General features: G+C 42.3%; 64 protein-coding genes and 1 riboswitch (2 of these 65 running past the window's edge). Of the genes, 11 read left to right on the top strand and 53 right to left on the bottom strand.

What is annotated here, in order from left to right; translation table 11 throughout:
- Positions 1–721 carry the 5' portion of a YpbB family protein gene (locus ACGTN9_RS04810; RefSeq protein ID WP_499591058.1) on the bottom strand. 344 nt of this gene lie to the left of the window's left edge, so the window shows 721 of its 1,065 coding nt (coding positions 1–721); the start codon lies at positions 719–721; its stop codon lies off the left edge, out of view.
- A gap of 235 nt (positions 722–956) precedes the next feature.
- Between ACGTN9_RS04810 and ACGTN9_RS04805 the strand changes: the two genes are divergently transcribed.
- Complete coding sequence (locus tag ACGTN9_RS04805; RefSeq protein ID WP_028783072.1) at positions 957–1,205, top strand: ferredoxin; 249 nt, start codon at positions 957–959, stop codon at positions 1,203–1,205.
- A 328-nt stretch (positions 1,206–1,533) separates the two neighbouring features.
- Here the strand turns inward: ACGTN9_RS04805 and ACGTN9_RS04800 are convergent, their stop codons facing one another.
- The 10 genes from ACGTN9_RS04800 to ACGTN9_RS04755 all read right to left on the bottom strand — a co-directional run bounded on the left by ACGTN9_RS04800 (position 1,534) and on the right by ACGTN9_RS04755 (position 11,589).
- Complete coding sequence (locus ACGTN9_RS04800) at positions 1,534–2,721, bottom strand: RsiX family anti-sigma factor (RefSeq protein WP_499591056.1); 1,188 nt, start codon at positions 2,719–2,721, stop codon at positions 1,534–1,536.
- Positions 2,708–3,250, bottom strand: a complete 543-nt coding sequence (gene sigX, locus ACGTN9_RS04795) for an RNA polymerase sigma factor SigX (protein ID WP_499591054.1) — start codon at positions 3,248–3,250, stop codon at positions 2,708–2,710. Before sigX ends, ACGTN9_RS04800 begins: the two co-directional genes overlap by 14 nt.
- Positions 3,251–3,358: 108 nt before the next feature.
- Positions 3,359–3,862: an ECF transporter S component gene (locus ACGTN9_RS04790; RefSeq protein WP_499591052.1), complete on the bottom strand. Its 504-nt coding sequence runs from the start codon at positions 3,860–3,862 to the stop codon at positions 3,359–3,361.
- Between the two features lie 5 nt (positions 3,863–3,867).
- Positions 3,868–4,275: a DUF4430 domain-containing protein gene (locus tag ACGTN9_RS04785; protein WP_499591050.1), complete on the bottom strand. Its 408-nt coding sequence runs from the start codon at positions 4,273–4,275 to the stop codon at positions 3,868–3,870.
- 195 nt (positions 4,276–4,470) lie between these two features.
- A riboswitch (cobalamin riboswitch) is annotated at positions 4,471–4,653 on the bottom strand.
- Positions 4,654–4,721: 68 nt separating this feature from the next.
- Positions 4,722–6,509 (bottom strand): ATP-binding protein, encoded by a 1,788-nt coding sequence (locus tag ACGTN9_RS04780; protein WP_499591048.1) that lies wholly within the window; start codon positions 6,507–6,509, stop codon positions 4,722–4,724.
- Positions 6,509–7,225, bottom strand: coding sequence for a response regulator transcription factor (locus ACGTN9_RS04775; RefSeq protein WP_499591046.1), 717 nt, complete (start codon positions 7,223–7,225; stop codon positions 6,509–6,511). Before ACGTN9_RS04775 ends, ACGTN9_RS04780 begins: the two co-directional genes overlap by 1 nt.
- A gap of 144 nt (positions 7,226–7,369) precedes the next feature.
- On the bottom strand, positions 7,370–8,557 hold the full coding sequence (ccsB, locus tag ACGTN9_RS04770; RefSeq protein ID WP_499591044.1) for a c-type cytochrome biogenesis protein CcsB: 1,188 nt from the start codon (positions 8,555–8,557) through the stop codon (positions 7,370–7,372).
- A 33-nt stretch (positions 8,558–8,590) separates the two neighbouring features.
- Entirely contained in the window at positions 8,591–10,216 is a 1,626-nt protein-coding gene (gene resB, locus ACGTN9_RS04765; RefSeq protein WP_499591042.1) for a cytochrome c biogenesis protein ResB, read from the bottom strand.
- A gap of 25 nt (positions 10,217–10,241) precedes the next feature.
- Complete coding sequence (gene resA / locus ACGTN9_RS04760) at positions 10,242–10,790, bottom strand: thiol-disulfide oxidoreductase ResA (RefSeq protein WP_499591040.1); 549 nt, start codon at positions 10,788–10,790, stop codon at positions 10,242–10,244.
- 55 nt (positions 10,791–10,845) lie between these two features.
- Positions 10,846–11,589, bottom strand: a complete 744-nt coding sequence (locus ACGTN9_RS04755; protein ID WP_499591038.1) for a pseudouridine synthase — start codon at positions 11,587–11,589, stop codon at positions 10,846–10,848.
- Between the two features lie 138 nt (positions 11,590–11,727).
- Between ACGTN9_RS04755 and ACGTN9_RS04750 the strand changes: the two genes are divergently transcribed.
- Complete coding sequence (locus ACGTN9_RS04750) at positions 11,728–11,862, top strand: hypothetical protein (RefSeq protein WP_499591036.1); 135 nt, start codon at positions 11,728–11,730, stop codon at positions 11,860–11,862.
- On the opposite strand, the gene ACGTN9_RS04745 is transcribed toward ACGTN9_RS04750, so the two are convergent.
- From ACGTN9_RS04745 to ACGTN9_RS04715, 7 genes are all read right to left on the bottom strand, one after another.
- On the bottom strand, positions 11,855–12,373 hold the full coding sequence (locus tag ACGTN9_RS04745; RefSeq protein ID WP_499591034.1) for a spore maturation protein: 519 nt from the start codon (positions 12,371–12,373) through the stop codon (positions 11,855–11,857). The genes ACGTN9_RS04750 and ACGTN9_RS04745 overlap by 8 nt on opposite strands.
- On the bottom strand, positions 12,370–12,960 hold the full coding sequence (locus ACGTN9_RS04740; RefSeq protein ID WP_499591032.1) for a nucleoside recognition domain-containing protein: 591 nt from the start codon (positions 12,958–12,960) through the stop codon (positions 12,370–12,372). Before ACGTN9_RS04740 ends, ACGTN9_RS04745 begins: the two co-directional genes overlap by 4 nt.
- The gene (locus ACGTN9_RS04735; protein ID WP_499591030.1) at positions 12,954–14,042 is read right to left on the bottom strand and encodes a D-alanyl-D-alanine carboxypeptidase family protein; all 1,089 of its coding nucleotides are present in this window, start codon (positions 14,040–14,042) and stop codon (positions 12,954–12,956) included. The genes ACGTN9_RS04740 and ACGTN9_RS04735 overlap by 7 nt, the downstream gene beginning before the upstream one ends.
- Positions 14,043–14,264: 222 nt before the next feature.
- Positions 14,265–14,753, bottom strand: a complete 489-nt coding sequence (locus ACGTN9_RS04730; RefSeq protein ID WP_499591028.1) for a DUF3907 family protein — start codon at positions 14,751–14,753, stop codon at positions 14,265–14,267.
- Between the two features lie 39 nt (positions 14,754–14,792).
- Positions 14,793–15,206 (bottom strand): hypothetical protein, encoded by a 414-nt coding sequence (locus ACGTN9_RS04725; RefSeq protein ID WP_499591027.1) that lies wholly within the window; start codon positions 15,204–15,206, stop codon positions 14,793–14,795.
- A 64-nt stretch (positions 15,207–15,270) separates the two neighbouring features.
- Positions 15,271–15,870, bottom strand: coding sequence for an SMC-Scp complex subunit ScpB (gene scpB, locus ACGTN9_RS04720; protein ID WP_499591025.1), 600 nt, complete (start codon positions 15,868–15,870; stop codon positions 15,271–15,273).
- A 6-nt stretch (positions 15,871–15,876) separates the two neighbouring features.
- On the bottom strand, positions 15,877–16,623 hold the full coding sequence (locus ACGTN9_RS04715) for a segregation/condensation protein A (RefSeq protein WP_499591023.1): 747 nt from the start codon (positions 16,621–16,623) through the stop codon (positions 15,877–15,879).
- Between the two features lie 140 nt (positions 16,624–16,763).
- Here ACGTN9_RS04715 and ACGTN9_RS04710 point away from each other — a divergent pair, with 140 nt between their 5' ends.
- Together ACGTN9_RS04710 and ACGTN9_RS04705 are read left to right on the top strand one after the other, a co-directional pair.
- Complete coding sequence (locus ACGTN9_RS04710; RefSeq protein WP_093044581.1) at positions 16,764–16,847, top strand: YjcZ family sporulation protein; 84 nt, start codon at positions 16,764–16,766, stop codon at positions 16,845–16,847.
- A gap of 116 nt (positions 16,848–16,963) precedes the next feature.
- Entirely contained in the window at positions 16,964–17,479 is a 516-nt protein-coding gene (locus ACGTN9_RS04705; protein ID WP_499591021.1) for a DUF309 domain-containing protein, read from the top strand.
- Between the two features lie 47 nt (positions 17,480–17,526).
- On the opposite strand, the gene ACGTN9_RS04700 is transcribed toward ACGTN9_RS04705, so the two are convergent.
- From ACGTN9_RS04700 to ACGTN9_RS04590, 23 genes are all read right to left on the bottom strand, one after another.
- Positions 17,527–17,904 (bottom strand): GNAT family N-acetyltransferase, encoded by a 378-nt coding sequence (locus ACGTN9_RS04700; protein ID WP_499591019.1) that lies wholly within the window; start codon positions 17,902–17,904, stop codon positions 17,527–17,529.
- Between the two features lie 342 nt (positions 17,905–18,246).
- Entirely contained in the window at positions 18,247–18,699 is a 453-nt protein-coding gene (locus ACGTN9_RS04695; RefSeq protein ID WP_499591017.1) for a hypothetical protein, read from the bottom strand.
- An 83-nt stretch (positions 18,700–18,782) separates the two neighbouring features.
- Positions 18,783–19,220 carry a peptidylprolyl isomerase gene (locus ACGTN9_RS04690; RefSeq protein WP_499591015.1) on the bottom strand — a complete coding sequence of 146 codons (438 nt, stop codon included), beginning with the start codon at positions 19,218–19,220 and terminating at the stop codon, positions 18,783–18,785.
- On the bottom strand, positions 19,217–20,530 hold the full coding sequence (gene lysA / locus ACGTN9_RS04685; protein ID WP_499591013.1) for a diaminopimelate decarboxylase: 1,314 nt from the start codon (positions 20,528–20,530) through the stop codon (positions 19,217–19,219). Before lysA ends, ACGTN9_RS04690 begins: the two co-directional genes overlap by 4 nt.
- A gap of 239 nt (positions 20,531–20,769) precedes the next feature.
- On the bottom strand, positions 20,770–22,236 hold the full coding sequence (locus ACGTN9_RS04680) for a spore germination protein (protein WP_499591011.1): 1,467 nt from the start codon (positions 22,234–22,236) through the stop codon (positions 20,770–20,772).
- Between the two features lie 49 nt (positions 22,237–22,285).
- Positions 22,286–22,636, bottom strand: coding sequence for a stage V sporulation protein AE (gene spoVAE, locus ACGTN9_RS04675; RefSeq protein ID WP_499591009.1), 351 nt, complete (start codon positions 22,634–22,636; stop codon positions 22,286–22,288).
- Positions 22,636–23,649 (bottom strand): stage V sporulation protein AD, encoded by a 1,014-nt coding sequence (spoVAD, locus tag ACGTN9_RS04670; protein ID WP_499591007.1) that lies wholly within the window; start codon positions 23,647–23,649, stop codon positions 22,636–22,638. The genes spoVAE and spoVAD overlap by 1 nt, the downstream gene beginning before the upstream one ends.
- An 11-nt stretch (positions 23,650–23,660) precedes the next feature.
- The gene (spoVAC, locus tag ACGTN9_RS04665) at positions 23,661–24,116 is read right to left on the bottom strand and encodes a stage V sporulation protein AC (protein WP_499591005.1); all 456 of its coding nucleotides are present in this window, start codon (positions 24,114–24,116) and stop codon (positions 23,661–23,663) included.
- 17 nt (positions 24,117–24,133) lie between these two features.
- Positions 24,134–24,550 (bottom strand): stage V sporulation protein AB, encoded by a 417-nt coding sequence (locus ACGTN9_RS04660; protein WP_499591003.1) that lies wholly within the window; start codon positions 24,548–24,550, stop codon positions 24,134–24,136.
- A complete protein-coding gene (locus ACGTN9_RS04655; RefSeq protein WP_499591001.1) occupies positions 24,531–25,154 on the bottom strand; it encodes a stage V sporulation protein AA in 624 nt (207 codons plus the stop codon). The genes ACGTN9_RS04660 and ACGTN9_RS04655 overlap by 20 nt, the downstream gene beginning before the upstream one ends.
- Positions 25,155–25,281: 127 nt before the next feature.
- On the bottom strand, positions 25,282–26,034 hold the full coding sequence (sigF, locus tag ACGTN9_RS04650) for an RNA polymerase sporulation sigma factor SigF (RefSeq protein ID WP_499590999.1): 753 nt from the start codon (positions 26,032–26,034) through the stop codon (positions 25,282–25,284).
- A 9-nt stretch (positions 26,035–26,043) separates the two neighbouring features.
- The gene (gene spoIIAB, locus ACGTN9_RS04645; RefSeq protein ID WP_499590997.1) at positions 26,044–26,484 is read right to left on the bottom strand and encodes an anti-sigma F factor; all 441 of its coding nucleotides are present in this window, start codon (positions 26,482–26,484) and stop codon (positions 26,044–26,046) included.
- Positions 26,481–26,834: an anti-sigma F factor antagonist gene (spoIIAA, locus tag ACGTN9_RS04640; RefSeq protein ID WP_499590995.1), complete on the bottom strand. Its 354-nt coding sequence runs from the start codon at positions 26,832–26,834 to the stop codon at positions 26,481–26,483. The genes spoIIAB and spoIIAA overlap by 4 nt, the downstream gene beginning before the upstream one ends.
- A 118-nt stretch (positions 26,835–26,952) precedes the next feature.
- A complete protein-coding gene (locus tag ACGTN9_RS04635; protein WP_499590993.1) occupies positions 26,953–28,116 on the bottom strand; it encodes a D-alanyl-D-alanine carboxypeptidase family protein in 1,164 nt (387 codons plus the stop codon).
- Between the two features lie 824 nt (positions 28,117–28,940).
- Complete coding sequence (locus ACGTN9_RS04630) at positions 28,941–30,242, bottom strand: pyrimidine-nucleoside phosphorylase (RefSeq protein WP_499590991.1); 1,302 nt, start codon at positions 30,240–30,242, stop codon at positions 28,941–28,943.
- A 19-nt stretch (positions 30,243–30,261) separates the two neighbouring features.
- Entirely contained in the window at positions 30,262–31,086 is an 825-nt protein-coding gene (locus ACGTN9_RS04625; protein ID WP_499590989.1) for a purine-nucleoside phosphorylase, read from the bottom strand.
- Between the two features lie 14 nt (positions 31,087–31,100).
- On the bottom strand, positions 31,101–32,279 hold the full coding sequence (gene deoB, locus ACGTN9_RS04620; RefSeq protein WP_499590987.1) for a phosphopentomutase: 1,179 nt from the start codon (positions 32,277–32,279) through the stop codon (positions 31,101–31,103).
- Positions 32,280–32,378: 99 nt separating this feature from the next.
- Complete coding sequence (xerD, locus tag ACGTN9_RS04615; RefSeq protein ID WP_499590985.1) at positions 32,379–33,269, bottom strand: site-specific tyrosine recombinase XerD; 891 nt, start codon at positions 33,267–33,269, stop codon at positions 32,379–32,381.
- 6 nt (positions 33,270–33,275) lie between these two features.
- Entirely contained in the window at positions 33,276–33,494 is a 219-nt protein-coding gene (locus tag ACGTN9_RS04610; protein ID WP_499590983.1) for a DUF4227 family protein, read from the bottom strand.
- Positions 33,495–33,763: 269 nt separating this feature from the next.
- Positions 33,764–34,216: a ferric iron uptake transcriptional regulator gene (gene fur / locus ACGTN9_RS04605; protein WP_028783110.1), complete on the bottom strand. Its 453-nt coding sequence runs from the start codon at positions 34,214–34,216 to the stop codon at positions 33,764–33,766.
- A gap of 117 nt (positions 34,217–34,333) precedes the next feature.
- On the bottom strand, positions 34,334–34,972 hold the full coding sequence (spoIIM, locus tag ACGTN9_RS04600) for a stage II sporulation protein M (RefSeq protein ID WP_499590980.1): 639 nt from the start codon (positions 34,970–34,972) through the stop codon (positions 34,334–34,336).
- Between the two features lie 72 nt (positions 34,973–35,044).
- Complete coding sequence (locus ACGTN9_RS04595) at positions 35,045–36,220, bottom strand: endonuclease Q family protein (protein WP_499590978.1); 1,176 nt, start codon at positions 36,218–36,220, stop codon at positions 35,045–35,047.
- A 1-nt stretch (position 36,221) separates the two neighbouring features.
- Positions 36,222–36,764, bottom strand: a complete 543-nt coding sequence (locus ACGTN9_RS04590; protein WP_499590976.1) for an NUDIX hydrolase — start codon at positions 36,762–36,764, stop codon at positions 36,222–36,224.
- 98 nt (positions 36,765–36,862) lie between these two features.
- Between ACGTN9_RS04590 and ACGTN9_RS04585 the strand changes: the two genes are divergently transcribed.
- Positions 36,863–37,783 carry an aldo/keto reductase gene (locus ACGTN9_RS04585; RefSeq protein ID WP_499590974.1) on the top strand — a complete coding sequence of 307 codons (921 nt, stop codon included), beginning with the start codon at positions 36,863–36,865 and terminating at the stop codon, positions 37,781–37,783.
- Positions 37,784–37,861: 78 nt separating this feature from the next.
- Here ACGTN9_RS04585 and ACGTN9_RS04580 read toward each other — a convergent pair whose 3' ends face one another.
- The 6 genes from ACGTN9_RS04580 to ACGTN9_RS04555 form a co-directional block, all read right to left on the bottom strand.
- Entirely contained in the window at positions 37,862–38,086 is a 225-nt protein-coding gene (locus ACGTN9_RS04580; protein ID WP_499590972.1) for a DUF3886 domain-containing protein, read from the bottom strand.
- On the bottom strand, positions 38,083–38,415 hold the full coding sequence (locus ACGTN9_RS04575; protein WP_499590970.1) for an iron-sulfur cluster biosynthesis family protein: 333 nt from the start codon (positions 38,413–38,415) through the stop codon (positions 38,083–38,085). Before ACGTN9_RS04575 ends, ACGTN9_RS04580 begins: the two co-directional genes overlap by 4 nt.
- A 136-nt stretch (positions 38,416–38,551) precedes the next feature.
- Positions 38,552–39,826 carry a Y-family DNA polymerase gene (locus ACGTN9_RS04570; RefSeq protein WP_499590968.1) on the bottom strand — a complete coding sequence of 425 codons (1,275 nt, stop codon included), beginning with the start codon at positions 39,824–39,826 and terminating at the stop codon, positions 38,552–38,554.
- Positions 39,827–39,960: 134 nt separating this feature from the next.
- On the bottom strand, positions 39,961–40,755 hold the full coding sequence (locus ACGTN9_RS04565; protein WP_499590966.1) for an SDR family NAD(P)-dependent oxidoreductase: 795 nt from the start codon (positions 40,753–40,755) through the stop codon (positions 39,961–39,963).
- Positions 40,752–41,726, bottom strand: coding sequence for an MBL fold metallo-hydrolase (locus tag ACGTN9_RS04560; RefSeq protein ID WP_499590964.1), 975 nt, complete (start codon positions 41,724–41,726; stop codon positions 40,752–40,754). Before ACGTN9_RS04560 ends, ACGTN9_RS04565 begins: the two co-directional genes overlap by 4 nt.
- Before the next feature lie 357 nt (positions 41,727–42,083).
- Positions 42,084–43,703: a M20/M25/M40 family metallo-hydrolase gene (locus ACGTN9_RS04555; protein WP_499590962.1), complete on the bottom strand. Its 1,620-nt coding sequence runs from the start codon at positions 43,701–43,703 to the stop codon at positions 42,084–42,086.
- Positions 43,704–43,793: 90 nt separating this feature from the next.
- Between ACGTN9_RS04555 and ACGTN9_RS04550 the strand changes: the two genes are divergently transcribed.
- The 4 genes from ACGTN9_RS04550 to ACGTN9_RS04535 all read left to right on the top strand — a co-directional run bounded on the left by ACGTN9_RS04550 (position 43,794) and on the right by ACGTN9_RS04535 (position 47,975).
- Complete coding sequence (locus tag ACGTN9_RS04550; RefSeq protein WP_499591293.1) at positions 43,794–44,516, top strand: glycerophosphodiester phosphodiesterase; 723 nt, start codon at positions 43,794–43,796, stop codon at positions 44,514–44,516.
- Between the two features lie 29 nt (positions 44,517–44,545).
- The gene (namA, locus tag ACGTN9_RS04545) at positions 44,546–45,565 is read left to right on the top strand and encodes an NADPH dehydrogenase NamA (RefSeq protein WP_499590960.1); all 1,020 of its coding nucleotides are present in this window, start codon (positions 44,546–44,548) and stop codon (positions 45,563–45,565) included.
- Between the two features lie 99 nt (positions 45,566–45,664).
- Positions 45,665–46,591, top strand: a complete 927-nt coding sequence (rnz, locus tag ACGTN9_RS04540) for a ribonuclease Z (RefSeq protein ID WP_499590958.1) — start codon at positions 45,665–45,667, stop codon at positions 46,589–46,591.
- A gap of 13 nt (positions 46,592–46,604) precedes the next feature.
- A complete protein-coding gene (locus ACGTN9_RS04535) occupies positions 46,605–47,975 on the top strand; it encodes an aldehyde dehydrogenase (RefSeq protein WP_499590956.1) in 1,371 nt (456 codons plus the stop codon).
- Positions 47,976–48,044: 69 nt separating this feature from the next.
- Here ACGTN9_RS04535 and ACGTN9_RS04530 read toward each other — a convergent pair whose 3' ends face one another.
- The 4 genes from ACGTN9_RS04530 to ACGTN9_RS04515 are packed head-to-tail and all read right to left on the bottom strand — an operon-like array spanning position 48,045 to position 51,770.
- Positions 48,045–48,572 (bottom strand): RNA polymerase sigma factor, encoded by a 528-nt coding sequence (locus tag ACGTN9_RS04530; RefSeq protein ID WP_499590954.1) that lies wholly within the window; start codon positions 48,570–48,572, stop codon positions 48,045–48,047.
- Between the two features lie 20 nt (positions 48,573–48,592).
- Positions 48,593–50,512, bottom strand: a complete 1,920-nt coding sequence (locus tag ACGTN9_RS04525) for a DUF6449 domain-containing protein (protein ID WP_499590952.1) — start codon at positions 50,510–50,512, stop codon at positions 48,593–48,595.
- Positions 50,490–51,389, bottom strand: coding sequence for an ABC transporter ATP-binding protein (locus ACGTN9_RS04520; RefSeq protein ID WP_499590950.1), 900 nt, complete (start codon positions 51,387–51,389; stop codon positions 50,490–50,492). Before ACGTN9_RS04520 ends, ACGTN9_RS04525 begins: the two co-directional genes overlap by 23 nt.
- 3 nt (positions 51,390–51,392) lie before the next feature.
- Positions 51,393–51,770: a GntR family transcriptional regulator gene (locus ACGTN9_RS04515; RefSeq protein WP_499590948.1), complete on the bottom strand. Its 378-nt coding sequence runs from the start codon at positions 51,768–51,770 to the stop codon at positions 51,393–51,395.
- 303 nt (positions 51,771–52,073) lie between these two features.
- Between ACGTN9_RS04515 and ppc the strand changes: the two genes are divergently transcribed.
- The gene (ppc, locus tag ACGTN9_RS04510; RefSeq protein ID WP_499590946.1) at positions 52,074–54,833 is read left to right on the top strand and encodes a phosphoenolpyruvate carboxylase; all 2,760 of its coding nucleotides are present in this window, start codon (positions 52,074–52,076) and stop codon (positions 54,831–54,833) included.
- A 55-nt stretch (positions 54,834–54,888) separates the two neighbouring features.
- Here the strand turns inward: ppc and ACGTN9_RS04505 are convergent, their stop codons facing one another.
- Complete coding sequence (locus tag ACGTN9_RS04505; RefSeq protein ID WP_499590944.1) at positions 54,889–55,221, bottom strand: CHY zinc finger protein; 333 nt, start codon at positions 55,219–55,221, stop codon at positions 54,889–54,891.
- A gap of 321 nt (positions 55,222–55,542) precedes the next feature.
- Between ACGTN9_RS04505 and ACGTN9_RS04500 the strand changes: the two genes are divergently transcribed.
- Positions 55,543–55,989: a GNAT family N-acetyltransferase gene (locus tag ACGTN9_RS04500; RefSeq protein ID WP_499590942.1), complete on the top strand. Its 447-nt coding sequence runs from the start codon at positions 55,543–55,545 to the stop codon at positions 55,987–55,989.
- Between the two features lie 116 nt (positions 55,990–56,105).
- Here ACGTN9_RS04500 and ACGTN9_RS04495 read toward each other — a convergent pair whose 3' ends face one another.
- On the bottom strand, positions 56,106–56,960 hold the 3' portion of the coding sequence (locus tag ACGTN9_RS04495) for a DNA polymerase IV (protein ID WP_499590940.1). The gene runs 396 nt beyond the window's last position; 855 of the gene's 1,251 nt are visible here — the last part of the coding sequence; its start codon lies off the right edge, out of view; it ends in the stop codon at positions 56,106–56,108.

Here is a 56,960-nt window from a genome sequence, read left to right as displayed (position 1 = left end):
AAATAAATAGAGCAGGGTAGTTGCCTGGATTTTTTTCCACAGCTTGATATACCTGATGAAGTAAATGTTGCATAAGCAGATGGACATTATGCAAGGGAAGCTGGAACATATCTGACAACTGCTGTTTACTTAATCCAATCATACCGGCTCCCGTCAGGCGGTACGTGAACAGTGCTGCCTCTTTCTCGTTTACAGAACTCAACAAACGATATAACTCTTTATAAATGGAGCTGATATGATCCATTAGATTCGTTTTATTTACTTTATAATTCAGTTTCACCCAGTTTAATATATCCGTTCGGTCTGTGATCGGGAGAAAATGCTTGTTACCCTTTTTCATATTCGTAATGGTTTGAATATATAAATAAAGACGTTCTTCAAAAATGGTGACTTTTTCGTGGAGATTAATTCCGTTAAAATATAGCGGTCCCCACTCATCTGAAAGTCTTCCCAGTTGATCGCTTCCATAGGTCGTCAATCTTGGACGTTCATCTTCATCTGTTATAATAATTTTTCGATCTTCCATCAATTGATTGATAACATTTATCAAATCAGTGCGTTTCAACGATTTATAGATAGCAAAGAACTCCGTGAGTTGATAGGCATGTGCATCCTGGAGCGTTTGAGATGAACGCTTTCCCACCAGCAGATTATAGATACCCGCTATCGTCCGCTCTCCATTTAAGTTATTAATACAGCGAAGTAAAATATATTCAAACACGCTCATCCCCCCTTTAATCCTGAACCATATCCAACTTACTACATCCTATTGTATCTTAATAGTGATAAAAGTCACACCAAACCGCGTAACAACAAGGTTTGCGAGCGATTTTGTTGTTGAAAAATTTCTGTGATAGCAGTACAATACATTTAAGGCGAATGTTCCTAGAGAGAAAAAATTATTCACTTGTATAATTTATTTTTAGGGATCTGTATTATTTAGGAGGGAATGTGTTATGGCTAAATACACAATTGTTGATAAAGAAACATGTATTGCATGTGGAGCTTGTGGAGCAGCGGCTCCCGATATCTACGACTACGATGATGAGGGCATTGCCTATGTAGTGCTCGATGACAACGAAGGCATCGTTGAAATTCCAGAAGTTCTGGAAGAAGATATGGAAGATGCGTTCGAAGGTTGTCCTACAGACTCCATTAAAGTGGCCGATGAACCATTTGAAGGTGACCCGGTAAAGTTTGAATAAATAGTTACAAGCCCCTCTGAATGAGGGGCTTTTCATTTCTCTGTCCCCACTGTCACAAACACAAGATTTATCCCTCTTTTTTATACTGCTATTTTACCATGAAAGCAAAAGCCGGTGAATCTAAACAAACTAACGTGCACGATCGCGGAAGAGCCGAATAATATAAGCGAACTCTGTCCTAAGCAAAATGCGGTCTTGAATTGCATTCATTAAAAACAAACGTTCAGAGCTTTTTCGCTCCGAACGTTTGTGCTAACTAGTATGTGATTTACTGTATGACGGGCATGTATCTATGGGTGAATAGGCATGGTATTTAGTTTCTAAAAATTTATTTGTTTACTTTGATGGAATTAACTGCTTCTGGTGTTGCTATCGGCTCCAAAAGATCATAATTACCGATAACCTCAAATGGAAAACCCTCAAATTTTACTTGCTCATATCCAAAACTCGCTGCTGTAGCCAGTAGTGCTTCAACCATAAACATCGTTGTCTGGTTAGCTTGCAGCTGTTCCGTGGAACTTACACGTATCAATAATTCATGATCAGAAATTTTATCCGCTGCCAATTCTACCCCTTCCGGCAACGGTGACCGACTATACTCTCCTCCCTCAGCATTGGCCATAATATCAAACGCATCTTCTATAGAGGAATTTTCTTTTAATTCAATCGGTACTAAAAAGTCGTGCCCCGACTCCCTGTAACGGTAAATTTTATAACTTTTCTTTTGGACAGGTGAAACTTTCATGGTTTCTATCGTTCCATAATTACCCATTTCAAAAGGGCGCCCATCTTCATAACCAAGCTTTACTTCTGATACACCATACTGACCGAATACTTGTTCAATACTTCGTTGGAGGATAATATCTGAGCTTGAACCACCTTGCGTTTGAAAATCCTCCGGAAAGATAATTTCACCACGGTCCTCATTAATTACTATTTCTGCCCCATTAAGAGGAAAAACAGATACTCCCAGATCATCTGCATTTTCAGCTGCTGTGGATGTTACTTGTGTATAGTCAGCATCGCTAACCGACACCTCAATAGTTAGCGGGATGATGTGTTCCGCATTCATCCCTGCTGCTACGGAAAATATATAGTTTTTCCCTTCATCAACCTCGAACACTAAGTTACTTTGAAAATCGTTTACAGGAACATTTTGTTCTGCATCTTTTCCATCATCCTGAGTATCAAACAACTCCGCTGACTCTTCCCGATTTTCAGAAATTCCTGATTCTGTTGCCGTATTATGGTTCTGAGACTCTGAAGAGTTTAGCATTGATTCGTCATTCGAACTGTTCATTAACATGGCAGGCGTGATGATGGCAGCCAGCAAGAGCACCGCAATGAAGGCAAAAACAGGCAAAAGATTAGACTTTTTCTTTTCAGGTTTACTTTCTTTCAAGTGTACAGCTATCTTATTATATAGTTCATCTTTCGTCTGATGATCACGGATGCCAGGCATTTGATTCAATTGCTTTTGTAATTCTTGATCATGCTTATTGTTATTTTGCTTCATTGCGTTTCCCCTCCCCTCTTTGATCGGCTGCCATATTCCGCAGAAGTTTCAAACCACGATGCTGAGTGGTTTTAACTTTACTCACTGACCACCCTAAAATATCAGCGGTTTCCTGAATTGACATCGATTGTATGTACCTGAGTATAATGACACTTTTCTGATCGACTGATAGTTTCTCTAAGTATTGATATAGTAATTTAATATCCTCATTTTTTTCAGCTATTTCTTCAGGTAAAGGCTGGTTGTCAATTAACTGTTCTCCTTTCTTATCCCAGTCAAAAAACTCCAGCAGTCGCTTCCTCTTTCTGGTCTGTCTCCGAAAAAAGTCGATTGTTACATGACGGGCTATAGAAAACAACCATGTCTTTTCACTGCTGTCTCCTTTGAATTGGGTATACGAATTCAATACTTTTATATATACTTCCTGAACGAGATCTTCTGCTTGTTCTCGATTTTTGACCATATAAAATATAAATTGAAAAAGATCCTGATGATATTTTTCATATAGGGATTCATACACCGACCTCACTATTGCTTACCTCCCGTTCTCTTAATTAGTCGTTTTATGTAAAAGAAAAGTTACACTTTACATCATAAGCGTAAAAACAAAAAATACCAACCTGAAATCGGCTGGTATTCATACAGGAATCCATTGTTTATAATATCGTTCAAATAATCGGCTCAGCACAGGATACAACAGCACAATGAAAACCGCATTACCTGCGGCGTGGTAAATATCAAAGGGTAAGCCTGCTAAATAATATCCCCAGAATGAACCCGAGAAGTTATACATCGTAACAGATAGGACAAACCCATAAAATAGGCCGCTGAAGGCTCCGAATGCTGACAAGAAAAGCAATGGAATGTTAGACCAATATTTCCCAATCAGTCCGCTCATCAATCCGATGACAGCCCATGCAATCACTTGCCACACTGTCCAGATTCCCATGCCCAGAAAAACGTTGGAAAGGAAGGTTGTCAATAAGGCTAATATCACGGCGGACAGGGGGCCCAGCCAAAAACCGGCAATAATTATAATCGCGGTTACTGGCTGGACGTTCGGTAAAAAGGCGAAAGCGTACCTGCCGACAACGGCCAGTGATGCCAATAATGCAATCAAGGTTATCTTATAAGTGTTCATATGCATCATTCCCACTTATGAAAATCAAATTGGAAAGTGTCATCTGCTTCTACTTCATATTCGTTAGCTCCAACAGAGGCATTTTCCCCATTGATGGTAAAAAACCACGCCTTTTGCTCCCCTTCTTTTGCTTCGATTCCTTCAATCTTTGTAACAAAGCCATCTTTTTCTTCTACATCTTCAAAGTTTTCTTTAAGTACATCCATAAGGGTTTTGCCCGCTTCTACTTTCAATTCTTTCTCTGTTACGATGTTTTCTCCATTTTTCTCGGAAATCGTTACTTTTACGGGAACTTCCTGTTGTTGCTCCTGTTGTTGAGCCTCAGTGGACTCGCTTCCCGATTCTGCCTGACAACCTACAAGTACGGCTACACTCATCAATGCTGCTAAAACCAATTGCATCATTCTTCTCATTACCATCATCCCTCTCACATTTAGTAGGTTTCATCGCTTTTGGGGGTGTGAAAATCAGATAAACAACCTCGGCTTTCCATACCATACAAAAAGCCCATTCCTTCAACAGAATGGGCTAAGACTAACCAGTATGAATGTTTACTAAAAAAATACATAATTCGACCGGTTGTCTCAAACAGCTCAATCCCCGAAGCTTTGAAACGATGAATTAAGGCAGGTCTACTGGCTTGTGCGTTTACCTACTACGGACCCTTCCCATACATTTTGTGTACAGTGGTCTGCCCGGTTCGTGGCACTTACAGTTGCGAGGACAGCATTGGATTTTCACCAAATTCCCTTTTAATCCCACTCAGGAGAACCTTAACTCTAAAATATTAAATTCTAATGTAATATTACCATAAGCAGCACAATTGTAAAATAGTTGTTTCACAGGGAACAAGATTTTGTTACAAATCTTGTGCATCTTCGCTAATATCAGGCAAGCGGAATGAAAATGTCGTACCAGTACCTTCTTTGCTATGGACAGCAACGGTGCCCTGATGGGCCTCCACGATATTCTTAGCAATAGCAAGGCCAAGTCCGGTGCCTGTCTTGCCTTTTTTTCTTTTACGTGATTTATCCGCTTTATAAAACCGTTCAAAAACAAATGGCAGATCTTCCTCTGGAATACCTGTCCCGGAATCTTGTACAGCAGCATAAAGGCCTTCTTCCGTATATTCCATATGGATATCGACAGTACCACCTTCACGGGTATGGCGGATAGCATTATCTATCAAGTTTGTAAACACTTGTTCAATTCGATCGGGATCAAAGCATTTATCTCCAAGTTCTTCTGCTGTATGGAGTCTTAAGTTAATACCCTTTTCCTGAGCTAATCCCTGGAATTTTCTTGTGATTCTTTCTAAAAAGGGACGGACTTCAACCTTTTCTTTATTCAGGGTGATATGTCCTGCTTCCATTCTGGCTAGGTCTAATAGCTCGTTGACAAGTCTACTCATACGTTGGGATTCTTCGTAGATGATTTGAGCAAGCTCGTTTTTTTCTTCTTTACTTTCTGCAATATCGTCCACGATGGCTTCGCTGTATCCTTGCATCATGGAAATCGGAGTACGCAGCTCATGGGAAACATTTGCAATGAAGTCCTGCCTTAGTTTATCAAGCCTTCTCTCTTCAGTCATATCCCGAAGTACAGCGACAGCTCCACGTACATAATCTTTATCGTATAATGGCGTCATGATAATCACCCAGTTTCTCCCCTGGGTATCCATTTCGGTCATGACTTCTGTTTCCGTTTCTATCACCTGATTAAAAATGTCCTTCACTTTCTCTGGCAGAATGAGATGACCATCATTATTGCCGATTTCTGAACTTCCCTCTTCATAGGCCCAAGCCTCAAGATATTGCTCAGCAGGCGGATTGGTAATCAATATTTCCCCTTGGCGGTTGATGGTGATTACTCCATCTGCCATTGAACTAAGAATCCCTGACAATTGCTCTTTTTCCTGGTTGAGGGCATTTATATGAAATTTCAATTGCCGTCCCATCCGATTGAAAGCCATTGCAAGCTCCCCAATTTCATCATGCGTAAGGATGGGGATCTTTGTATTGAATTCCCCTTTTGCCAACTCCAGTGCACCCTCCCGCATCTTGATCAGAGGGGCAGTGATTCGTGTTGATAAAAAGAAAGCAAAAATAGTGGTTAGTATGATAGCGATGCCTGCACCTAAAAATATGATTTTTGTCGTCTGCATGGTGGTTTCTTCCACAATATCAAGAGACTGATAGACAAAAACTCCACCAGATCCGTTATTCAGCGGGGTCCCTACCACCATGACACCATTCTCAAGATTATCGATATCCGCAATTTTTTTAACTTGTTCTTTCCCCGCTAACACAGAGGATAACTCATTATCTTCTTCAATCCACTGCCGATCTATTTGGGGTAGATCGTCTTCAGCGGATGAACTCCATATATCATTTTCACCAAAAATTATGACTACACGGCTGGACGGGTCTTTTACCCGCGAGGATGTATCTAAAATAAGATCTCTGTCCTCATATTCCTGGACGATTTCTGATACTTTATCAGCTGTCTGAAGCAATTCCCTTTCCGCTTCTAATATATGATAATTCTCAAAAAACTCCAGCAACAGGACAGTTAAAAGAAAAAGTACAAATGAAACTAATAATAAAATGGTGAACCATAGTTTACCTACTACACTGCGCCAAAACATCAGTCACCACTTACCTCGAACTTATAGCCGACACCCCAAACCGTTACAATCATTTTAGCTGCATCTTTTGAAACCTTGTTCAATTTTTCTCTTAAGCGCTTGACATGGGTATCCACAGTTCGTAAATCACCGAAAAATTCATATTGCCATACTTCCTTCAGCAAGTGCTCCCTTTCAAATACCTTATCCGGAGCTTTTGCCAGGAAATGCAGCAATTCATATTCCTTTGGTGTCAACGTGACTTCTTTGCCATCTGCCGTCACCCGATGTGCATCATTGTCGATCGTCAAATGCGGAAAGACAAGTACATTTTTAGTAGATGTCTCTGTCTGTAAGAATTTAGTGGATGACGATCTTCTTAAAATAGCTTTGACACGCAATACAACTTCCCTCGGACTGAATGGCTTGACGATATAATCATCCGCGCCTACTTCAAACCCTTGAACACGATTGCTTTCTTCCCCTTTTGCAGTAAGCATGAGAACAGGGGTAGCTTTTTTTTCACGCAGGTCTTTACAAACTTCGATTCCATCTTTACCTGGCATCATAATATCCAATAATATGACATCATAATCATTCGTCAATGCCTTCTCTAATGCTTCATCTCCATCTTCGGCTTCTTCCACATCAAAGTTCTCTCTTTCTAAATACATCCGAATTAACCGCCGAATCCTTTCCTCATCATCTACTACCAGCACTTTTGCTTCTTTATCCATATAGATGCCCCCTATTCAAGTCCATATCTATTAGTTTTATTATTTATTTCTATTAATTTTGTCCAATTTCCTTTAAGCATAACAAAATATCATTATGTAAACGAGAGACCATCAGAGAAAAAGCATTCTCTAATGGTCTTCTTTTTAAGCATAAGAGTGTAATCCGGCAATAACAAGATTGACGGCAATCAGGTTGAACATGATAATTGCAAATCCACCGACAGCAAGCCACGCAGATTTCGTGCCGTGCCAGCCCCTGGATAAACGGAGATGTAGAAAAAATGCATAGAACAACCATGTAATCAACGCCCACACTTCTTTAGGGTCCCAACCCCAGAAACGGTTCCATGCTTCCTGTGCCCAGATCATAGCAAAAATCAACGCTCCTAGAGTGAATACAGGAAAGCCGATTGAAACTGCACGATAGGATACTTCATCAATCAGGTCAGGGTTGAACTTCTTCAATTTAGGCTGCAGGGCAGCAGCAACACGTTTTCTCAAAATCAATCGTGCTACCCCATAAAGCACTAATCCGCTTAAAAATGACCAGATCAACGTATTGAATTTACGTGAAGCATCTTGCCCTCTCATCCATTCAGGTGCATCAAATAAAGGCTGCATTACTCCCTCTGTTTGAAGCTCACCGGCATTTGGTCCGACAATAGCTGGCATCTCATACTCTACGTTGACTACCTGGCCTTCGACAGGTGCCTGGAATTGTGCTTGATAGTCCATGGCACCGAACGCAGTAGTCATAATGATAAAACCGAGCGTTGAGAAAATCGAGTAAATTACAAATTCAAGCCAAAATGTATGCTTTGACTTTTTCGTCTGATCGATTTGGCGAATCAAAAAAATCAATCCAGCAACAAAGCTGATAGCCAAAATCGCTTCACCTACAGCAGCTGTAGTTACGTGGATATAAAGCCAATGAGACTTAAGCGAAGGCACCAATGGTGATATTTCTCTCGGAAACATACTGGCATACGCGATAATAAGTAAAGCGATAGGCAGAGCGAATAGTCCGATTACATCGAGCCTGTAAATGAAATAGATGATGATAAACGCCATCACCAGCATCATTCCAAAAAAAGTAGTGAACTCAAACAAATTACTTACCGGCGCATGCTGGCTGGCCACCCACCTCGTAAAGAAATAGCCGAGCTGGGTAACGAAACCGGCAATAGTCAAGGAAATCCCAATCGTACTAGCTTTCCCCCTGTTGCCTGTTTTCTTTTCACGGATAGTACCTCCGAAGAAAAAGGTAGCAATCAAGTAAAAGAAAAACGAAGCATACAATAAATTACTGCTGATCGTTACAAGATCTCCCATATTCATCCTCCTACACCCTTTTGCAGCAAAGGGTTAACCTTTTAATTGCTGTTGGTCTTCCGGCATCTCGATTCGTGTATTATGAATAGATTTCTCAATATCTCTTTTGAGACCGTACCAATTCTTATTTGTGTGTCCGGCAATCCACACTCCGTCTTCGGTTGGCTGCAGCCATATCCTTCGGTGGTTCCAGTACATACCTTGTATGACACCGATCATGAAAATCAAACCACCTACGGCCATAAACGGCAAAGTGTAATCTTTTTTCACTGCTAGACCTGTTACATCTCGCGTATCAAACCCAGCCAGGTTTAATTTATAATCATTTTCGTTGGTCGGATCGATGTTCATTCCGATTCCGGCAAAGCTGACCTCTGGCTCGCCGCCATCAGGTGGGTAAACATAAAAGACAAAGGCTGGATTCTTTGGGAATTTAGATTTGGAACGAGGTTGATTTCCATCCATGTAATATTCAGGGAAATACTCATCAATGACTACTCTTGCCCCGCTATCCAGCTCATATTCCATCTTCGGCTGGGTAAGATCAACAGTGAATTCACCCAACACAGCTGATTCGTCATCTGTTTCATGCAGTGTAAATGACATCGACGAAAATTCATCAAGCTGAAAACTGGATTGGTATAAAGCAAATCCACCAAACTTCGCTGGCTCGTTGACAACAATTTTTTCTCTGGATAATTCTTTCAGTTCAGGTTCCGCGCCTACCACATCATTGTTCGTACGCTCATAAATTACTGCATTTGTCTGATAATTGCTCGCAACTGGCACGTCCTGGTTCATAAGAGCTTCCTGAAACCGTTTATCTTTCTCAGGGTCATAATTTTCCAGAATAAAATCCTCATTTTTCACATAATATTGACCGCCTGTTGATGGAACGACTTCTGTCTCGCCTTCCCTTATCCATACAAAATCATCGATATACATGGATGGCAGGAACCTTAATAAAGCACCTAAAAGGAAAATAATCAATCCAATGTGATTAACATAGGGACCCCATCTGGAAAAGCGTCCTTTTTCTGCAAGGATATGCCCATCCTGCTCCCGCACTTTATAACGATGCTTTTTCAGGTTGCTTTTAAACTCATCTATTTCCACATTCGCTTTTGTTTCTCCAAACACACGCTGCCGCTTTAAAAATGTATGATGGCGTTTCGGCTTTTGTTTTTTTAATGCTCTATGTAGGGGAACAACCCTATCAATACTGCAAATAACCAAAGATACACCTATTAAAGCTATCATCATCATAAACCAAAGGGAACTGTATAAATTATGAAAACCCAATTGATAATATATTTTTCCGGCAAGGCCATACTGGTCCTCATAAAAGGTAACCGGGTCCGCTCCTGGCGGAATATACATTTCCTGCGGAAAAATCGTTCCTAACGAGGAAGCTATTAACGTGATAATGATCAGCCAGACCCCAACCTTGACTGAGGAGAAAAAGTTCCAAACTTTATCTACCACGCTCCTGTTATAGGTTTGTGAACGCCTGGCACTACCTTCATAGCGCATATTCAGCAGGGAATCCTTTTTATTCCCATCAATATGCTGGTTGCCTTCAATAGGCTTCCCACAGGCTTCACACAAAACAGTACCTTCCGGGTTGACATGCCCGCATTCGCACTTGATTTTTTTCATAGTAAAACCTCTCTATATCTAAGACTTAAGCTTCTGGCTGAATCTCTTTCAAGTGTTCTTCCAGCTTTTCTAATGTCAATGGTCCAATCACTTTATCTACAATTTGGCCATTTTCATCTATGAAGAATGTAGAAGGAATTGGACTTATTCCATATAAATCCATTACTTGGCCATTTTTATCATGAAGGTTTGGAAAAGTCAGGTCATACTTATCAATGAAACGATTGACTACCAGTTTCGTTGAATCAAGATTGACACCTATGATCTCTACCCCTTTTTCTTTATATTCCGGGTACAACTCCTGCATATATGGCATTTCTTCTTCACATGGCTTGCAATATGTAGCCCAGAAGTTAAGCATGACGCCTTTGCCTCTAAAATCCTCCAAAGATTTACGTTCACCGTCTGTTCCGAATTGCTCGAGCTCAAAGTTAGGGGCCTGTTCTCCTTCTGCCACTACTGCATCATCCTGTGAGAGGTTACCTATAACCGCAAATACTACTAACCCGACCAAGACAGCAAGAATCAGTGTCCTAAAAATCAATCGCCTGCGTTTTTTCTTGGTTTTATCCATATCGCATCACTCCTTTTGCGATTATAACATTAAACACTATTGGTAAATGTGAAAGTTATTTAACACTTTTCTCAGCTAAGTGTCTCAGCTGTTTCACTTCATGAGGGGTTAACTCACGTATTTCTCCTGCATTCATGCCATGTAAATCAAGAAACCCATATCGTTCACGCTTCAACTTGTCTACCGGGTAACCCAAAGTCTCAAACATCCGTCGTACTTGTCTATTTTTCCCCTCATGCAGAGTCACTTGGATAATTGCAGTATTTTTCTTCTTGTCGACGGACTTGGTTTTGACATGGGTAGCTCTTAAAAGCTCCCCATCTGATTTTATTCCTTTCGTCAGCTTTGCCAACTCTTCTCTCAGAGGGATTCCTTTTGTTTTTGCAATATAGACTTTATCGATCTCATGTTTGGGGTGCATTAATTGATTGGCAAAATCCCCATCGTTCGTCAACAATAGAATTCCAGATGTATCGTAGTCCAAACGACCAATTGGAAAGACGCGTTCTTCTGTATCTTCTGGCAGGTAATCTGTAACCACCTTACGATTTTTATCATCCTGAACACTGGAAATTACGCCACGGGGTTTATATAACAAAAAGTAAACCGGTTCCTCTTTTGTTAACGGGACCTCTTCTACTTCTACTTTGTCATCCGGAGTAACTTTGGTACCAAGTTCAGTTACTACCTTACCGTTTACGGCAACTTTTCCTTCGCTAATCAATTTTTCGGCTTTCCTTCTGGAAGTTACTCCACTTTTTGCAATCACTTTTTGCAATCGTTCTAATGAGTTTGACATTTCAATCACCTACTTATTTATTGTAATAACATATATAGTCAGGGACAACCACCATCAATCTCCTCCTTCATCAAGTGATTGACTTAATCGCATTATTCTATACCAGCATGCGATAGCCATACCATTCACTATTTTAGGATGGGAATGTTAACATTTCATGAACAAAGAGAAGAAGGTGGTCTGCTAATCAAGAAGTTCATTGACCAACAGGAAGCCACGCTGAGGGTTCAGCGTGGCTTTATATACGGGGTTATCATCACCTATTTCAACTAAACAGGATAGTGACAACTATTATAGATGCTATTATACCAATCAAATCAGCAGCTAGTCCAACTTTAAGTGCGTCCCCCATCTTCTTTATTCCAACAGCACCAAAATATACGGTAATAATATAAAAGGTAGTATCCGTGCTCCCTTGCATTACAGAGGCTAACTGACCAATAAAGGAATCCGGCCCAAAGGTTTTGATCAGTTCACTTGTCATTCCTAAAGCTGCTGTACCAGATAAGGGACGAACGAGGGCAAGAGGAAGTATGTCTTCCGGCATCCCAAGTAAGCTTGTCACTGGTTCTACAGCGGTAATGATAGCTTCCATTGCACCTGAGGCCCGGAAGATTGCGATAGACACCATCATTCCAATTAAAAAAGGCAGCAGGGAGATAGCAATATCTATCCCTTCCTTACCACCTTCCACGAACTTTTCATAAGTTGGTACTCTCTTATAGGTGGCTATTAGCAGTATAAACAATATAATCGCGGGGATAATCCAGATACTGACACTCATACTGCCCCCCTCCTGGTCCTGCGCCAATGAAAATAGCGGTCAATCAGGAGAGCACCTGTAGTGGATATGCAAGTAGCGATGATGGTTGCCCCTACGATCGCTGTAGGGTCTACAGATCCATATTTCATTCGAATTGCAATGACTGTAGTTGGTATCAAAGTGATAGAAGAGGTGTTGATTGCCAGGAACGTAATCATTGACCGGCTTGCTGTATCAGCTTGATGTAGGCGTTTCAATTCTTTCATTGCTTTTAACCCCATAGGTGTGGCAGCATTGCCTAAACCAAACAAGTTCGCTGTCATATTGGATAGAATGTAACCCATTGCAGGATGGTCCTTAGGAATATCCGGAAATATACGCTGGACAAAAGGTCGAAATAATACACCTAACCCTCTGAGCAGCCCTGCTTCCTCAGCAATCCGCATAAGACCAAGCCAGAAAATCAATACCCCCATCATGGTCAAGGTTATCATGATGGCATCATCAATGGTGCTGAAGATTGCTTTATTGACCTCTTCCATTCTGTCATTGAAAGCTGCAAACACGATTCCAACAATCGCCAGCAAGGACCAGATGATATTTACCATGCCGTCAACCCCATCAAATGGCTGGTTCTTTCTTTCCAATGCGACCAAAGCGATCGTTCAGTTGGACGATCAACCACAGCAGTGGACATAATAGGACGGTCCTCTAAATAAACGACATGCCTGCCAACAAGGAAATCATCCGCTTCCTGATAAAGGTTCAGCCTGGAGCGTAACGCTTCTTTTTCTTTAACTGTAACTGGCCAGGTTACATCCCTGGTATAATACAAAGACTTTTGTCCAGGAATATCAACAGGAACCTTCCCTTTTTCCTGAAGCGTAACATGATCAAAGTTTTCAAATCCCCATTCATACATTTGCTGATGGTCGTTCCAGTCATCTCCTGCGTTCAATGTAACAGCAATCAATTCCATATCGCCTTTTTTGGCAGCAGATACCAGTGTTCTTCCAGCAGCTTTTGTATAACCCGTTTTCCCGCCAATACAATAATCATAATACTTTGTCAGCAGCTTATTTTTGTTGAACCAATAATAATCCCGGTTATCGGATAAGTATCTTTCTGCATTTGTAACTTCTCTGAAGACATCATTTTGCATCGCGTTTCTCATCAATAATGCTAAGTCATATGCGGAAGAGTAATGTGTTTCAGAATCCAATCCATGCGGATTATCGAAATGAGAATTATTCATTCCTAACCAGGCTGCTTTTTCATTCATCATATAAGCAAAGCCTTCTTTACTCCCCCCTAAATACTCCGCAATAGCTATGGCAGCATCATTACCTGAACGGAGCATTAAGCCGTAGACCAGATCCTTCAAGGTTATCTTTTCACCTTCTTTCAGGTAAATAGAGGACCCTTCGGTATAGACTGCATTGTTGCTTGCTTTTACTTTTTCATTGAGTTTTCCTGATTCAACCGCTAATAAAGCGGTCATTATTTTAGTAGTACTGGCAATCAACTCCTCTTCGTAGGCTGCCTTTTCGTAAAGTACCCTTCCTGACTGCATGTCCATTAACACAGCATTTCTGGCGGATACCGAAATCGCCGCTTCTACTTTAAAAGGATGGATGAAACTCAACATGATGAAACTATAAACCAGCCATTTTATCATCCGCTTCTTCAAAGCCGCTCCTCCTTCGAATACATTACTTATTAACTAATCTATGCCAGGATGACAAGCGTATGATAGAGGATAGCTGAAAAGAAGCCCTGCTTTCTTAAACAAACAAAAAAACCTCCCCGTCAGAGGAGGTTTTGTAAAAGAAAAGTTTAAATTTGTTAATGGGTTAAATTATAAGAAACACATAGGCTTTCGCCATAAGGACTTGGGATAAGCCAAGTTTTTCTATTGTTTCATTACTTTTTCCTGGTAATCGCTTTCATAATAATCCAGTTCTTCACGGATTTCCTGAAAAGGTATTTCTAATTTGAACATTAATTCTTTTAGTGATTTGGGTGGCTCATAAGGGAACTTGATTGCATTCTTCCCGGTGTAAGCGGCACGACTATCTTCATACCAGCTATCTCCTTTAGGAGAAAAGAATTCAGCCATACATTGATGATAGATCCCATAAAGAGTTCGTTCTGCGGCCGTTTTCCGAAAAACTTCTGATTGCAGTAATACCCCAATCGTGTCTTTGGCTTCATCACAAATCACTTCTAATCTACGTAATGACTTTAATAAAGTGCGATAGTATTCTATATCTTTACTTCCCTGTTCTTCAAGCAAACCAGCTAATCGGTGATTATCCAGGTAGGTATCAATTTCCTTTACCACGTGGTTTAAAAAGTTACCCACTTCATTCATTTGTGCTCGAACAATCTGATTGCTCATTGCCAGCCTCCTAATTGTAAGTAAACCTCTCTGGGGTCTTCAGGCATGAATAAATTCGAGTGTCGATTCCATATCAAAGCCTTTGCCATCGCTGATCTTCAAGAAGGCTTGTTTAACAGCTTCCCAATTAACACCTGAAAATAACTCTTGATATTCCTCATACTCATTAATATACACTTTTCTACGATGTTTATAACCAGGATTTTTTACAATCGCTATGAAGGCAACTAAATCTTTAAGCATGATTTCATTATCTCCAAAAATCATGACGGGATTTTCCGTAAATGGCGTGAATTCATGTAACTTTTCATCAAAATACCGGAGATACAGCACAGAAAATTTATGTTCTCTACCTTTATCCTCGTATACTAATTCGGAGCGGTTGAAAAACTCCTCGGGTGAATTAGACTTAGCTTTTACCAGCTCTTCTCCTTTGGATGATTTGATTTCCATAATCTCCCCCCAAACTCATTAATATAAGTATATGTTACCATAGCTGCACTGAAAAATCTGAATATTAGTCATTATCATCTGCACTTTCGCGTCCCTGGGTACTAAACTCCTCAAAAAACAGGTCTGCTTCCGTTTCCATATCATCTTCATTTCCCTCTGGCAATGGAGGAAGGTCTTCTAAAGAATTTATCCCGAAGTAGGTTAAAAAGTCCTTCGTGGTACCATATAAAATCGGACGACCAATTCCCTCTTTTCTTCCTACTTCGTGAATTAAGGAGCGACTGATAAGCGTCTGGATTGCACGCTCACTTTTAACCCCTCTTAATTCTTCAATTTCCACTCTTGTAATGGGCTGCTGGTAAGCGATGATTGCTAATGTCTCAAGGGCAGCCTGGGATAATTTCGAAGACTGTGGAGAATCCAACAGCTGCTTTAAGTATGGGGCGTGTTCCACTTTAGTTGCCAAGTAAATGGCATTATCCGAAAACATCAAGGTGACGCCTCTCTGTTTTTCTTGATAGTCGACCATAAGCTCATCTAAAAGTTCTTGAAGGGTATGTTGCTCTATTCCAAGTACATCTTTCAACTTTTGTTTTGTCAGGCCCTCTTCTCCTGCTGCGAAAAGAAGCCCTTCGACGACTCCCTTGTATTCATTGATATTCATGATAGATTAGTCCTCCATTTTATACACAAGCAATTCATCAAAATGTTTCTCCTGTACACAATATATTTCATTTCCTTTCATCAACTCCAACAAAGCCATGAAAGTTACTACGATATGTGTTCGGGAAGGCTGCGGAAATAAATCATCGAATTTTACACCACTGCCGGATTTATCGATATGGTCCATGATTTCTGACATTCTTAATTGAATAGGAATCTCATCCCGCTGGACTTTCGTATCCGTACGATTACTGTTAGTAGCCCGGTGACCTTTCAATATTTTTGCCATAGCACCCAGCATATCATAAATGGATCCTTCGCCCTTACGTATTACAGGTTGTTCTTCCTGATAAGCATCCAAATTGGATGGAGGTTTCGTATACATTCGATCAGCCTTCTCTTCTTTTTCTTTTAGAAGCATGGCCGCATCCTTATATCTCCGATACTCGATCAAGCGTCTCATCAGTTCTTCGCGTGGATCTTCTTCCATGTCCTCTTCATCATCCAACTCGATCGGTTGATTAGGAAGGAGCATTTGACTTTTCATTGCAAGCAGACTCGCCGCCATTACCAGGTATTCACTTGCGATATCAAGTTCCAGTTGCTGCATGGTGTGGATATAAGCCATATACTGCTCCGTGATGTCCGCAACCGGAATATCGTAAATATCAATTTCATACTGGTTGATCAAGTGTAAAAGAAGGTCAAGAGGCCCTTCGAACATATCTATTTTTACTTGGTAACTTTGCTTCATATATTTTTCCTCCGCTTATTCATCTGCCAAACCAATGATATCAGCCCATACACATTTCACTTGGATACATATTTTATTATCGTAAGATGTATCTTACCAAAAAATCAGATTTCCGTTAACAGCAAAAAGGAGGGATTAAGATGAGTAGAGGCTATGGAGGCGGCTTTGCCTTAATCGTCGTGTTGTTCATCTTATTGGTTATTGTAGGAGCAGCTTGGTACTAAAATAAATAATCGAATGACAAGGTTCTTCTTAAAAGAACCTTGTCATTCTTTATTTCTGCTCTGTTATGTTACACTATTGATAAACTTCAAGAATGAGCATGAAGGAGCAGTTTTTTATGTATTATCCAAAAGCTTATGTCGAATTTCTGGCACATTTCAACGGGACAAAAGATTTTTTTGAATGTCACGAAGTATTGGAAGAATATTGGAAAGAGACCGCCCCAGGTCAGCGGGATTCTGTATGGGTATGGATGATCCAGCTTGCGGTAAGTCTATATCACTACCGCCGAGGCAATTATAAAGGGGCGGACAAATTAGTATCAAGGTTGCAAAATAACTGGGCAGCCCAACAATATGAACTGGAAACCCTTGGATTGGAACTGGAGGCCCTGTCAGATATCCTTACACAACTAGATCGTGCCCTGAAGGAGAGAACACCTTATCAGAATATCAATCTTCCCATCAAAGATCCCGGATTGATTCTCTCGGTAAAGGACACCTGTTCAGAATGGCAGGTTCCCTATAACAGAGAAAAGGAACCCTTCGACCATTATTTAACCCACAAACATAAATTAAGAAACAAAAGTGGAAACAATCAAGAAATATTGCATCCCGAAAATGTTTATAAATAGATAATTAACGAAAATAAGCGCATGTCATGGACATGCGCTTATTTTTATCATGCTTCTGCGGATTTAGCATCGGTGTTGGTTGCACAACATTTTTCTAAAAAGGCGCTTGTCGCTTCATCAGCACATACATGATACTGATCTCGATAAAACCCTCTCACGCCTTGCACCATTTTTTTCCCTATTCCCATATTGCGATGGGAAGGGTTGACGGTTACATGTTGAATCACCGCACGTTCGCCTTCTTCTAAACGAACTCCGACTGCACCAAGGATATCTTCGTCCTTCCAAAGGAACAACTGCCAATCCTCATTCGTCTCATATTCTTTTATTGTCTGCTGGAGCTTCTTGACATCCTTCTCTTCCGGCATGAATGACAATAGCCCCATAGCAATTTTTTCAAATGTCTTTTTATAGCGAATTAGCATAGTAACCCCTCATTATAAAAATAACTTTCCTACTCCCATGAATAGGAATCAAGCTGCTGATTATCCAGCCAAAATAGTATTATTCCTCTATTCGTTGATATTCTCTCCAGCTAATCATGGGTAGCCGTAGTTGTTATTAATATGACTTAACCTCGATATAGTTCGCCTAAATTCAGTATGCACCTACATTACAATAAAAAACCAGTAGTATAATCCCCATAATATGCTGAACGTCAGCAAAGCGATAAACAAAATAATGTTTTTCTTTCTCACTTCAATTTCCCCCATGTTGCTGACCTTGTTGAGCTTCAACGATTAGCATAAGCTAAACTCAAAAAATATTCAAGGTGTCTCTTCCGATTGTTTATTTAATAATATCTGGAAAAATAGATAACCATCTGAGTGTTTTCCTTTCCAACTGTATGGAATGAGATTGAATACAGCCAGATATAAATTGAATAACGTTAAAATATGTAACCACTCGATTCGCAGAAATGCGTAGGATAATAAAAAAACAAACAGATTCAAGGAAGGTCCCCCTAAACTCACAGCTCCCTTTTGCCACCTATTATAGCTTTCGTTACAGCAGCTCTCCGTATGTCCGCCAAGAAAAAATAAACGATGGACACGCAAATGAAATTTGCCCCACCTCGCCCTTATTACGACGGAACCAGTGCCGATGTGAAGAACAGCTTCCCCACGTCCCAGCAGAACAGTCGGTACAGCATGTCCTAATTCATGGATGAGTATACCTAATGGGGCAACCCAAATCATCACAGCCAAAAACTCCAGCAATGCCCCATCACCTCTCCTTCAGGTAAACAAGCCGAATGAAATGAAAATAGTGAGCCTCTAAAAGGGCCCACTATATCCATTACTTATTCCTCATCCCACACACGAACTTCTTTCATTGTGTCGCCTGGCTTAATGTTCAATACCGTATCCATTCCTTCAATTACTTGTCCGAATACAGTATGGACGCCATCCAGATGCGGCTGGGGTTCATGTACCAAAAAGAATTGACTGCTTCCAGTATCTTTTCCGGCATGGGCCATAGATAAGGAGCCCGCGACATGTTTGTGCGGATTTCCTTCTGTTTCACATTTGATTGTTTTTCCGCTACCTCCGCGACCGGTTCCTGTAGGATCTCCCCCTTGTGCTACAAAGCCCGGGATGACGCGGTGGAAGATTACCCCATCATAGAAACCGCTGTTTGCAAGCTCTTCAAAGTTAGCTACCGTGTTTGGTGCTTCCTTAGGGTAAAATTCCAGTACAATTTTTTCTCCTGTTTCAAATGTAATGCTGCCTTTTTTCATGTAAGACTCTCCTCTCCTTTTATATAAGAGCAATCCAGCCTAAGCAAATCTTCGTAGTTTTCCCGCTCTATAACCAGCTGATGTTCTCCATTTTCTACAAATACGACTGCTGGTCGTGGAAAACGATTGTAATTGTTAGACATCGAATAGCCATAGGCACCAGTGCTCATCACCGCAAGTATATCCTGGTGAGATACCTCCGGAAGCTCTACATCCCATATTAGCATATCTCCTGACTCACAGCACTTCCCTGCAACTGATACCTTTTCATGAATTGGTGCATCCATCCGATTAGCAACTGCCGCTTCATATTTTGCATGATACAAAGCCGGGCGTAGATTATCTGTCATTCCACCATCCACGGATATATATTTTCGGACTCCAGGTATCTCTTTAATAGCACCTATGGAATATAAAGTTACTGCAGCATCCCCTACGATGGCACGGCCAGGTTCTATCCAGATCTCAGGTACCGGGTAGTTTTTTTCGGCTGCCTGTTCATTCACTTCATTGATGAGAGCATGAGCATAAGCATCTAATTCAAGCGGGTCATCCTCTTTCGTGTACCGGATACCGAACCCTCCTCCGAGGTTCAGCACTTCAGCTGTAAATCCGTACTTTTCTCTCCATTCATCCATGGAAGCAAAAAGTTTCTTGGTCGCCATTAAAAAACCACTTGTTTCAAATATTTGTGAACCGATATGGCAATGAAGTCCAATTAAATGAATTCTTTCCGAATTACTGATTTGTTGAAAAGCGATGTCAGCCTGCCCACTCGATAAGTCGAATCCAAACTTGGAATCTTCCTGACCTGTAAGAATATAATCATGGGTATGTGCTTCAATTCCTGGAGTGACCCGAAGTAATACGTCCATTTCTTTTCCTTTTTCCTCAAGTATGGCTGTCAACAAATCGATTTCGTAGAAATTATCAACCACGATACACCCGATTTCTTGTTCAACTGCCATTTCTAGTTCTTCAAGGCTTTTGTTGTTCCCATGCAAATGTATTTTTTCCACAGGAAAGTCCGCTTTCAATGCCGTATATAACTCTCCTTGAGAAACGACATCAAGGCTTAAATTTTCCTGTTTGGCTACCTGCAGCATCGCTACCGAGGAAAAAGCTTTGCTCGCATAAGCGACTTGTGCCTTCATCCCTCGTTCCTCAAATGTTTTTACAAACGCCCGCGCGTTTTTTCTGATCCGTTCTACATCATATACAAACAATGGAGTGCCGTACGTTTCGGTCAATGACACTGCATCAATACCGCCTATCAGCAAATGACCTTGTTCATTATAAGGTAAACTCATGTAGTTCCTTCCTTCCTGTGCCAATACGATATCCAATCTATTATTTCCAATCTTTTTTTGAGAAAAAATTTTTCGCTTACGAACTGCCATTCCCGGTTCTTCCACGAGGGGGGGATCGCAAATTGTCCCATGCTCAAGAAAGAACCAATAAAAAAGAATGCCTGTTTAGTATTGAGAAGACATTCTTTTCTAAATTATATTAAATTTATCATATGGTTTTAAAACCGGCAAATAACAATTTAAGGCTGCCGTTTATTATTTTGTGGATGTACGATGCTCGGGCGTACTTTTGCCAAAGGCACAGACAAACGGAATAGGATCTGCTTCAAGGCCTGTGCATTGAACGGGATGAGCGGCCAGAGATAAGGAGTATTCAATGATTTGGTTCTAGCAAGAATAAGGGTATATAATGTAAAACCGATGACAAAACCTTTCACACCGAAAAAGGCAGTCAATAGTACCAGCACCATCCGGCTCATTTTATTAGCTACACTCAATTCGTAACTAGGAGTGGCAAATGTGCCAATCGCTGCTACAGACACATAGAGAATAACTTCCGGGATAAACATCCCCACATCGATAGCTATCTGTCCGATTAATACAGCTGCAATCAAACCCATTGCTGTTGATAATGGTGTAGGAGTATGAATGGCAGCTACCCTTAAGAATTCAATTCCGATATCTGCTAACAAAATTTGAATGACCACTGGTATACTGCTCTCTTCATTGGGACCGACGAAAGCCAGAGCTTCAGGAAGTAAAGAGGGCTCCATCACCATCAATAACCAGAATGGCAATAAAAATATCGATGCAAAGATACCTATAAATCTTATCCATCTGATAAAAGTCCCGACTACCGGGGATTGGCGATATTCTTCCGCATGCTGGACATGGTGGAAATAAGTGGTAGGTGTGATAATCATACTAGGCGTTGTATCTACCATGATTAATACATGCCCCTCGAATAAGTGGCTGGAGGCAACATCGGGCCGTTCGGTATATCGTACCATAGGAAAAGGGTTTCGTCCTTGTTTCACGATATATTCTTCCACCGATTTATCAGCCATGGATAGTCCGTCAATTTCAATATTCTTCACTTCTTCTTTAACCAGCTTCACTAACCCTGGATCAGCTACATCTTTTAGATAGGATATACATATATCCGTTTTGGACCTGGTGCCTGATTTGATTATTTCATGGCGTAAACGACCATCCCTGATTCTCCTTCGGGTCAATGCAGTATTTTCAATAATATTTTCCGTATAACCATCCCTTGAACCACGAACGACCTTCTCCGTATCAGGTTCTTCGGGAGAACGTCCGGGATAAGACCTTACATCTATAATAAACGCCTTTTTTTCCCCATCAACAAAAATCACCGCTAATCCAGAAAGCAGCTGTGTGATACACTCTTCCATGGATTCCACAATTTCTACCTGCTGGTGTACAAGATGTTCATAAATTCCTTCGAACACTTTTTTCGTCCTCGACTGCTCTTCTTCCCATTCCATTAACTCTTTCATCAATTCAATGATGTAATCTGTATCTACCAGCCCAGTGACATAATACATATTCAGCTTTCTTCCTAAAATCGGAAACTGACGGAATCCGACATCAAATGATTCCTCGATACCCACTTGTTCATCCATGAATTTTTCCACATCATGAAGACGCGTCATCACGTTCGTTTCCTTCTGTTTTGCCATTACGCTCGCTCTCCTTTCTCTATCCCTGAACACTTATTACCCTATTTTTTTACCCCTTTGGTTTGAAAAAGACAGCGACTAAAAAGCCGAACAAAATTGCCGAAGCGATACCGGCTGAGGTGAGCTGGAAAATCCCTGTAGCAATCCCGATAAAACCATGCTCTTTCGTCTGTTCCATCGCCCCGTGCAATAACGAATGCCCAAAGCTTGTGATCGGCACTGTCGCACCAGCACCCGCAAACGCAATCAAATTATCATACAAATCAAAAACGTCCAGCACAGCTCCCGCCACGACAAATGAAGACATAACATGCGCTGGTGTAAGTTTTGCTACATCGAACAATAATTGACCAATAACACATATCCCTCCACCGACAAGAAAAGCCCAAAGGTAATCCATCAGACATCCTCCTCTCGGACCAGGACGACTCCGTGAGCGATGGCCGGGATGGATTCTTTCTGCTGGACCATGGTAGGGCTCATCAATGCTCCAGTTGCCACTACCAATATTTTTTTATAACGGCCGGATGCCAGATCATTCAGTAATTTTCCATAAGTCACAACAGCGGAACATGCACACCCACTTCCCCCACTAAAAACGGGCTGATCACTATGATAGATCATGAGACCGCAGTCGTTATGCACTTCTTCGACATCAAAACCATCTTCCTTCAGCATATCCCGGACGATAGGAGTGCCTACTGCGGATAAATCGCCAGTAGCAATCAAGTCGTAATCTTTCGGAGAGCGTCCCATATCCTGAAAGTGTGCTTTGATTGTGTCATACGCTGCTGGTGCCATCGCAGACCCCATGTCAAAAGGATCTTTCGTGCCATAGTCCATTACACGGCCGATGGTGGCTGACTCAATCCGAATGTTTGATTTTCTTTTTGAAAGCAGAGCTGCACCGCTGCCGGTAACGGTGAAGGTTGCAGTTTTCGGCTTTTGACCACCATATTCCGTGGGATAACGGAACTGTCTTTCTGCCGTGGCATTGTGAGAACTTACAGCTGCGATTATCTGTTCTGCGAAACCTCCATCAATCAACGATGCTCCAGTGGCTAACGTTTCCATAGAAGTCGAACAGGCGCCAAACATACATAAAAAAGGTATTCCAAGCTCTTTCGCTACATAGTTAGCAGTCACATTTTGATTAAGCAAATCACCAGCAAGGAACAAATCCATCTCTGAATGATCTTTTCCTGCCTTTTGCAGACAGGCATGGATCGCATCCTTCATCAATTGACGCTCAGCCAACTCCCAATTATCCTGGTTGCAATGCAGTTCGTCATACGTTTGATCAAAAAAAGAAGACAAGGGACCGTCAGCTTCCAGCGGACCCACAGCTGTTCCTGATGCATTAATATAAATAGCATTGTTGTATAACCAAGATTGCTGTCCCATTTTAGCCATGATTGATCCTCCTAGAAGAAATGTTGCCAAGCATATCTGAGCATTCCGAGTACATAAGCGGCCACCACTCCAAAGACGATGACGGAACCTGCAAGCTTGAATAAGTTGGTGGCAACTCCCAAAACCAATCCTTCACTCTTGTGCTCAAGTGCAGCAGAAGTAATAGAGTTTGCAAAACCTGTTACAGGTACTGCCGACCCTGCTCCCGCAAATTGCCCGAGTTTGTCATAGACGCCAAATCCAGTCAGCAAAGCGGAAGCCAATATTAATGTTGTAACAGTGGGATTGACCGCTTCCTTTTCTGAAAAGTCGAATACATTCACATAAAAGTCAGTCAAAGCCTCACCAATCACACAAATTAACCCGCCAATTACGAACGCTTTCAAACAGTTTAAAAAATAATTCGGCTTAGGCTGGTAATTTTTAATTGTCTTATTATATTGATTTTGGACAAACTTATCGCTCATCGTCTTACCTCCCACATTCATCTAACAAAAATGATCCAATGAAATAGTGATCCGGAAATTTTCCCAAGTACAATAGCCATCATCAATAATAGCAGCTGCCCCTCCATCCCGATTCGTTTCGTCAGTAATGGGAAGACGTTCAAAACTTCTGTCAGCGCAGCTGCCAGCATGCCGATAAAGACACCGTGCAGTAACCCCCAAACAGCTATAATCAGATCAGGAAGCAGGATTGCTTCATCACCAAACGAGAGATAGATGCCTGCCAACGTCCCCAGAATCACAGCCGTTTCGTATATTCGTATTCTGTTTGTCGAACGACTCAATTGCATCAATCTGGGAATAATGCCCAGTACGGTCAGAAAAGCGACAAAACCCGTCCCGACAGCAAGTCCCGCCGCCAAACCAATAAAGACTTCAACTAGAATGTGGATCATCTTTTTTTTCCACCTTGTTTTCATTGATCGTTACATAATCATCCATGCTTTGTTGGTACTTAAAAACTTCTACATCCAGTGGACTTGGTTCTTCATTGATTTTTTTATTAAAAATATGGTTAAAAAAAAGAATCATACCCAGACCAAGACCGATGGAATAAGGAATCTGAATCCAAAAAGGATGTTTCACTTCTTCTCCGGTCAACATAAAATGGAGCTTTTGTTGTACGGCTTCCATGCTTACATCATAATGAAAATTCATAATTGCCATAGCCGCACCGACGAATAATAATAACCATATACCGGCAACCATCCAAATAGCCGGCTTTCTCCTCTTCGTTGTGATAGTAATGATGGTTTGCGCTGGCCCTATTAATTGGACTTCGATTTCAGGTAATAGTTCTGCCATTTTTTCTATCACTAAAACACCATCGATAACAATGATGTTTTTGTCTTTGTTTGTAATATAATGCAGTGGGATGGTTTCTAATTTTTGTTTAAGGGGCAGAGAACAAGCAAGATAAGCGATGTCTTTCAAAAAAACAGGCCGATAGCTTGTCATATCCACTTTTTTTCTCAGTCGAACATATACAATGTTTGACATAGACACCACCCTTTTTCTTCCACGCCTTTGCTTCTTAGTATGGATGTTAAGCAAAAAAACATGCACCTGCTCTCCAGCTGAAGGCATATAAAAAGACGCATCAGGTACAATGCGTCCAAAGTGGAGATTAATCAGGTTCCATTTGCTCTTTAATCTCCTTCAGTATTTTCTTTTCCAGCCTGGAGACTTGAACTTGTGATATTCCCAATCGTTCCGCTACTTCCGTTTGGGTCTTATCTTTAAAATACCTTAAATAAATGATCAGCCGTTCCCTTTTATCAAGCTTGCGGATGACATCCTGAAGCATCATCTTATCGAACCACTTGGTATCGTCTTCAGCCATTTGGTCCAGCAATGTAATAGGATCTCCGTCATTTTCATAAACAGTTTCGTGAATGGACTGGGGAGCACGCCCGGCTTCTTCTGCCAGTACAACTTCTTCTGAAGACATATCCAGCGCTTTCGCCATTTCATCAATGGTAGGTGATCTACCCAGTTCTTTCGTCAATTCTTCTTTTTTTCGGCGGATTTTATTATTCATTTCTTTTAACGACCGGCTAACTTTTACACTGCCATCATCCCGGATAAAGCGCTGAATCTCTCCAATAATCATTGGCACAGCGTAAGTAGAAAATTTCACATCATAGTTCAAGTCGAATTTATCGACCGACTTCAATAACCCAATACAGCCAATTTGGAACAGATCTTCCTGATCATAACCACGATGGATATACCGTTGGACAACTGACCAAACCAACCGTACGTTCCTTTCCACTAACATATCCCTTGCTTCCTGATCACCTTCTTGACTCTTGGCAATCAGGGCCCTGACATCTTCGTCCTTCAACCGCTTCTGTTTTTGACTCACATCCACATTCATCGCGGGCCCCTAATTACAGTACGCTTTATTTGTAGTCATATGTTTGATCAGGCGGACAGTCGTGCCTTCCTCAGGGCTGGAAATGACATCGACTTTGTCCATGAAGTTTTCCATAATCGTAAAACCCATTCCAGACCGCTCCAGTTCAGGTTTTGAAGTGAACAGAGGCTCTCTGGCTTCGTCAATGTCTGCTATACCTTCACCATAGTCTTGAATCATCAGTTCCATTTCTCCATCATTAAGTGTACATGAAATATAAATCTTTCCGTCTGGACGTTCATGATATCCGTGTATGATGGCATTGGTCACTGCTTCGGACACGACCGTCTTGATTTCTGTCAATTCTTCCATTGTCGGATCAAGCTGACTTACAAAGGCAGCTACAGTCACCCGGGCAAACGATTCATTTTGACTGACGCTTAAAAACTCCAGATTCATACTATTTTTCATGAAGCCACCCCCAACATCTCTAAAGCGAATTCTTCATTATCGACAAGCTTCATGATTTTGAACATCCCTGATAAATCGAAGAGCCGTTTGACTTCTGGAGAAATCGAACAAATCACCATTTCTCCTCCTAAAGCGTTGATTTCTTTGTATCTTCCTAAAATCACACCAAGGCCTGAACTGTCCATAAAAGACAATCCTTCTAAATTTAAAATGACATGACGTACCTGGTGCTGATTAAGAATCGACTTCCATTCTTTCTTCAAATTTTCTGCTTCATGGTGATCCAGTTCACCGACTAATCTTACAAGAAGGACATCTTCTTTGCGGGCAAAATCGACATTAAGACTCACTATGTTTACCTCCTCTTTCTTTGCGTTAGTGAGTCTTTCTGTTTTGCATCCTCTTTTTCCTGCAAGGTGACAAAACTAGTGAGGATACGCTAAATCTTTTAATAAAATGACAGTATTATCAACGGTGTGCCATGTTGCCTAAGGTTCGTTTAAATAGTTGCCATACGTTGCCCTGTTTCACGCTCTTTTCAGCTACTAATGGAACTTCCGTAAGCACTTTACCTCCCTGCTTAACCTTTACTGTCCCTAATTGACTGCCTTCCTCAATTGGCAGCTGAATATTCTTGTCATATTCCATGGACGTTGCTAAATTATCCAGCTTTTGTCCTTTACGTTTCAGCAAAGTAACAGGAGTTTTCGTTACCACATTTAACTCTGGTTGATTGGCTCTCGCTAAATGCAAGGTGCTCATTTTGTGACCTTTATCATATAATTGTTCTGTTTCAAACTGGCTGTAAGCAAAGTCAAGCATCTTAGCAATATTTGCATTTCGTTCTTTTGGGGTCTTCGCTCCCATCACAACCGCAATCATTCGCATCCCATTCTTTTCGGCTGTAGCCGTCAAACAGTATTTAGCTTCGTTGGTATAACCTGTTTTCAAACCATCAACGCCTTTATAGTGCTTGACCAATTTATTAGTATTCACAAGCCAGAATTCATTTTCTTGACCTTTTCGTAAATAGTCTTCATAAATACTGGTGTAATTCGTTATCTCTTCATACTGTAATAACTTTTTAGCCATAACTGCCATATCGTGAGCCGTGCTATAATGGTCTTCTTCAGGAAGACCAGTCGTATTTTTAAAGTTAGTGTTCTTTAAACCAAGCTTTTTCGCTTTTTCATTCATTTTTTTGACGAATGCTTCCTCACTTCCAGCAATTCTTTCTGCTAAAGCCACGCTTGCGTCATTACCCGAAGCAACAGCTACACCCTTCAGCAGGTCTTCTACCTTCATTTCTTCCCCAGCCTCAAGAAATATTTGAGATCCACCCATAGAAGCAGCACGCTCACTTACCCTGATGGTCTCATCCAACTTGATGATTTTATTATCTAAAGCTTCCATGATCAGTAGTAAGGTCATGATCTTTGTCATACTGGCGGGGGGTAACTTTTCATGTGCGTTCTTATCAAATAAAATTGTTCCACTGCTATTCTCCATTAAAACTGCCGATTTTGCCCCTTCAGCCAGTTCTATTTGATTGGACTCTTGCCCATAGGTTACAGGGAGACTTAATGTACTTACAAGCATGAAAACAGTGAAATAAATGGCTATTTTTTTCATTCACTTTCCCTCCATTCATAGTTATAGTTATATTTTCCAACAATCTACCGTTTTATTACGAAACACTAAGAAAATTATTAAATAGACGATATATTTATTATGTAAACCATAGCTATGTTAAATTCTAGAATACTTATGAAAAGGCCCTGTTATATCTCAGTGTTGGCTTTACAATTAAAGCTCCCTTTTCCTTAAGACTCAGTTTTGAGATAGTGGGGTCCGTTACCATGAGAGGAATGGGATGGTTCGTGAAACGATTCGCTTTCCTGCGGGGGGCCTCTTCCTCGGGCTAAAGCCCTGTGGAATCTCGCCTAACCCCTTCTCCCGCGGGAGTCTCCTCGTTTCCCTTCCCATCCAGCCAGTTTTGTACTAAACGGACCCTTCTTATGTGGAGCTGCAATCTTCATCTTGAGGCATTTATAAAGGATATAAATGGTGCAACGTCTTCTTTCAAAATTATCTTAGGGCTGTTTACACAAGTGTGATTTTGAGAATTCCCTATGGCAAGGTCCGAGGGGAACGGCGAGACTCCTGCGGGATGAAAATGACAGGTGAGACCCCGAAAGACGAAGTCTGAGGAGGCTCAGCGCATGCCCGCGGAAAGGGAGTCGTTCCCCACCGGACCCTTATTCAGATAAACATCTCGAAATCGAGTGTTCCATGAAACGGCCCACTAGTTGAAGAAGCCTGTTATGAAAAATCAACAACGACGTTTAAAGGAGCCTATGAACAAGGAAAGGATGAAACTCTCAATAATAATCACAAAGGGGCTGCCCCAGTAAGTCTTTTTAAGACCTATGGGACAACCCCCTGTAGGGTGGAGACTAGTTGATTACTTTATGAATTAAAGTAGGTGCTGTCACTTTTTCTTTTGTAATCGAATATGCTTCTTTCACTTTCATGATCGAGTCTTCAGGGTTTTCTTCATCACTGTTCAAAATCACCAACGGTTCCCCGGCTTTTACTTCATCCCCAATTTTTTTCTTTAATGTAATACCGACCGCATGGTTTATTTCGTCCTCTTTCGTTGCACGTCCAGCTCCAAGATACATAGCAGCTACACCGATAGATTCTGCATCAATGGCTGATACATATCCATCCTGATCGGCGGTTACCTCTACTTTATATTTGGACTGTGGTAATTTATCCAAGTCATTGATCATGTCTATATTCCCGCCCTGAGCAGCAATAAAGTTACGGAATGCTTCAAACGCTTTTCCATTCTCCAAATTCTTTTCAAGCTCTGCATATGCTTCCTCATAACTTGAGAAAACCTCGGCAAGCACCGTCATATGAGAAGCGATTTCTAAGGAAAGTTTACGAAGGTCTTCTACGTTTTTGCCTTGCAGAATTTCCGCTGCTTCTTTTATTTCGTTAGCATTCCCCACTTCAAAACCGAGCGGCTGGTTCATATCACTTATGACAGCGACTGTGTTTCTGCCGAGGTTTTTACCGATATTAACCATCTCTCTGGCAAGTGCTTCTGAGTCTTCAAGGGTCTTCATGAATGCTCCAGTACCTGTTTTGACATCCAGTACAATACTATCAGCACCAGAGGCGAGCTTCTTACTCATAATAGAACCGGCAATCAATGGAATAGAATCCACTGTAGCTGTGACGTCACGTAGGGCATATAGTTTTTTATCAGCTGGAGCCAAGTTACCTGTCTGTCCGGCAACAGCAAGTTTATGAGTATTGACGTTATTGACAAACTCTTCTTTCGTCATTTCGATATGAAAGTCTTCAATCGCCTCGAGTTTATCCAGTGTGCCGCCTGTATGCCCAAGCCCACGGCCTGACATTTTGGCAACTGGAACACCTGCAGAAGCCACCAACGGCCCTACGATAAAGGTGACTTTATCGCCCACCCCGCCGGTTGAGTGCTTATCGACAATGTGTCCTTCGATGCCTGACAAGTCGATTGTCTCTCCGGAATCTACCATTGCCTGCGTCAAGGTTGCTGTCTCATTTTCAGTCATACCTTTGAAATAGATAGCCATAGTCAAAGCAGAGGCTTGGTAATCTGGAATCTCACCTTTTGTATAACCCTCAACAAAAAACTTGATTTCTTCCTCATTAAGCTCCATACCATTACGTTTTTTCTGAATTACATCAACCATTCTCATTACGATCACCCTTCCCCTTTTATGATGCAGGCATAGACTTTAGAATTTCTTTCACAAATCCAAGAAAATCTTCCCGTACTTGTGCTGTCGTTTCAATTACTTCGTCATGCGTCAATGGCTGATTTAAAATTCCTGCGGCCATATTGGAAATACAGGAGATACCAAGGACTTTGATGCCGGAATGGCTTGCCACGATTACTTCCGGAACGGTAGACATACCTACCGCATCCCCACCAAGAGTACGGAGCATCTTTACTTCGGCTGATGTTTCATAAGCAGGTCCGGTATTCCCGACGTACACACCATTACGGACTTTCAACCCAAGATTATCTGCGCATTTTTGTGCGGTTTGAATCAACTCTTTATTATATGCCTGGGACATATCAGGGAACCTGGGTCCCATTTCTTCATCATTCTTACCGATTAAAGGGCTGTCTCCCATGTTGTTGATATGATCGGTTATTATCATTAAATCACCTGGGTCGAAATCTTCGTTTACGCCACCTGCCGCATTGGTAACAAACATTGTTTCGATTCCAAGCTGCTTCATCACTCTGACCGGGAACGTCACCTGTTGCATGCTGTACCCTTCATAATAATGAAAGCGCCCTTGCATGGCGATGACCTGACGTCCTTCCAGTTCGCCGATCACCAATTGACCTTTATGACCGGAAACAGTCGATTCCGGAAAATGAGGGATCTCTCCATAGGGGATGATAACAGGGTCCTTGATTTCGTCCGCTAACACTCCAAGCCCTGACCCCAGGATCAAACCAACTGTTGGCTGCTGAGATAGTTTATTTGAAATAAATGAAGCTGATTCTTTGATTTGTTCGATATTCATGCTTTCACCCTCCATCACTTAATTTCTTTCAAAAAGCTTTGTCCATAATCTGGCATCTTGATTTTGAAGTTGTCCGAAACAGTTGCTCCGATGTCCGCAAACGTTTTACGTTGATCCAACTGCTTCCCTTGCTCGATTCCTTTATGGTAAGCAAGCAGTGGCACCAATTCACGCGTATGATCTGTACCGTGATGAATCGGGTCGTTTCCGTGGTCAGCTGTAATTAAGAGCAGGTCATCCTCTTTCAGTTTCTCTAACACCTGCGGAAGTCGGGCATCGAAGGCTTCCAGAGCCTCGCCATACCCCTGAGGATCACGACGGTGGCCGAACTTCGCATCAAAATCCACCAGGTTCAAGAAGTTGAGTCCTCGGAAATCCTTATCCATAGAAGCTACCAGCTGATCCATGCCGTCCATGTTGTCCGTGGTACGGATTGCTTCTGTAACACCTTCACCATCATAAATATCGGAAATCTTACCTAAAGCGATGACATCCAGACCTTCATCTTTCATTTCATTCATCACTGTACGCCCAAACGGCTTAAGGGCATAGTCATGGCGGTTAGGTGTGCGCTCGAATGCACCTGGTTTTCCGACGAACGGACGGGCTATTACGCGGCCGACCATATATTTTTCATCAAGCGTAAGTTCCCTGGCGATTTCACAAATTTCATATAATTCTTCCAGAGGCACAACCTCTTCATGAGCAGCAATTTGCAAAACGGAATCAGCCGATGTATATACGATCAATGCACCTGTTTCCATATGCTCTTCGCCTAATTCTTTCAGGATTTCTGTGCCGGAAGCAGGCTTATTACCGATGACTTTACGCCCGGTGCGTTGTACTAATTCATGCAACAGCTCATCCGGAAAGCCATCCGGAAACGTACGGAACGGTTTATCAATATACAAACCCATGATTTCCCAGTGACCAGTCATGGTATCTTTGCCATTCGAGGCTTCCTGCATGGTAGTATAATGTGCTTTGGGAGCCTTTGCTTCCTCAATCCCCATAATGTTGCGGATATTGCTCAAACCGAGCTCGCCCATATTCGGCATCTTAAGACCACCCATGTGCTCAGCAATATGACCAAGAGTGTCTGCACCTTTATCATTGAACTTAGCCGCATCCGGAGCCTCACCGATACCGACAGAATCCATTACTATTAAGAATACTCGCTTGAAATCATTCATTATTAATTCCCTCCTGTAAATTACATTCCTTATCCTTACCAACATTACACAAAAAATAGAGATGTAGGATGTCAGACAACTATTTTTGTAAAAAAGAGTTTATGCCCGTGGATGGTACGAGCGATAAACATCTTTCAAACGTGTTTTACTTACATGTGTATAAATCTGCGTTGTTGAAATATCCGCATGCCCGAGCATTTCCTGCACCGCTCGTAGATCTGCACCATTTTCTAATAAATGAGTAGCGAACGAATGGCGCAGCGTATGAGGAGTAATCGCTTTTTGAATGCCTACCTCACGGGCAACCGCTTTCAATATCTTCCAAAAACCCTGTCTGGATAATGGATTTCCATGATGATTGACGAATAACTCTTCCGTCTGTTTTTTCTTGACTAAGCCCGGTCTCGATTTACTTAAATAATCTTCTACCGCTTCCTTAGCCATATCTCCAAGCGGAATGATCCGTTCCTTAGACCCCTTGCCGAAACATCTTACAAATCCCATTGTAAGATGAAGATCAGTGACCTTCAAAGACATCAGCTCAGAAACACGTAAGCCGGTGGCATAAAGCATCTCAAGCATCGCCCGGTTACGTAAAGTGAGTGGGTCTCCTCCTTGCAGGTTCAATAACTTGTCCACTTCCTCTGTGGAAAGCACCTTCGGCAGTCTCCGTTCTTTCTTGGGGGTCTCGATATGTAGACTCGGGTCATGGTCACTCACCTTTTCTCTAACCAGAAATTGATGAAAAAGCCTGACAGAGGACAAGAGTCGCGCTACTGTTGCAGAAGAACGACCTTCATCATTCAAATGGTACATATATTTCATGATGTGCGTTCTCATCACATCATCCCAGGCTTTGATAGACAATTGGCTATCCAAAAAATCAGCATATTGTCTTAAATCACGCTGGTAGGATTTGATTGTATTTTCCGATAATCCCCGTTCCACAGTTAAATAGTGGAAAAAATCATCCAGTGCATGCTTCAGCATACGTCTCTACTCTCCCAATTGAAAAAAAATCGATAATCGTTCTGGCCAACTGATATCTTCCTGATTGAATACCTTTACAGCCGCGCCCTTCGGCTCATCATAACGATGCATACGCTCATATTCCAGGTGGACCATTCGTAATGCCATATAAAAAAAGGAAGTACAGAGGACAAATACAATAAGAACCTTCAACGTATCCTTGAAGAACGACCATACGTGTTTCATCACTACGCCCCCTTGTCAATCTCATTAACAAGGTATGCCATCCCTCTAGGAAAATATACATAAAACAAAGATTCTAATCTACTTTAAAACTACAATAAATATAATAGAATGTAAAGAAGACCAGGCTAAAAGCAAAAACCAGCTATTTTTCACACTTCCATACTACCATACTATGTACATATAAACGGGCGAAAAAAGCAACAAAAAAGTGAACACGTCCTTCCGCATTCACTATTCTTCATGCTATAAAATTATCAGGCTACATCCAGTCAGGATTTAACCGTTTCTTTTTGACAGACGCGGCAAATACCATGAAAGGTCAGGCGGTGATCTTTCACTTGAAAGCCCCATTGATTTTCAACTAATTTTTCAACATCGCCAAGAAGATCTTCTTCTATTTCTTCCACTGCACCGCACTCAATACATACGAGGTGGTGATGAAAATGTTCGGCACCTTCTTTTCTTAAGTCATAACGGGATACCCCGTCGCCGAAATTTATTTTATCGACAATTTTTAACTCAGATAATAATTCTAAGGTCCGGTACACCGTAGCGAGGCCGATTTCTGGCGCCTTCTCTTTGACGAGGAGGTAAACATCTTCTGCACTTAAGTGATCCTCTTCATTCTCCAGCAATACTCGTACCGTCGCTTCCCGCTGCGGGGTCAACTTGTAACTTTGTGAATGTAACTGTTTTTTTATTCTTTCGATACGATGCTCCATGTAGCGTCCCCCTCCCTCGCAATTCCATTTTAATTATAAGCAGAGAAGGAACAGGTGTCAAATTACAATCATTACAATCTGCTTTCAATAATTATTCCAATCTGATATTGACAATCACTATTTATAAAGCCATTTCACTACCCACTCTAATGTTTGATTGGAAAGAAAAGCTTCAATAAAAGATGCAATGACCAGACATGCGATTAAAATGGCAAACAGAATTCCATATTGAAGAAAAATAGTCATAATCGGCTGGTGGACCCGCTTGGAAAACAATTGCCTGAATAAAGTAATCGAAAAAATCATCGCTAATGCACCTGCTATCAAATAAATAGGGATGATCAGCAAATTTTGTGGGGCAATTGAAACGGAAGAAATCAACAATCCATACCAGCCCATCTGGTTAACTAAAAAGCCGACGGAAAAACCCACGACGAGACCTTTAATGAATAATAAAACCGTAATGACCGGCATACCGATCACAGAAATACCCAGTATAAAAATCAATAGCATATATTTCAAGTGGTAAGCTAAACTATCCCAAAACAGCGTGGGCTTTGAAACAACATCGGTATTGATCATCTGCTGAAAAAATTGATTCAAATAGAAATAAAGGTCCTGTTTTTGAATGAAATTCATACTATTTACGATAACTGCCCCAAATATGATTCCGATTAAGAATAGCACGGAGATGAAAATATAAATATTCATATAACTGCTAAAATGATTTTTCAAAACCCGTTGCTGTGCGTACATGCTTTCCTCCACCCCTTCTCAAGCTATCTATTACAACTCTATGAAGTGAAGAAAGAAAGTAGACCAACGATTCTATGAATTACTCAGGACTTTTCCGTATTTCCCGCCTCCTCCAGCTTCGATTGTTACTTCTCCTTTTCTTAACGAAAGAATGCGGGCAGACAGCTTTTCAGGTATGACTTCGTTCAATTCAGCCTCACCAGCATGATGGATGATGTTCATTTCTGTGCCAAACCTTCTTAATAGAGTCTCATAGGTTTTGGGCCCGAGGGAAGGTAAATATTCAAGAGGCACCTGATAGATATATGGCGGACGCTTTGGGTATGAGTCAATGGAAGAAGCAAGTTCCTTGATTCTTTCCGCTACGCCTTTGACCACTTTCTTTGAATTACATGCAGGGCAAGGAAGCTCATAAACTGCCAGTTTGGCTCCACAGCCGTTACAAACAGTTTCATGATATTTCCCTAACATCGGATTCATGCCATAGTTTGCTTCGATGCTCCTGCCTTCCTGCCCCCGGAATGCTAACCCCAACTCATGGAAAGAGGGGGTCTGCAGTTGTACCCTTTGATATTCCCTGCCGATCTTACCCAACGAGTGTGCGTCAGAATTAGACACAAATGTATAACTTGATAACTCTTCTATCTGCTCTGCCATCGACGTATCCGAGCTTAAACCCAATTCGACTGCATCTATTTTTTTCGGATCAAGAACCTCAGCTAATGATCGTTTGATCCCTTTACCATATAAACTCTTAAATGGAGTGAAAACATGAGCAGGGATGAACCAGCCACCCATGCTGTGGACATAGGTTTGCAATTCCCGGGCGCTTCCATAATACCGTTGAGAGCTCAGGTTGACATTTTTCATTCGTTCAGACAGCCAGGCAGTAAATGCTTTCATTAATGAAAAGTAAGGGAAATAACACAAGACATGAATAGGCCCTTGGCAAGTATCATCATAGATTTCCACTTCCGCTCCTAATATTAGGGTGGTATTTTCAAATCGGATTCCGCCTTCTTCCAATTCCTCTGCATACCCTCTATCAATAAAATCCTCGAGTTCATCCTGGACGGCAGGAGCATGACTGTCAATCACACCAACCATGTCCATGCCTTTCCGCCTGCTTGCTTCTTTTAAAATGTTTGTCAGTGTAAGCGATTTTCCTCCACTGATTTTAACTGGTCGCCTGTTCCAATCCCGACCTATATGGATATGCAGATCGACATAATAGGAATGTAAAGCCATGTCATACTCTCCTGTTTTTCAAATAAAGCAATGCGTAGGCTGTCTTAGCATCGTGGATACTTTGTTCAGCCATTAACCGTTCCGCTTCTTCTAAAGGGATTTCATAGACTTCTACAAATTCATCTTCGTCCCCTGCTACAGCGTCATCCAGCCGTTGTAATTGGTCGGTAAAATATACATAAACCAGCTCATCTGCAAAACCAGGTGATGTATAGAAAGAAGTGACCAGCTCCATATGCTCTGTCGTATATCCTGTTTCTTCTTCCAGTTCCCGTTTTGCTGTCACCTCAGGCGCTTCTCCTTCTTCCAGCTTCCCTGCCGGTATTTCCAGGATGCTTTTCTCCAGAGCTTTACGATATTGTTCAACAAAAACAATGTTATTTTCATCCGTCAATGCTATAATCGCTACAGCACCAGGATGCTTGATCAACTCTCGTTTAGATGTATTGCCATCGGGTAAAGTAACACTGTCGACTTGTAGTTTTATTACTTTACCATTAAATATCTTCTCCGTATCAATCGTTTTTTCTTCAAATTTTTTCATGACCAAAACTCCTCTCTGCTACACTACCGCCATTCTAACACATTGCCATTCGACAAGGGGATGGCGGAGGTAATTTTGATAAAGAAAGGATGTTCCCAATGAACAAACGACAACTCGGAAACTCCGACCTGCATGTATCGGAAATTAGCCTTGGGTGTATGAACCTTGGTACAGATGAGACAAAGGCGAAGGATATCATCGACCGTGCGCTTGATGCAGGCATCAATTATGTGGACACTGCTGATCTATATGATTTTGGAGAAAATGAAAAAATCGTCGGAAAGGCTATCCAGCACCGGCGACAGGATGTCATTCTCGGCACCAAAGTCGGCAACAATTTTGATAAAGAAAAAAAGGACTGGCATTGGGACCCTTCAAAGGAACACATCAAGAAGGGGGTAAAAGACAGTCTTCAACGGCTTCAGACCGATTATATCGACCTCTATCAGCTTCATGGTGGTACGATTGATGATAATATGGATGAAACCATCGAGGCGTTTGAAGATTTGAAACAGGAGGGCCTCATTAGAGAATACGGTATTTCTTCGATCCGCCCGAATGTTATCCGTGAATATGTGGAACGCTCCAGCATCGTAAGTGTCATGATGCAATATAACGCTTTCGACCGCCGTCCGGAAGAGGAGATGCTTGACCTCCTCCACACCAATAACATTAGTGTGCTTGCCCGGGGGCCGCTGGCGAAAGGCATGCTAAGCAATAAAGGTGCAAAAGTCGTGGAGTCAAAAGCAAAAGACGGTTTCCTGGAATACAGTTATGAAGAAATGCTGGCACTGACAGAAAAACTCGAGGATTATGTGAATGAAGAGCGAACCCTAAATACGCTAGCCCTTCAATATGTCCTGCATCATCCGGCTGTAGCGACGGCCGTGTTCGGGGCCAGCTCTGTGGAACAACTGGAAGAAAACCTGGAGTTTTTGGAATCCGCTCCGTTGACGGAACAGATTTTCGGCGAAATCCAGGCCATGACCAGTCCGATCACCTACCAAAAACACCGGTAATAGAACAAAATTTATAATTTTCTAGACAATATAAAAAACTAAGGCTGCCTGATGGAGTGCGCTACATCAGGCAGCCTTTCATTTGAACTTTTTCCAGTCCATTTCACTTTCTTCCAACAGTTCTTCGAAACTTTTGTTGGCTTCCCTTTTCTTCCGTTCTTCTATTTTACGTTGCCGTTCTTTTTCCTGATCTTCTTTTTCTTTTTGTTTCAGCTTCGTTTTTTTCGACTGCAACTGACTGACGATATCCACGTTCAATCGCTCACTCAATCCGCCTTTTTCAGTTGACCGCTTTTTGCTCATACGCTGTCTCCTTTCATCACTTCCGATCCAGGGATGACCGGGTTAAGTATTTCATTAGGGCTGCTCAGACGAAGTGACCCATTGACTACCGCAAGCCGCAACTGCTCGGCGAAGAAAACAGCCTGCTGCTTATGGACGATCACATCGAATTCGTCACTTTTCACCTGTTGGTCCCACTCGGTCCGTTCTTCCGTCCAACGGAGTGTTGGTACTCCATTGACTCCACAGCCACAGCCTTCTGTATCATAAAATAATCGTAAATAACGCTTATTGTCCGGATTCAACGATTGCAACTTCGTTTTTGCTTCACTAGTCATCGTAAATTCCATGCCATCCCTCCTGTCAGTTTTATCATAATGAAATTTTGATTCACAGGCAAAAGAGAAGATCGGATTCACGCGGGTTTTGAGAGACCACTGTTTCCGCGGGAGTGGCACGGATCTCAAGCTGTCAATAGCTGGTATCTCACTCTGCAAAATGTCCACCGACAAGCTTGCTGCGATGGAGGGCCGTACCTGCTTCGGTATACGAAACCGCCCGAAGCAGCGAATCGCTGCCGTACTTCTCCCGTATAGCATCCATTACATACCCCAAATCCCGCTTCCGATCCCGTCCTCTGTCGAACAAATCTAATTGAATGCTCGCATCCTCCGAGATATTCGATAAAGAAATAGAAATACTCCGTACTGTCTTTTCCTCATAAAATTCCTTGAATAACTGGAGGCAGGTATAATAAATATCCATCGTAATGTTGGTCGGCTGATCCAGACTGCGTGAACGGTGGAAGCCTCCACCTCCTTCGGTTTTACTATAGCCTATTCCGAGGCTGATGGTCCTCCCTGCTTTATCATTGCTCCGCGCCCGCCTGGCTACTTCTTCACACATTTCCAACATAACATGTTTCACGTGAGCGGGATCATGATAATCGCGAAGAAGAATCTGACTCTTCCCATAGCTGATCTGCCCCTGGATGATTGGAGCCCCAAGCTCGGATAGATCAACCCCATGTGCATGGTAGAACAGTTGATTGCCCATTACGCCGAACACTTTTTCCAACCGTTCCAATGGATAATGTGCGAGCTGGCCAACCGTGGTGATCCCCATCCGGTTCAATCGTCGTTCCAGCCGTGGACCAATCCCCCACATTTCCCTAAGTGGAGAAACCGGCCACAGCTTTTCCGGTACGTCGTCATACGTCCATTCGGCGATGCCTTTTTTCTTCGCTTCTAAATCAAGACAGAGCTTTGCCATCAGCATATTTGGGCCAATTCCGATTGCCGCTTTGAGATGGAAGGTGTCTTCCAGTTCCGTCAAAATCATCGAGGCTATTTCCTCTGCTTCTCCGAACATCCGCTCGCTTCCATCAACCTCCAGGAAGCTTTCATCAACGCTATAGGTATGGATTGCCTCTTTCGGTACGTATTTATGAAACAGCCGCGTTACCTCAGTGGAAATCTCTAAGTAAGTACTCATCTGTGCCGATACAATAACAATATCCGGATCATTGGGTATTTCAAACAACCGGCTCCCTGTCCGGATGCCGTAATCCTTCTTCATGGCGGGAGATGCGGCTAATACTACACTTCCTCTGCGGTTTGTATCCGCCACCACTGCCAGGTGGCAGGTCATCGGGTCAAGACCGCGTAAAATAGCTGCACAGCTGGCATAAAAACTTTTCATGTCGACACAAAGCACTCGACGTTCCGGAAATAATTTGTAATCGATTGCTGGATTACCCATTTCCGTCACACCCCTTAGTTTATCTTACTTTATATTATGCGAATATACGTTCGTATATGCAAGAGGGAATTAATGTAAAAACATTGGAGGAATGCTATCCGCATACAGAAAAGCCTGGCGATCAAGGCGCCAGGCTATTTTTTATTGAACTGTTTGTGCAGCACCTTTTCCGTCAGACCTGGGAATTGGTAGTGCAATTTACTTCCTGCTTCCATCCAGGCAGGAAGGTTAATCTCCCGCTTTTCCTTGAATAATTGATTTACAATCCGGCTTGCTACCTGATTGGCATCCAGCATCCATGGTTCAACAGCACGCTGGTAATCGCCCGATGGATCCGCCTGGGCAAAAAAGTTGGTGCGTACCGGGCCAAGATTGACACCGGTGACACGGACGCCATGATGTGCCACCTCCATACGCAATGCATTCGTAAAGCCAAGCACAGCATGTTTTGTTGCAGCATATACGGCTGATTTAGGCGTTGCCATCTTTCCAGACTGGGAAGCGATGTTCACGATATGACCATTACCATGCGCTATCATATGCGGCACTACTTGATAAGTCGCTCGAAGCAAAGCAGTAAAATTCACCTGGATCATCCGGTCGATGTCCTCCCATTTCGAATCAGCGAAATAATCGAAGACCCCCAACCCTGCATTGTTGACCAAAGCATCGATTCGGTTATGCTCATTGATAATACGGTCACTGACAGCCTTCCATTCCTCTTCTTTGCTCAGGTCAGCCTGGTACCAGTAACAAGAAACATGGAACTTTTCTTCCAGTATGCTGGCAATTACCTTCAACTTATCGGAAGACCGGGCAATTAATATAGGTGTCCCTCCATTCATAGCAACATGAATAGCTATGAACTGGCCAATTCCTCCAGAAGCCCCGGTGACCAGCACTTTTTTATTCTTCACTAACGGATTCATAACGTGGCCTCCATGTTTTTGTAGAAAGTCACTCCACTATCGACCCTTGTTCCTACGGCATTTATGTCTGTTAGATAATCAAGCTGTCCGATTGTTTCAGACATGGTGAGACCAAACTGCTTCTCAAATTGCTTGGGGAACAAACGGGAACAAATTTCGAAAGTTGTCATTTCGTCTCCCCCGATAATCTCCTGAACTTTAGCCGCTCTCTTCTCCTGGCTTTCCAACCTTCTGTCAATCAGGTCATGTACATGGTTGAATATTTTCCCATGGCCAGGGTAGACATGGGTAATTTCGTAATGGAGTAATTTCTTCAAAGAGTTACGATATTGCAGCATTGGCTTAGGTCTTTCTTTACCATTATTATGGGGCGGCTCAAGCAAAGGGTTTGGAGAAATATGCTCTAGCAAGTGATCGCCCCCCAGTAAAGCTCCATCTTGTTCTCGATAAAAGGATAAGTGACTTTGGGCATGACCTGGTGTGGCAATTACACGCCACTCTTCATGACCTGGCAGCACATCTCCTTCCAGGATAGTGCTGGTCAGATTTCCTTTTGCTACATCGCCAAGAGGATTGCGCAACTCCTTTAAAAAACTAAGGTAGCGCTCAGGCACACCAGCCTGTTGGTATAAAGAATAAAAAAAGCTTTGATAATTTTGCAAAAAGCCCGGATCTCTTTTGAGCCACGTGTCTACTTGAGGATGGGCGGTCACTTCATTAAGACGGGGTAAGTATTCAATGAAACCGATATGATCCGGATGATGATGTGTCAAAATCACCTGCTCGATATCCTCGGGTCCATATCCTAGCTGTTTCAATTGGAAAACAAAAGCTTCCCAGGCCTCATCAGTTTTAACACCAGCATCAATGATAGATAGCTGGTCACCTTTTATGATATAAACATGTACATCTCCTACCGCGTAGGGAGTAGGTACCGTGATTTGATGGATTTTCTGTTTCACAATATTCATTCGTATTCCTCTCTCTTAACTGAATAGTCATTCATTTGATTATTCCATTGTAGCATGATTTTTCCATTCTCTCATCTTTTTACATCTGTTAAATCTCATTATGGATTTTACAGTTAAACTCCCTTTACTTGAAGACTCAGTTTCGAGTGAAACTGTTTCCGTTAAGGTTGAAAGCCTCTGGAGGTCCGGGAAATCACTCGCTTTCCATGGGTGTACGGTGAGCTTCCTCGGGCTACAGCCCTGCGGGATCTCACCATGTACTATTCTCCCATAGGAGTCTCGCAATTTCCCGGACCTCCTTGCATTTATGAGAGAAACGGAAACATTGTTATGGAGCATTTCGGATCAGCCAGGCGTTCAATTATTGAACAGCTTATTCAATGTATAGTGCAACAGATCAGGTAAATACTCGAATGAATAATCGAGTTCCAGACGTTCTGTCCATTGGTGAGGGTCTTTCCCTAAAGGACCGACATTAATAACAGGCATATTGAGCGTTTGCATCACGTTTTCCGGAAGCTCGAAACCACGCCCTTGAATCGGCATCAAATCCAAAAGATCGTCAAGGGGAGACTCAGCAGAAACTGGTCCAATAAAACTTAAATCGGACAGGCCGGCAAAGTACTCGACATTTTTAAGGTCGACGCCATAAGTGTTCTTTGCATAGTCTTGACAGTCTTCTACTGTTTTTTCAATGAGCGGGTCTTTTTTTGATGACACCGATGGATAAAATGGAGGACTGTAAAACAGCACAATCATAGGCCCGATGTCTTTACACAGGGAGGCAAGGTCCTGTACCAGCAAAGTGGAAAAGTCCCTGTCTCCCTGATCCCTTTGTGAGGTCAACAAGTTCTGTCGTCTTTCCACCTCGCCTTTTCCGTAACGCTTTTCCGCCTCCTGGTATAACTGTTCATAAGAAAGTACTGTCACGTCCATATCAAGAAACGACCGCTCATTTTCTGCAATATAGTGTTCTGCTTTACTATTGTAATGCTGGAGGATTTTGTTTTTTGCCCTGCCCGCTGCAGCTAAAAGCTTCTCATTGATCTCTGCTATCGTCTGTTCCATGTATAGTACGTTGTACATAGCGACTGCGGCCTGGGGGGTCTGTACAGAGTATTCCTCTTTCAAATCCCGCTGCATCAGACTGATTGGCGGCGGGGTCGTTTCTTCTCCCACCGTTTCAATAAAATCCTCACTCAATTCCAGTTCCTGTGCCAGATAACTGATCATCAAGTTGGCATTCAAGCCAGCAAACGGTTCTCCGACATGCGTTTCTTTTCCATAACAAAGGAACCCGGGCAGCACTTTACCAATCGAACCGGTGTAGAGGTAGTAAGCCGGATCTCCAGGGTATTTGCGGAACATCGGCTCTCCGTTCATCGTCGCTTTATAATTCAGCTCATGTCTATTCTTAAGTTCATCTAAAGCAGGCAGAGCGGTCAGCATACCGAGTGAATTGACTTCTTCATCAGGCACTGCCAGTATGAGAAGATTCCCATCGAATGTCCCATTCATTGCTTGTTCTAATAGGGAAAGATGAACCGTGAGACCTGCCTTCATATCCATGGTACCCCGCCCAAACAGCCAGTTGCCGGACTGGAGATCCTCAGCAGCTTCCGCAGGTAATTCTTCCAAATGATTCATCAATTCCTTCGTCAGTTCTTTGGGATGAAAAGCTAAGTTTTGAAATGATCCATAATCATCAATCCCTACCACATCCACATGAGATAAAAGCACAATGGTATCTTTCGCTTCACCATTTTTAACTAAAGCCGTCAATAGCTGGCGGCCATCTTTCAAAGGGTGTACGTCAAGATGATCCGGATTCTGTTTGAAATAAGCTTTCGACCCCAGCAGGTGCTGTAAGTATTCAATAATGGCTATTTCATCGTTACTTCCAGTAATACTTTGATAATTGACTAATGAACATAAAAGATCAGTCAACTGTCCTTTCGTTTTCCACTGCGCTTCCATCGAAGACCCACTCCTTGTAAATTGACTTTTCTTATTAAATGTCACACAATCAAAAAGAGTAAATATCGAGAGGTGACACAATTGGGAACAATGATTTTCGCCCACCGAGGTGCAAGCAAACTCGCACCTGAAAACACTATGCCAGCATTCGAGCTGGCTTATCATGCCGGTGCGGATGGCATTGAAACGGATGTCCAGCTCACCAAAGATGGCATCCCTATCCTGATCCATGATGAGAACGTCCGCCGGACCACTAATGGTACCGGATTTGTTCAGGATTATACATACAAAGAAATAAAAAGGCTGGATGCCGGAGCCTGGTTTTCTACTAAATTTTCAGATACTTCCATTGTAACATTAGAAGAATTTTTAGAGTGGGCTCATGATAAATCCATTTTCTTGAATATTGAACTAAAAAACAATGTCATTGACTATAAGCAGCTCGAGCAAATTGTTTATGATCATCTCCAGAAATTCCAGGTACTTGAGAGAACAGTTATTTCCTCTTTCAACGCTGCCAGCATGAAACGAATGAAGAAAATCGATCCGAACGTTTCTACCGCCTTTTTAAGCTCAAAAAGGGTACCAGACCTGCCAAACCATTTAAAAAAAATTGGAGTTACAGGCTTTCATACCAAATACAGATTGTTAAATAGCAATCTGGCAAATGCTTGTCGCCAGCATAACCTGGCGCTCCGCATATATACGGTCAATCGGCCATTGCAGATGAAAAAGTGCTTCAAATTAAAATGTGATGGGATTTTCACTGACGTTCCCCACCTGGCTATGGAATATCGCAAATTATACGAATAACCTATTTACTGTCACGGAGGAGATATAGGATGAAACCGAAATTATTTACCGCTTATACCATTAAAAATCTCACCCTGAAAAACCGGGTTGTCATGTCCCCGATGTGCATGTATTCATCCACCACCCAGGATGGAAAGGCGAATGCTTTTCAATTTGCTCATTATGAAAGTCGTGCCGCCGGCCAAGTAGGCCTGGTCATGACCGAAGCCACTGCCGTCGTCCCGGAAGGACGGATTTCCCATGAAGACCTTGGAATTTGGAGCGACGATCATATTGAAGGATTAAAGATTATCAATGAAGGCATACACCGCCATGGTGCCGCTTCTGCCACACAGCTTGCCCATGCAGGCAGAAAAGCGAATCTGAATAATGATATTTATGCCCCTAGTCCACTCCGGTTCAACGAACAATTACAAACTCCCCTTGAAATGAGCACGGATGATATTCACCAGGTGATCATGGCATTCAAGGAAGCTGCCAGAAGAGCAAAAGAAGCTGATTTTGATGTCATTGAACTTCATGGAGCCCATGGATACTTAATCAACCAGTTCTTATCCCCTCTCACCAACAAACGGAACGACAATTATGGTGGGAAAAGAGAGAATCGCTACCGCTTCTTAAGTGAAGTGATAGCAGCTGTCCAGGAAGTATGGGATGGCCCCTTATTTGTCAGGATTTCAGCTGATGAATACCAGGAAGGCGGCAATACGATGCAAGATTTTCTCTATTATACTGGAGAGATGAAAGAGCAGGGAGTCGATTTGATTGATGTCAGTTCAGGAGGAGTTGTGCCTGCTTCGATCAATCCTTTTCCAGGCTATCAGCTAACTTATGCAGAAACACTCAAGCGCGAGACAGGCATCGCCACCGGAGCTGTAGGCTTGATTACGCACGGCCTCCAGGCGGAAGAACTTTTACAAAATGAACGTGCTGATTTGGTTTTTATCGGTCGTGCACTCTTACGCAACCCGTACTGGCCAAAACAGGCAGCTGAGGAGTTGGGCTTCTCTCTTGAAGGCCCGCGGCAATATGCCCGAGCATGGAAGTAACTCTATCAGGTAAAGATCCGTCCCTTCAGGCACGGGTCTTTCTTTTTACGTGTCACCAGTCTTTACCAATGGTAAGATAGCGATATAGGAGGAAGGATTATGGAATTATTTTTTCTCGGGACCGGCTCAGGGGTCCCTTCAAAAGAACGGAATGTCTCCGCGTTAGCCTTACAGATGCTTCAAGAACGACAGAGTACCTGGTTGTTCGACTGCGGAGAATCGACACAGCATCAAATATTACGCACGAACATTCGTCCACGCAGGATTGAAAAAATATTCATCACCCACCTCCACGGCGATCACATTTACGGCCTGCCTGGATTATTGAGCAGCCGCTCATTTCAAGGGGGAGAAACACCTTGTACCATATACGGGCCAAAAGGGCTGAAAGAATACGTGGAAACAGCACTGCGTGTCAGCGGTACCAGACTCCCCTACCCGCTGGAAATTATTGAAGTGACTGAAGGCGTTATTTACGAGGATGATGGACTGCAAGTAAAAAGCATTCGACTTGAGCACGGGCTGGAAAGCTTCGGTTATATTATTCAGGAAAAAGACCAGCCTGGAGAACTACTTCCTGAAAGACTAAAGGAAGCCGGCGTTTCCCCTGGCCCTATCTACCAAAGGATCAAACAAAATGAAGCGACAGAACTTTCTGATGGTCGAGTCATACAACGTGTAGACTTCATCGGGCCTTCCAAGCGTGGACGCAAAATAGCCATTCTTGGTGATACCCGTTACCTCGAAAGTTTGGCAGACGATTTGAAGCATGCTGACATCCTGGTTCATGAGGCTACTTTTGCTGGAGCAGATGAGCAATTGGCATATGACTACTTCCATTCGACCAATCGCCAGGCAGCACAACTTGCCAAACTCGCTGATGCAAAGCAATTGATCCTCAGTCACATTTCCTCCAGATATCAAGGTGAGGAGGCGGAGGAATTGTTGCGGGAAGCTCGAGAGATTTTTCCCAACACCGTCATTGCCCATGACTTTTATGAACACCCCGTGCCAGCTAATAAGTAAGGAGGTATGATCCATGTCAATCATTCAAAAATCGTTAGCAGACCAAAAAGGATTTTTCCGGCAAGGTCATACGAAACCCTACGAGTTCCGTTTGGATCAATTGAAGAAACTGAAAAAAATGTTGAAAGAATGGGAGCCTGCAATACTTGAAGCAGTCTATACCGACCTGAACAAATCGGAATATGAAGCTTTTGCGACTGAAGTAGGATTCCTTTATAGTGAGCTTGATGATCATATAAAGAATCTGGAAGAATGGATGGAACCAATCTATGTGAAAACTCCCCTAACACACAAGGGATCTAAGAACTATATCATAAAAGAACCATATGGTAATGTACTTGTCATCGCCCCGTGGAACTATCCGATCAACCTTGCGATTGCTCCGATCATCGGTGCAATCGCAGCTGGTAATACGGTGATTCTGAAACCATCCGAGTTGACCCCGAACGTCTCTGCCCTGTTGGAGGAAATGATTGCAGAAACCTTCGAACCCGGTTTACTTACCGTGATAGAAGGCGGAAAAGAAACCAGCCAGGAATTATTGGACCAGCGTTTTGATTATATCTTTTTCACAGGCAGCATACCGGTCGGAAAAATCGTCATGGAAAAAGCGAGCAAACACCTCACTCCTGTAACCCTGGAACTTGGCGGGAAAAGCCCCGCTATTGTCCATAAAGACGCAAAACTCGACCTGGCAGCAAAGCGGATTGTATGGGGCAAATTCACCAATGCAGGACAGACCTGCATAGCACCTGATTACTTATTTGTCCACGAAGATGTAAAAGACAAGCTGTTCGTGAAAATCAAAAAACATATCCAGTCTATGTATGGAAAGGATCCGTTTGAGAATACAGAATTCACCAGTATAGTATCCAGAAGCCACTTTGATCGCTTGACTGGCTTTTTGGATAATGGCGAGGTTGTCACCGGTGGACGCAGTGACAGGGAGCGGTTGATGATTGAACCGACTGTCATGGATGATATCAGTTGGGATGACCCAGTCATGGGAGAAGAAATTTTCGGACCAATCCTTCCTGTGCTTACTTACGAAAATCTATCCGATGCTGTGGAGATCCTGCAAGATCACGAAAAGCCGCTGGCACTCTACTATTTCGGTAAAAAAGAAAAGGATCAGAAATATGTGACCGAAACCCTTTCTTTCGGGGGCGGATGCATCAATGATACACTCTATCATATCGCAAACCCCTACCTTCCATTCGGCGGGGTCGGGAGCAGCGGCATGGGTGCCTATCACGGGAAAGCAAGCTTTAATACATTTACCCACCAAAAGAGCATCACCAGGCAAACGACCAAATTTGACTACAGCTTCCGCTATCCAGGCTCGAAAGCAGGGTTGAAAATCATCAAAAAGTTATTGAAGTAAGACGAACAAAAGAAAAGACCGTCTGATCGTAACCCTGGATCAGATGGTCTTTTACTCTTTTGTATATTATCAAGTCGACAACGGGCTGCCCTTTTGACTCAGTCTCTTCTTTAAGGACATTCTGGCTCGATATGCTCTTGATTTTACAGCAGAAATGGAAATTTCCAGGTGCTCGGCTATGTCAACTTCTTTCATTCCGTGAAAGTATTTCATCATAAATACTGCATGCAGCTTCGGAGCAAGGTGTTTAAGTTCTTCCATCAGTTGATGGTGACTGATTAATTGTTCCACTTCTTTATCCACTCCATCACAGCCGATGGCAGCTTGATGACTGCCTTCAATCAAGTCATCAAGTGGGACCATCAGCTTTTTTCTTTCTTTTCTCCATATATCTATCGCTGTCCTTGTGGCAATCTGGCCAAGCCAGGCTGCCAACTTATTGATATCCTGAAGCTTTTCTCTGTTGTTGTATGCTTTTATGAAAGCCTCCTGAGCAGCTTCTTCTGCAAGATAGGGGTTCTTGACTACACGTAATGCCGCACCATAAACTTTCGGATAATTGATTGTATAAATTTCTTCATATGCCAGCCCTTCCACAGAAATCCCTTCTTTCTAACTTAATTGACCACCCTCGCTACTAAATCTTCCGATATCCGATAGATCATCGGCTCTCCACCTTTAGGGTATATACCGACATAATACCCGCCCTGTCCCTGGTGTTCCTTGCTGTTTAACAGCAATTTGATTTTTTTGTTGTCTTTCACAGTCCAGACATGTTCATTGGAGGCAGCAGCTGATTTGAATTCGTTGAAAATCGGACCACCCGGTTCATTCTGATGAACAATCACTGCCTTGGAGACATCTTGGTCTGTCAATACTGCTTCTTCATACAGCCCTTTTTGTTTCAGCCATTCATTCAGCTGATCGTAGGAGCGTTTCATTGGGATATATATCTCCATCCCGCTTTCCAGCATAAAGCTGATATCTCCGCGATCTCCCAAGGAAGGGATCATGTCTTCATAGGTTTCCGCCTGCAAATCTTGTTTTAAACGGGACATTAATGTTTTAATTTCATCCGGTTCAGCGATGACCAGTTCATCCGATTTGCCCGTTTCGGTAAAAAACCGGATCCGGTCGATATTTTCCGGTTCCACTTTCATAACAGGATACTTCAATGCTTTATATTCAAGAGATTCATAGATCGGATCTAAGTAAGCCCGGTAGTCCTGTTCAGGAATCATGTATTCTCTTACCATTGTCTCACCGTTTTTCATCTCATAAGCAAGAAAGAGATTTCTTCTTCCGATTTGATACTCCTCTGAACCGGATGAAATGATTTGCTTGTGCAGTTTCGTTACAGCCTGGATATTTTCGTTTTCATTCAAATAACCGGACTCATTATAGGGGTGATTATTCTGATAGCTATACGACCCTTCCCCTATAAAGACACGCTCAACACTGGCCGCAGCAGGAACCCGCTGTTCAAACCCGGTAAGATCGAACTGCAACAGTAAAAAGACAAGTCCTGCAGCAGCTACATAGCCGATGAACCCTTTCCAGGCGCCAAACACCCGCCATGTCTTTTGCAGAACCATTTCCGCAATCGCATAACCGATCATCGCTCCGACCATATACCCAAAAATCATCCATGCAGTATCATGGTTATGGAAATACAAACCGCCGACAAGCATCATACAAAGCGTAAGCCCATATTTAAAGATAGGCCTGAGCACTCCATATACGATTGCCTGCCCCGCCATCTCCAGATTCCGATGCTGATAGATTTTCCATGCCAATCCATAAAACGCAGCCACAATAGCCAGGTAGACGTACATGCGGGAGGCCGGCAATGAGGCGTTATACAAATTCAAAGAATCGACGAGAGGAGAGAGCTGATGCAGATTCTGATCCATATAGTAGTTTTCAGAAAATCCATATAAAAACTGGTTCATAGCAAAGTAAAGTAGTACAGTGATTCCAGCCGGGAATAGCAGCATGATATAGGTCAGAACACCATGGAGTGCAGTCAGACCCGTGACCATTCCGACAAAAACCGCAGCAAAAAATAATAGCAGCGTAACGCTGAGTGTCCCGCCAAGCCAGTACCAGATGTCCTCCAAGCTGTATACATAAGATAAATCAAAACTAATATAGAGAATAGTCATCACCGCCGCATTGATGATAATCGGCGCCACCAGAATGACAATCCCATTCCAAACGTTATTATGATAGAGTTCCGTACGCTTGAGCGGCAGACTATGTACAAAATCTGACGTTTCTTTCACTTGCAGGTAGCGGAACAGAAAAATCCCAAGTAAAACAGGAATAACGATTATCATCACCTGCTGTAGCTCAAAATTGATCTGGAATAATCCGTTTTCATGAAAGAATTGAAACGGACGGTCACTGGACAACTCCGTCATTATTCGTAGCGGCATGGCAAATAGCAATCCGATCAAGTAAATGATTCCTATCCAGCCAACGCTCCTGAAGTTCTGTTTTGTCACTTCCTTCTTAAACGAGGATGTTTTCCACATTATAACCGGCACCTCCCATTTCATAGACAAAAATTTCTTCTAATGTAAGCGGTAGCAAATCATAGACGATAGGCTGGTAAGATTCAATTATCTTTGAAACTTCTGTTTCCGCTCCTCTGACAATCCACAGACGTACACTTCCACGCTTTTCTTCATGAAGAATGGACAACTCGTTCTTCAATGCTGCAGGAACATGATTCCTGAAAGCGACCTGAACTTTATGAATATCCGCTTTCAGTTCATCCAGATCCTTTTCCAGTAAGATGGAGCCCTCATGCAATATACCGACATAATCACAAATATCCTCTACCTCTCTCAGGTTATGAGAAGAAATTATTACGGTCATTTTCCGATCAGCAACATCCTGAATCAGCAGATTTTTCACTTTCCTTCTCACTACCGGGTCCAACCCATCGAATGGCTCATCCAGCACGAGGATATCCGGCATGGCGGATAAAGCGAGCCAAAATGCTACCTGCCTGCGCATCCCTTTCGAAAATTGACTGACCTTTTTTTTAATATTAAGTCCGAACATCTCCTTGAGCTGCACAAATCGTTCCTGATTCCAGGAAGGATAGATATTCTGATAGAAATTTGCCATTTGCTCAATGGTATAATGCGGAAAAAAATAAAGGCTGTCAGGAATGAAAATCATCCGCTTTTTCACGTCGGTGTTTTCGAACACCTTCTGTCCTTCGATTTGTACACTCCCCTTCTCCTGCTTTAAAATGCCGACAATGATTTTCAGCAAAGTGGTCTTCCCTGCTCCGTTAGAACCTAAAAGGCCGTAGATCGAACCGTCCTTGATTTGAAATGTTATATCATGAAGCACTTGTTGCTTATGGAAAGTCTTATTTACTTCCTGAAGTTTTATCATCGATTATTCCTCCCCTGTCGATTCATCTAATTCTTGAAGCAGCAATTCTATATCTGCGCGGGCCATTCCAAGGTAAAGGGCTTCTGAAATAGCTGCCTTCAACTTTTCCTTTACTTTGATAAGTTCTTCCTGACCGGCTTTTTCAGAAGAGGCTTGCACAAAGCTTCCTTTTCCTTTCAACGAATAGATGTATCCTTGCGATTCTAACTCCCGGTAGGCTTTTTGAATGGTATTGGGATTGATTGTCATTTGCCTGGCCAAGGTCCTAACCGAAGGAAGCTTTTCATCTGCCTGCAGTACTTCTTTTATGATCAGTTCTTTGAACTTTTCGACTAGTTGTTCATAGATCGGTTTTCTGCTTCGTAAATCCAAATCAAACATGGCTATTTCCCTCCGATCTGAAACCGTATTAACTGTATTAGTATCCTTAGTACAGTTAAAGTATATAGCAAACTTTCTGATTTGAGAAGCAGTTTTTTACTTTTTATGAAATTATTTACCAGCCTAAAGCTTAATAGTGGAGAAACGTTAAAAATTTTGATAGTTTAAACTCTCAACAAATTAGATTGGTTATGACTTATCAGGTTAGTAGATTTGACTATCCTAAAAATTCTGATAACATAAGAAACCATACGTCGACCAAAATTGGTCGTCTACACTAAGAATTTACAGGAAGGTGAAACTATGAGCACAACTAGACAATCCAATGATCATACTGTTCCCTTACGACGTGACGTAAGTGAACTGGGTAATATGCTCGGTGATATTTTGATTCATCATGGCGGACAAGAGCTTTTTGATAAAGTAGAAACCATCCGTCAATATTCAAAAGACCTGAGGAGCAACCCAGAGGAAGCAACTTACCAAAAATTGAAGCAAGAAATCGAAAACCTCCATCCCCCGATGCGCTCCCAAGTCATCCGCGCATTTTCAATTTATTTCCATTTAGTCAACATTGCCGAACAAAACCACCGTGTTCGCCGGCGTAGAGAGTACCAGCTTCGTGAAGACCATGGAGTTCAACCGTTTTCATTAGAAAGTGCAGTCGATGCGCTTCGCAAAAACGAAATATCCAGTTCAGTCATCCAGGAGGTCCTCGATCAATTATCTTTAGAACTGATCATTACTGCCCATCCGACTGAAGCGACAAAACGAACCGTTTTGGAAATTCAAAAACGGATCGCTACAATCTTGCAACAACTCGATAACCCTCAACTTACTGCCCATGAACGGGAACAATTACAAGACAGCTTAATGAATGAAGTGACTGTCCTGTGGCAGACCGATGAACTGCGTGAACGGAAACCGACTGTCATGGATGAAGTAAGAAATGGACTTTATTACTTCGATGAAACGTTATTTGATGTACTGCCTGACATTCACCAGGAATTGGAAGATCGCCTGGAAGAGAGCTACCCAGGGGAAGACTGGACAATCCCTAACTTCCTTCGTTTTGGGTCCTGGATCGGCGGGGATCGCGATGGCAATCCGAATGTCACTCCAGAAATCACCTGGCAAACCCTTACAAATCAACGGGATCTAGTGTTAGATAAGTATGAAGAAGTCCTGGTAGAGCTGATGAAACGGTTCAGCCACTCTACTAAAATAGTGTCTGTCACCGATGAATTGATTGCTTCTGTAGAAGAAGAGGAAAGAATCATTCCAAGTAATAAAAAATGGCGCGTCGAAAAAGAAATTTATCGCCGTAAATTCGCGATTATATTAGAACGTCTCCGTAATGTTGGAAAATCAGAAATCGGATATGATTCTTCCGAACAATTATTAGATGACCTATACATGATTCAACGAAGCGTCAATAGCCATCAGCCTAATCAGCGGGAACTGAAAATGCTCCGTAAGCTTGTTCGCCAGGTGCAGTTGTTCGGCTTTCACCTTGCCACATTGGATATCAGAAACCATAGTGGTGAGCATGAAGCAGCCATTAAGGAAATCTTGCAGAAAGTGAGTATCTGTGAAGACTATGCTTCCTTGAATGAACAGGAAAAAATTAAACTTTTGGAAGGTATTTTAGAGGACCCCCGACCTATCACATTACTTGATGAGGATTATTCTGAAGAGACACAGGAAATGTTGAAGGTCTTCAACTTGATCCGTGAAGCTCATCGTGAATTCGGGGATCGGGCAATCGAAGTATATCTGGTGAGTATGACAGAGGCAGCCAGTGATTTACTTGAAGTGCTGGTACTTGCTAAAGAGGCAGGGATTTATCGTCTTCATCCAGATGGAAGAGTAGAAAGCAGCTTGAATGTCGCTCCCTTACTGGAAACCGTAGATGACTTGATTGCAGGACCGGAAATATTAAAGACCTTGTTTGATATGGATGCTTATTCCAAGCACCTTGGCCAACGCAATTACCATCAGGAAGTCATGTTAGGATATTCTGACGGCAGTAAAGACGGTGGGACATTGACCGCTAACTGGAAACTTTATAAAGCACAACAGGAAATCCATGATATGGCTAAAGACTATAACATCGGTCTTAAATTCTTCCATGGGCGTGGTGGATCACTAGGCCGGGGCGGTGGCCCATTGAATCGAAGTATCCTATCCCAGCCTGCAGAAACGTTGGGCGATGGTGTAAAGATTACTGAGCAAGGAGAGGTATTGTCCTCCCGCTACCTGATCCGGGACATCGCTTATCGCAGCCTTGAACAAGCAGCCTCTACGCTTGTGGAAGGTGCAGCGCATGTTTCTACAGAATCGGAACAAGGACACCACCGGGAAGAAACATGGGAAAAGGCAATGGAAGAGATTTCAGAGGTCTCACTCAGAAAATATCAATCACTTGTTTTCGGCGATAAAGATTTCCTTACCTACTTCAATGAAGCGACGCCGCTGAAAGAAATCAGTGAGTTGAATATCGGTTCCCGCCCGATGAAGCGGAAAGACAGTTCCAAATTTGAGAACTTGCGTGCGATTCCATGGGTCTTCGCCTGGACACAGAACCGTCAACTGCTTCCTGCCTGGTATGCTGCAGGTTCCGGGTTGACAAGCTATGCAGAGCAAGGGGACTCCTACCTTGCCACCTTGCAGCAGATGTATGAAAATTGGCCTTTCTTCCGTTCAACCATTGATAATCTGCAAATGGCATTGATGAAAGCTGATATCCAAACTGCAGATCAATATAAATCTCTCGTCAATGATAAAGAACTTGGCGACCGGATCTATAATGATATCGTGGAAGAATACAATAAAACCAAGGATATTCTTCTGAAAATCAGTGGAGATCAGGAACTCCTCGATAAACAAGTGACCATCCAGGATTCTGTGCGGCTGCGTAATCCTTATGTCGACCCATTGAATTTCTTGCAGGTGGAATTGATTAAAGAGTTACGTGAAACAGAAAGCAGGGAAGAAAGTCTGCTGACCGAAGTACTCCTTACCATCAGCGGTATTGCAGCAGGTCTCCGGAACACAGGTTGATATCATTTGTAAAGCAGTCGGTTTATTCACCGACTGCTTTTTTATGCTGATATATTTACTTTTTCATATCAAAATATAACGGATAATGGTTACTGCATTTTTCATTGAAACGATGCTGGCATTCCGGGCATCCAGAAACGGACATATATTCATTGATGGTCAATTCGCGGCTGCAATTTCCGCATAGGATCGCTTGTTCCTCCCATTGGTCCCTGGGCCACTTTGTCTCACGATGATCTGCTTTCTCTTTATGACAATAGTAGCAAGCATAATATTCCTTACAGCAGTGAAACTTGATAGCAATGATATCGACTTCACTATGATAATGACGACAACGGGTAAAAGCATCTACTTCCATCCCTTTTACTTCTATACGGTTTCTTGTCACCCAATTCCCCCTTTATCTTCATTTCGTAAAATCAATTCAATTTTTTTATTTTTATCTCAAGTTGCATAATTCGATTCTTTTTTATAAAATTCCTGCAATAATCTCTACTTCCTGCTGTAAGTCTGGCTGGAAGCATTTTCTTCTATCTTTTGATAGACTAGCTCTAGGTTCTATAAACTCCATTTATCCGCCACGGTTGGCTTCATATGTGGAATAAAAGAAAGAACTTCTAAGGTCAGGGATGCTCTTTTGAAGTTCCTCCAATGATATTATCTTAAACGATAAGCAATAAGGAAAACACAGAATCAGGAGGATGATAAGGTGATAACCGTGAAAGAAATTTCAGCCGAAGATACTTACAGGATCCGGAACAAGTCCCTCAGTCAAAACCAAAGCATAGAAAAATGTCACTATCATGGAGATCATCTGGACACCACTTTTCATTTAGGCGCTTTTGAAAATCAGAAGCTGGAAGGGATCGCATCCTTTTACATGGAAGCAACGGATGCCATTCACTCTCAAAAACAATTTCGCCTCAGAGGGTTGGAAGTACCTAATCAAGATCAAAGCCTACGAATTGCTACAACGTTATTGCACAAAGCAAATCGTATCTTATACCACGGCAATGTCGAATACATCTGGTGTATTGCAGAAACGGCAGCTCAGCCTTTCTATGAGAGAATAGGATTTTCTTCAATCGGGGAAACATTTGAAACTGATCCAAGTGGTTCTCAGGTAATTTTGTATAAAGAAGTTGAGAAACCTTAATATTACAAAGTTGTGGTACCAATGTGTGGATTTCTCTTTACGTGTAGCTTGTATAAATCTCCCGCTTTAAAAAGAGGGAGATACATTATTTTTGTATCACCCTCTAAATGCAGTCATTATTTCTTATAATCATCTAAAAAGTCTTTTTGAAAACTGGTGCTGACTTTGTGAGAGTCATTCACCGTGCTCGATAGATCCCGGAACGGGTTCTTGCCATAACGTTCGGTCAAATCATCTATCGTTTTATAAAGTTTTTCCTTTTCTGCATATTGTTCATAATTGAAAATATCGAGCTGCTGAGTCACTTCTCTCTGTTCTGCCAAATCTCCAGCGGTTATGCCGAGCAGCCGGACAGGTTCCTGGTTCCAATGTTCATCGAACAATCTGGAAGCAATATGAAAAATATCGTCTGAAGTATGGATATAATCTTTTAATTGTCTGCTCCTTGTGACATTTTTCCAATCATGATAGCGAATCATCAATTGTACATTTCTCGCCAGCACTTTCTTGCCGCTCATACGGGCAGCCACTTTATTCGCAAGCCTTCTCAGCACCTGACGGATTTCCATATCATCGGTTGTATCTTGGGCCAGGGTAGTGGATGTTCCGATACTTTTGAATTCATGAACAGCATCCGGGTCAACCGGCCGGTTATCCTGGCCATTGGCCCGATTTTTCAATCGTTCTCCGTTAATGCCAAGCAGTTGTTTCAGTTTGAAGACATCATAATTAGCCAGGTCACCAATCGTTTCTATCTTATAACTTCGAAGCTTTTCTGCAGTTTTTTCTCCTACCCCGTACATTTCTTCTATTGGCAATGGCCATAATTTTTTAGGCAAATCACGCTTTCTAAGCACCGTGATACCCATAGGCTTCTTCATGTCAGAAGCCATTTTAGCTAGGAACTTATTGGGCGCTATTCCGATACTGCAGGGCAGATCCAGCTCTTCAGCAATTCTTTCCTGTATCCG

Source organism: Halobacillus sp. B23F22_5, assembly GCF_043497085.1.
GTDB lineage: Bacteria > Bacillota > Bacilli > Bacillales > Halobacillaceae > Thalassobacillus.
Note: the sequence above shows the minus strand (reverse complement) of the source record. Positions and strands in the feature narration are given on the sequence as shown.

Bases quoted from the DNA above. Each gene is read 5' to 3' on its own strand.
- resA (WP_499591040.1), bottom strand. From the start codon at position 10,790: ATGGATAAAACCAAGAAAAAACGCAGGCGATTGATTTTTAGGACACTG.
- ACGTN9_RS04630 (WP_499590991.1), bottom strand. From the start codon at position 30,242: ATGAGAATGGTTGATGTAATTCAGAAAAAACGTAATGGTATGGAGCTT.
- rnz (WP_499590958.1), top strand. From the start codon at position 45,665: ATGGAATTATTTTTTCTCGGGACCGGCTCAGGGGTCCCTTCAAAAGAA.
- spoVAC (WP_499591005.1), bottom strand. From the start codon at position 24,116: ATGAGCGATAAGTTTGTCCAAAATCAATATAATAAGACAATTAAAAAT.
- ACGTN9_RS04745 (WP_499591034.1), bottom strand. From the start codon at position 12,373: ATGAGTGTCAGTATCTGGATTATCCCCGCGATTATATTGTTTATACTG.
- ACGTN9_RS04700 (WP_499591019.1), bottom strand. From the start codon at position 17,904: ATGCTAATTCGCTATAAAAAGACATTTGAAAAAATTGCTATGGGGCTA.
- ACGTN9_RS04800 (WP_499591056.1), bottom strand. From the start codon at position 2,721: ATGAAGCAAAATAACAATAAGCATGATCAAGAATTACAAAAGCAATTG.
- ACGTN9_RS04555 (WP_499590962.1), bottom strand. From the start codon at position 43,703: ATGGAAGCGCAGTGGAAAACGAAAGGACAGTTGACTGATCTTTTATGT.
- ACGTN9_RS04750 (WP_499591036.1), top strand. From the start codon at position 11,728: ATGGGAATGTTAACATTTCATGAACAAAGAGAAGAAGGTGGTCTGCTA.
- ACGTN9_RS04580 (WP_499590972.1), bottom strand. From the start codon at position 38,086: ATGAGCAAAAAGCGGTCAACTGAAAAAGGCGGATTGAGTGAGCGATTG.
- sigF (WP_499590999.1), bottom strand. From the start codon at position 26,034: ATGAATGTGGATGTGAGTCAAAAACAGAAGCGGTTGAAGGACGAAGAT.
- spoVAE (WP_499591009.1), bottom strand. From the start codon at position 22,636: ATGGATTACCTTTGGGCTTTTCTTGTCGGTGGAGGGATATGTGTTATT.
- ACGTN9_RS04710 (WP_093044581.1), top strand. From the start codon at position 16,764: ATGAGTAGAGGCTATGGAGGCGGCTTTGCCTTAATCGTCGTGTTGTTC.
- ACGTN9_RS04535 (WP_499590956.1), top strand. From the start codon at position 46,605: ATGTCAATCATTCAAAAATCGTTAGCAGACCAAAAAGGATTTTTCCGG.
- resB (WP_499591042.1), bottom strand. From the start codon at position 10,216: ATGAAAAAAATCAAGTGCGAATGCGGGCATGTCAACCCGGAAGGTACT.
- ACGTN9_RS04625 (WP_499590989.1), bottom strand. From the start codon at position 31,086: ATGAATATCGAACAAATCAAAGAATCAGCTTCATTTATTTCAAATAAA.
- ACGTN9_RS04515 (WP_499590948.1), bottom strand. From the start codon at position 51,770: ATGTTTGATTTGGATTTACGAAGCAGAAAACCGATCTATGAACAACTA.
- deoB (WP_499590987.1), bottom strand. From the start codon at position 32,279: ATGAATGATTTCAAGCGAGTATTCTTAATAGTAATGGATTCTGTCGGT.
- ACGTN9_RS04715 (WP_499591023.1), bottom strand. From the start codon at position 16,623: ATGAAGCAAAGTTACCAAGTAAAAATAGATATGTTCGAAGGGCCTCTT.
- ACGTN9_RS04610 (WP_499590983.1), bottom strand. From the start codon at position 33,494: ATGAAACACGTATGGTCGTTCTTCAAGGATACGTTGAAGGTTCTTATT.
- ACGTN9_RS04730 (WP_499591028.1), bottom strand. From the start codon at position 14,753: ATGAGCAATCAGATTGTTCGAGCACAAATGAATGAAGTGGGTAACTTT.
- ACGTN9_RS04585 (WP_499590974.1), top strand. From the start codon at position 36,863: ATGAACAAACGACAACTCGGAAACTCCGACCTGCATGTATCGGAAATT.
- ACGTN9_RS04570 (WP_499590968.1), bottom strand. From the start codon at position 39,826: ATGGGTAATCCAGCAATCGATTACAAATTATTTCCGGAACGTCGAGTG.
- ccsB (WP_499591044.1), bottom strand. From the start codon at position 8,557: ATGGGAGATCTTGTAACGATCAGCAGTAATTTATTGTATGCTTCGTTT.
- ACGTN9_RS04740 (WP_499591032.1), bottom strand. From the start codon at position 12,960: ATGGTAAATATCATCTGGTCCTTGCTGGCGATTGTTGGAATCGTGTTT.
- namA (WP_499590960.1), top strand. From the start codon at position 44,546: ATGAAACCGAAATTATTTACCGCTTATACCATTAAAAATCTCACCCTG.
- ACGTN9_RS04565 (WP_499590966.1), bottom strand. From the start codon at position 40,755: ATGAATCCGTTAGTGAAGAATAAAAAAGTGCTGGTCACCGGGGCTTCT.
- spoIIM (WP_499590980.1), bottom strand. From the start codon at position 34,972: ATGTACGCACAGCAACGGGTTTTGAAAAATCATTTTAGCAGTTATATG.
- ACGTN9_RS04595 (WP_499590978.1), bottom strand. From the start codon at position 36,220: ATGGCTTTACATTCCTATTATGTCGATCTGCATATCCATATAGGTCGG.
- ACGTN9_RS04525 (WP_499590952.1), bottom strand. From the start codon at position 50,512: ATGTGGAAAACATCCTCGTTTAAGAAGGAAGTGACAAAACAGAACTTC.
- ACGTN9_RS04785 (WP_499591050.1), bottom strand. From the start codon at position 4,275: ATGAGAAGAATGATGCAATTGGTTTTAGCAGCATTGATGAGTGTAGCC.
- spoIIAB (WP_499590997.1), bottom strand. From the start codon at position 26,484: ATGAAAAATAGTATGAATCTGGAGTTTTTAAGCGTCAGTCAAAATGAA.
- ACGTN9_RS04560 (WP_499590964.1), bottom strand. From the start codon at position 41,726: ATGAATATTGTGAAACAGAAAATCCATCAAATCACGGTACCTACTCCC.
- ACGTN9_RS04550 (WP_499591293.1), top strand. From the start codon at position 43,794: ATGATTTTCGCCCACCGAGGTGCAAGCAAACTCGCACCTGAAAACACT.
- fur (WP_028783110.1), bottom strand. From the start codon at position 34,216: ATGGAGCATCGTATCGAAAGAATAAAAAAACAGTTACATTCACAAAGT.
- ACGTN9_RS04590 (WP_499590976.1), bottom strand. From the start codon at position 36,764: ATGAAAAAATTTGAAGAAAAAACGATTGATACGGAGAAGATATTTAAT.
- ACGTN9_RS04575 (WP_499590970.1), bottom strand. From the start codon at position 38,415: ATGGAATTTACGATGACTAGTGAAGCAAAAACGAAGTTGCAATCGTTG.
- ACGTN9_RS04725 (WP_499591027.1), bottom strand. From the start codon at position 15,206: ATGGAAATCAAATCATCCAAAGGAGAAGAGCTGGTAAAAGCTAAGTCT.
- ppc (WP_499590946.1), top strand. From the start codon at position 52,074: ATGAGCACAACTAGACAATCCAATGATCATACTGTTCCCTTACGACGT.
- ACGTN9_RS04790 (WP_499591052.1), bottom strand. From the start codon at position 3,862: ATGAACACTTATAAGATAACCTTGATTGCATTATTGGCATCACTGGCC.
- ACGTN9_RS04755 (WP_499591038.1), bottom strand. From the start codon at position 11,589: ATGTCAAACTCATTAGAACGATTGCAAAAAGTGATTGCAAAAAGTGGA.
- ACGTN9_RS04705 (WP_499591021.1), top strand. From the start codon at position 16,964: ATGTATTATCCAAAAGCTTATGTCGAATTTCTGGCACATTTCAACGGG.
- ACGTN9_RS04635 (WP_499590993.1), bottom strand. From the start codon at position 28,116: ATGAAAAAAATAGCCATTTATTTCACTGTTTTCATGCTTGTAAGTACA.
- xerD (WP_499590985.1), bottom strand. From the start codon at position 33,269: ATGCTGAAGCATGCACTGGATGATTTTTTCCACTATTTAACTGTGGAA.
- scpB (WP_499591025.1), bottom strand. From the start codon at position 15,870: ATGAATATCAATGAATACAAGGGAGTCGTCGAAGGGCTTCTTTTCGCA.
- ACGTN9_RS04660 (WP_499591003.1), bottom strand. From the start codon at position 24,550: ATGATCCACATTCTAGTTGAAGTCTTTATTGGTTTGGCGGCGGGACTT.
- ACGTN9_RS04775 (WP_499591046.1), bottom strand. From the start codon at position 7,225: ATGGATAAAGAAGCAAAAGTGCTGGTAGTAGATGATGAGGAAAGGATT.
- ACGTN9_RS04690 (WP_499591015.1), bottom strand. From the start codon at position 19,220: ATGAAAAAAGGCAGCATTACATTTGAAACAGGAGAAAAAATTGTACTG.
- lysA (WP_499591013.1), bottom strand. From the start codon at position 20,530: ATGAGTTTACCTTATAATGAACAAGGTCATTTGCTGATAGGCGGTATT.
- spoVAD (WP_499591007.1), bottom strand. From the start codon at position 23,649: ATGGCTAAAATGGGACAGCAATCTTGGTTATACAACAATGCTATTTAT.
- ACGTN9_RS04805 (WP_028783072.1), top strand. From the start codon at position 957: ATGGCTAAATACACAATTGTTGATAAAGAAACATGTATTGCATGTGGA.
- ACGTN9_RS04655 (WP_499591001.1), bottom strand. From the start codon at position 25,154: ATGTCAAACATTGTATATGTTCGACTGAGAAAAAAAGTGGATATGACA.
- ACGTN9_RS04520 (WP_499590950.1), bottom strand. From the start codon at position 51,389: ATGATAAAACTTCAGGAAGTAAATAAGACTTTCCATAAGCAACAAGTG.
- ACGTN9_RS04680 (WP_499591011.1), bottom strand. From the start codon at position 22,236: ATGGCAAAACAGAAGGAAACGAACGTGATGACGCGTCTTCATGATGTG.
- ACGTN9_RS04780 (WP_499591048.1), bottom strand. From the start codon at position 6,509: ATGTTTTGGCGCAGTGTAGTAGGTAAACTATGGTTCACCATTTTATTA.